At 72.1% G+C, this 56,402-nt stretch carries 49 protein-coding genes and 2 pseudogenes (2 of these 51 running past the window's edge); 25 read left to right on the top strand and 26 right to left on the bottom strand.

Annotation, left to right across the window (positions count from 1 at the left end):
• From R4Z63_RS10355 to R4Z63_RS10330, 6 genes are all read left to right on the top strand, one after another.
• On the top strand, positions 1 to 949 hold the 3' portion of the coding sequence (locus R4Z63_RS10355; RefSeq protein WP_384451066.1) for a PfkB family carbohydrate kinase. It extends 146 nt beyond the left edge of the window; 949 of the gene's 1,095 nt are visible here — the last part of the coding sequence; the start codon falls outside the window, past its left edge; it ends in the stop codon at positions 947 to 949.
• A 149-nt stretch (positions 950 to 1,098) separates the two neighbouring features.
• On the top strand, positions 1,099 to 2,139 hold the full coding sequence (locus R4Z63_RS10350) for a PhoH family protein (RefSeq protein WP_384451069.1): 1,041 nt from the start codon (positions 1,099 to 1,101) through the stop codon (positions 2,137 to 2,139).
• 13 nt (positions 2,140 to 2,152) lie between these two features.
• A complete protein-coding gene (gene ybeY / locus R4Z63_RS10345) occupies positions 2,153 to 2,650 on the top strand; it encodes an rRNA maturation RNase YbeY (RefSeq protein WP_037923832.1) in 498 nt (165 codons plus the stop codon).
• Entirely contained in the window at positions 2,647 to 3,951 is a 1,305-nt protein-coding gene (locus tag R4Z63_RS10340; protein ID WP_384451072.1) for a hemolysin family protein, read from the top strand. Before ybeY ends, R4Z63_RS10340 begins: the two co-directional genes overlap by 4 nt.
• The gene (locus R4Z63_RS10335; protein WP_384451075.1) at positions 3,948 to 4,301 is read left to right on the top strand and encodes an MmcQ/YjbR family DNA-binding protein; all 354 of its coding nucleotides are present in this window, start codon (positions 3,948 to 3,950) and stop codon (positions 4,299 to 4,301) included. The genes R4Z63_RS10340 and R4Z63_RS10335 overlap by 4 nt, the downstream gene beginning before the upstream one ends.
• Positions 4,302 to 4,358: 57 nt before the next feature.
• Positions 4,359 to 4,727: a cytidine deaminase gene (locus tag R4Z63_RS10330; protein WP_370466535.1), complete on the top strand. Its 369-nt coding sequence runs from the start codon at positions 4,359 to 4,361 to the stop codon at positions 4,725 to 4,727.
• Between the two features lie 139 nt (positions 4,728 to 4,866).
• On the opposite strand, the gene R4Z63_RS10325 is transcribed toward R4Z63_RS10330, so the two are convergent.
• Complete coding sequence (locus R4Z63_RS10325; RefSeq protein ID WP_384451078.1) at positions 4,867 to 6,168, bottom strand: MFS transporter; 1,302 nt, start codon at positions 6,166 to 6,168, stop codon at positions 4,867 to 4,869.
• 71 nt (positions 6,169 to 6,239) lie between these two features.
• Here R4Z63_RS10325 and R4Z63_RS10320 point away from each other — a divergent pair, with 71 nt between their 5' ends.
• Positions 6,240 to 7,241: a GlxA family transcriptional regulator gene (locus R4Z63_RS10320; RefSeq protein WP_384451081.1), complete on the top strand. Its 1,002-nt coding sequence runs from the start codon at positions 6,240 to 6,242 to the stop codon at positions 7,239 to 7,241.
• A 409-nt stretch (positions 7,242 to 7,650) separates the two neighbouring features.
• The gene (era, locus tag R4Z63_RS10315; protein WP_037924391.1) at positions 7,651 to 8,601 is read left to right on the top strand and encodes a GTPase Era; all 951 of its coding nucleotides are present in this window, start codon (positions 7,651 to 7,653) and stop codon (positions 8,599 to 8,601) included.
• Between the two features lie 34 nt (positions 8,602 to 8,635).
• Here the strand turns inward: era and R4Z63_RS10310 are convergent, their stop codons facing one another.
• The 5 genes from R4Z63_RS10310 to R4Z63_RS10290 form a co-directional block, all read right to left on the bottom strand.
• Positions 8,636 to 9,328 (bottom strand): class I SAM-dependent methyltransferase, encoded by a 693-nt coding sequence (locus tag R4Z63_RS10310; protein ID WP_384451084.1) that lies wholly within the window; start codon positions 9,326 to 9,328, stop codon positions 8,636 to 8,638.
• A 101-nt stretch (positions 9,329 to 9,429) separates the two neighbouring features.
• A complete protein-coding gene (locus tag R4Z63_RS10305; protein WP_384451087.1) occupies positions 9,430 to 10,107 on the bottom strand; it encodes an SMI1/KNR4 family protein in 678 nt (225 codons plus the stop codon).
• Positions 10,104 to 10,919 (bottom strand): GNAT family N-acetyltransferase, encoded by an 816-nt coding sequence (locus R4Z63_RS10300; protein WP_384451090.1) that lies wholly within the window; start codon positions 10,917 to 10,919, stop codon positions 10,104 to 10,106. The genes R4Z63_RS10305 and R4Z63_RS10300 overlap by 4 nt, the downstream gene beginning before the upstream one ends.
• A 28-nt stretch (positions 10,920 to 10,947) precedes the next feature.
• Positions 10,948 to 11,217 (bottom strand): protealysin inhibitor emfourin, encoded by a 270-nt coding sequence (locus R4Z63_RS10295; RefSeq protein WP_037923846.1) that lies wholly within the window; start codon positions 11,215 to 11,217, stop codon positions 10,948 to 10,950.
• A 15-nt stretch (positions 11,218 to 11,232) separates the two neighbouring features.
• A complete protein-coding gene (locus R4Z63_RS10290; protein WP_384451093.1) occupies positions 11,233 to 12,306 on the bottom strand; it encodes a M4 family metallopeptidase in 1,074 nt (357 codons plus the stop codon).
• 406 nt (positions 12,307 to 12,712) lie between these two features.
• Here R4Z63_RS10290 and leuA point away from each other — a divergent pair, with 406 nt between their 5' ends.
• The 5 genes from leuA to R4Z63_RS10265 all read left to right on the top strand — a co-directional run bounded on the left by leuA (position 12,713) and on the right by R4Z63_RS10265 (position 19,444).
• The gene (gene leuA / locus R4Z63_RS10285) at positions 12,713 to 14,482 is read left to right on the top strand and encodes a 2-isopropylmalate synthase (protein ID WP_037923850.1); all 1,770 of its coding nucleotides are present in this window, start codon (positions 12,713 to 12,715) and stop codon (positions 14,480 to 14,482) included.
• A 435-nt stretch (positions 14,483 to 14,917) separates the two neighbouring features.
• A complete protein-coding gene (locus R4Z63_RS10280; protein ID WP_037923852.1) occupies positions 14,918 to 15,613 on the top strand; it encodes a TerB family tellurite resistance protein in 696 nt (231 codons plus the stop codon).
• 537 nt (positions 15,614 to 16,150) lie between these two features.
• The gene (locus R4Z63_RS10275) at positions 16,151 to 17,755 is read left to right on the top strand and encodes a nucleobase:cation symporter-2 family protein (RefSeq protein ID WP_384451098.1); all 1,605 of its coding nucleotides are present in this window, start codon (positions 16,151 to 16,153) and stop codon (positions 17,753 to 17,755) included.
• A gap of 103 nt (positions 17,756 to 17,858) precedes the next feature.
• On the top strand, positions 17,859 to 18,605 hold the full coding sequence (recO, locus tag R4Z63_RS10270; protein WP_037923857.1) for a DNA repair protein RecO: 747 nt from the start codon (positions 17,859 to 17,861) through the stop codon (positions 18,603 to 18,605).
• Positions 18,606 to 18,616: 11 nt separating this feature from the next.
• Positions 18,617 to 19,444: an isoprenyl transferase gene (locus R4Z63_RS10265; RefSeq protein ID WP_037923860.1), complete on the top strand. Its 828-nt coding sequence runs from the start codon at positions 18,617 to 18,619 to the stop codon at positions 19,442 to 19,444.
• 163 nt (positions 19,445 to 19,607) lie between these two features.
• On the opposite strand, the gene R4Z63_RS10260 is transcribed toward R4Z63_RS10265, so the two are convergent.
• The 4 genes from R4Z63_RS10260 to R4Z63_RS10245 are packed head-to-tail and all read right to left on the bottom strand — an operon-like array spanning position 19,608 to position 22,758.
• Entirely contained in the window at positions 19,608 to 20,033 is a 426-nt protein-coding gene (locus R4Z63_RS10260) for a Fur family transcriptional regulator (protein ID WP_037923863.1), read from the bottom strand.
• Between the two features lie 42 nt (positions 20,034 to 20,075).
• Positions 20,076 to 20,939, bottom strand: a complete 864-nt coding sequence (locus tag R4Z63_RS10255) for a metal ABC transporter permease (protein WP_384451103.1) — start codon at positions 20,937 to 20,939, stop codon at positions 20,076 to 20,078.
• Positions 20,939 to 21,757: a metal ABC transporter ATP-binding protein gene (locus R4Z63_RS10250; protein ID WP_370466537.1), complete on the bottom strand. Its 819-nt coding sequence runs from the start codon at positions 21,755 to 21,757 to the stop codon at positions 20,939 to 20,941. Before R4Z63_RS10250 ends, R4Z63_RS10255 begins: the two co-directional genes overlap by 1 nt.
• A complete protein-coding gene (locus tag R4Z63_RS10245) occupies positions 21,757 to 22,758 on the bottom strand; it encodes a metal ABC transporter substrate-binding protein (RefSeq protein WP_037923871.1) in 1,002 nt (333 codons plus the stop codon). Before R4Z63_RS10245 ends, R4Z63_RS10250 begins: the two co-directional genes overlap by 1 nt.
• Positions 22,759 to 22,914: 156 nt before the next feature.
• On the opposite strand from R4Z63_RS10245, the gene R4Z63_RS10240 reads away from it, so the two are divergent.
• Positions 22,915 to 24,297: a glycine--tRNA ligase gene (locus tag R4Z63_RS10240; RefSeq protein ID WP_384451108.1), complete on the top strand. Its 1,383-nt coding sequence runs from the start codon at positions 22,915 to 22,917 to the stop codon at positions 24,295 to 24,297.
• Positions 24,298 to 24,374: 77 nt separating this feature from the next.
• Here the strand turns inward: R4Z63_RS10240 and R4Z63_RS10235 are convergent, their stop codons facing one another.
• The 4 genes from R4Z63_RS10235 to R4Z63_RS10220 form a co-directional block, all read right to left on the bottom strand.
• Positions 24,375 to 25,109: a VC0807 family protein gene (locus R4Z63_RS10235; protein WP_037923875.1), complete on the bottom strand. Its 735-nt coding sequence runs from the start codon at positions 25,107 to 25,109 to the stop codon at positions 24,375 to 24,377.
• Between the two features lie 134 nt (positions 25,110 to 25,243).
• Positions 25,244 to 25,837, bottom strand: coding sequence for a TetR/AcrR family transcriptional regulator (locus tag R4Z63_RS10230; protein ID WP_037923876.1), 594 nt, complete (start codon positions 25,835 to 25,837; stop codon positions 25,244 to 25,246).
• Between the two features lie 21 nt (positions 25,838 to 25,858).
• Positions 25,859 to 26,911 carry an aldo/keto reductase gene (locus R4Z63_RS10225; protein ID WP_052030877.1) on the bottom strand — a complete coding sequence of 351 codons (1,053 nt, stop codon included), beginning with the start codon at positions 26,909 to 26,911 and terminating at the stop codon, positions 25,859 to 25,861.
• 438 nt (positions 26,912 to 27,349) lie between these two features.
• Entirely contained in the window at positions 27,350 to 28,798 is a 1,449-nt protein-coding gene (locus tag R4Z63_RS10220) for an MFS transporter (protein ID WP_384456400.1), read from the bottom strand.
• 51 nt (positions 28,799 to 28,849) lie between these two features.
• On the opposite strand from R4Z63_RS10220, the gene dusB reads away from it, so the two are divergent.
• The 3 genes from dusB (at position 28,850) to R4Z63_RS10205 (ending at position 34,464) form a co-directional block, all read left to right on the top strand.
• On the top strand, positions 28,850 to 29,992 hold the full coding sequence (dusB, locus tag R4Z63_RS10215; RefSeq protein ID WP_037923881.1) for a tRNA dihydrouridine synthase DusB: 1,143 nt from the start codon (positions 28,850 to 28,852) through the stop codon (positions 29,990 to 29,992).
• A 364-nt stretch (positions 29,993 to 30,356) separates the two neighbouring features.
• Positions 30,357 to 33,077 carry a pyruvate, phosphate dikinase gene (ppdK, locus tag R4Z63_RS10210; protein WP_037923884.1) on the top strand — a complete coding sequence of 907 codons (2,721 nt, stop codon included), beginning with the start codon at positions 30,357 to 30,359 and terminating at the stop codon, positions 33,075 to 33,077.
• Between the two features lie 388 nt (positions 33,078 to 33,465).
• A complete protein-coding gene (locus R4Z63_RS10205) occupies positions 33,466 to 34,464 on the top strand; it encodes an ArsR/SmtB family transcription factor (RefSeq protein ID WP_384456404.1) in 999 nt (332 codons plus the stop codon).
• Between the two features lie 101 nt (positions 34,465 to 34,565).
• Here the strand turns inward: R4Z63_RS10205 and R4Z63_RS10200 are convergent, their stop codons facing one another.
• The gene (locus tag R4Z63_RS10200) at positions 34,566 to 35,726 is read right to left on the bottom strand and encodes an alkaline phosphatase PhoX (protein ID WP_384448801.1); all 1,161 of its coding nucleotides are present in this window, start codon (positions 35,724 to 35,726) and stop codon (positions 34,566 to 34,568) included.
• A gap of 568 nt (positions 35,727 to 36,294) precedes the next feature.
• On the opposite strand from R4Z63_RS10200, the pseudogene R4Z63_RS10195 reads away from it, so the two are divergent.
• A pseudogene (locus R4Z63_RS10195) lies at positions 36,295 to 36,709 on the top strand (VOC family protein).
• Positions 36,710 to 36,729: 20 nt separating this feature from the next.
• Here R4Z63_RS10195 and nirD read toward each other — a convergent pair.
• The 3 genes and pseudogenes from nirD to R4Z63_RS10180 all read right to left on the bottom strand — a co-directional run bounded on the left by nirD (position 36,730) and on the right by R4Z63_RS10180 (position 40,831).
• A pseudogene (nirD, locus tag R4Z63_RS10190) lies at positions 36,730 to 37,063 on the bottom strand (nitrite reductase small subunit NirD).
• Complete coding sequence (gene nirB / locus R4Z63_RS10185) at positions 37,060 to 39,585, bottom strand: nitrite reductase large subunit NirB (RefSeq protein WP_384448795.1); 2,526 nt, start codon at positions 39,583 to 39,585, stop codon at positions 37,060 to 37,062. The pseudogene nirD and the gene nirB overlap by 4 nt, the downstream one beginning before the upstream one ends.
• 1 nt (position 39,586) lies before the next feature.
• Positions 39,587 to 40,831 carry an NAD(P)/FAD-dependent oxidoreductase gene (locus tag R4Z63_RS10180; protein WP_384448792.1) on the bottom strand — a complete coding sequence of 415 codons (1,245 nt, stop codon included), beginning with the start codon at positions 40,829 to 40,831 and terminating at the stop codon, positions 39,587 to 39,589.
• Positions 40,832 to 40,988: 157 nt separating this feature from the next.
• Between R4Z63_RS10180 and R4Z63_RS10175 the strand changes: the two genes are divergently transcribed.
• Together R4Z63_RS10175 and R4Z63_RS10170 are read left to right on the top strand one after the other, a co-directional pair.
• A complete protein-coding gene (locus R4Z63_RS10175) occupies positions 40,989 to 42,284 on the top strand; it encodes a ferredoxin reductase family protein (RefSeq protein ID WP_384448789.1) in 1,296 nt (431 codons plus the stop codon).
• Positions 42,285 to 42,777: 493 nt separating this feature from the next.
• Positions 42,778 to 43,554 (top strand): sulfite exporter TauE/SafE family protein, encoded by a 777-nt coding sequence (locus tag R4Z63_RS10170; RefSeq protein ID WP_037923904.1) that lies wholly within the window; start codon positions 42,778 to 42,780, stop codon positions 43,552 to 43,554.
• Between the two features lie 14 nt (positions 43,555 to 43,568).
• Here R4Z63_RS10170 and R4Z63_RS10165 read toward each other — a convergent pair whose 3' ends face one another.
• Positions 43,569 to 44,198: a class F sortase gene (locus R4Z63_RS10165; protein WP_384448786.1), complete on the bottom strand. Its 630-nt coding sequence runs from the start codon at positions 44,196 to 44,198 to the stop codon at positions 43,569 to 43,571.
• A 129-nt stretch (positions 44,199 to 44,327) separates the two neighbouring features.
• On the bottom strand, positions 44,328 to 44,870 hold the full coding sequence (locus R4Z63_RS10160; RefSeq protein ID WP_384448784.1) for a GVDTG sorting domain-containing protein: 543 nt from the start codon (positions 44,868 to 44,870) through the stop codon (positions 44,328 to 44,330).
• A gap of 321 nt (positions 44,871 to 45,191) precedes the next feature.
• On the opposite strand from R4Z63_RS10160, the gene R4Z63_RS10155 reads away from it, so the two are divergent.
• Positions 45,192 to 45,686, top strand: coding sequence for a gamma-glutamylcyclotransferase family protein (locus R4Z63_RS10155; RefSeq protein WP_052030879.1), 495 nt, complete (start codon positions 45,192 to 45,194; stop codon positions 45,684 to 45,686).
• Between the two features lie 106 nt (positions 45,687 to 45,792).
• Here the strand turns inward: R4Z63_RS10155 and dnaG are convergent, their stop codons facing one another.
• From dnaG to R4Z63_RS10135, 4 genes are all read right to left on the bottom strand, one after another.
• A complete protein-coding gene (gene dnaG, locus R4Z63_RS10150; protein WP_384448781.1) occupies positions 45,793 to 47,718 on the bottom strand; it encodes a DNA primase in 1,926 nt (641 codons plus the stop codon).
• A 34-nt stretch (positions 47,719 to 47,752) separates the two neighbouring features.
• Positions 47,753 to 49,027, bottom strand: coding sequence for an NAD(P)/FAD-dependent oxidoreductase (locus tag R4Z63_RS10145; RefSeq protein ID WP_384448778.1), 1,275 nt, complete (start codon positions 49,025 to 49,027; stop codon positions 47,753 to 47,755).
• 93 nt (positions 49,028 to 49,120) lie between these two features.
• Positions 49,121 to 50,446, bottom strand: a complete 1,326-nt coding sequence (locus R4Z63_RS10140; RefSeq protein ID WP_384448775.1) for a deoxyguanosinetriphosphate triphosphohydrolase — start codon at positions 50,444 to 50,446, stop codon at positions 49,121 to 49,123.
• 37 nt (positions 50,447 to 50,483) lie between these two features.
• Positions 50,484 to 51,203: a sirohydrochlorin chelatase gene (locus tag R4Z63_RS10135; protein ID WP_384448772.1), complete on the bottom strand. Its 720-nt coding sequence runs from the start codon at positions 51,201 to 51,203 to the stop codon at positions 50,484 to 50,486.
• A gap of 472 nt (positions 51,204 to 51,675) precedes the next feature.
• On the opposite strand from R4Z63_RS10135, the gene R4Z63_RS10130 reads away from it, so the two are divergent.
• The 3 genes from R4Z63_RS10130 (at position 51,676) to R4Z63_RS10120 (ending at position 54,709) form a co-directional block, all read left to right on the top strand.
• Positions 51,676 to 52,290 (top strand): SanA/YdcF family protein, encoded by a 615-nt coding sequence (locus R4Z63_RS10130; RefSeq protein ID WP_236647722.1) that lies wholly within the window; start codon positions 51,676 to 51,678, stop codon positions 52,288 to 52,290.
• Positions 52,291 to 52,364: 74 nt separating this feature from the next.
• Positions 52,365 to 52,559 (top strand): hypothetical protein, encoded by a 195-nt coding sequence (locus R4Z63_RS10125; protein WP_384448769.1) that lies wholly within the window; start codon positions 52,365 to 52,367, stop codon positions 52,557 to 52,559.
• 68 nt (positions 52,560 to 52,627) lie between these two features.
• Positions 52,628 to 54,709 carry a molybdopterin oxidoreductase family protein gene (locus tag R4Z63_RS10120; RefSeq protein ID WP_384448766.1) on the top strand — a complete coding sequence of 694 codons (2,082 nt, stop codon included), beginning with the start codon at positions 52,628 to 52,630 and terminating at the stop codon, positions 54,707 to 54,709.
• A 129-nt stretch (positions 54,710 to 54,838) separates the two neighbouring features.
• Here the strand turns inward: R4Z63_RS10120 and R4Z63_RS10115 are convergent, their stop codons facing one another.
• Positions 54,839 to 55,063 carry a hypothetical protein gene (locus R4Z63_RS10115; RefSeq protein WP_384448763.1) on the bottom strand — a complete coding sequence of 75 codons (225 nt, stop codon included), beginning with the start codon at positions 55,061 to 55,063 and terminating at the stop codon, positions 54,839 to 54,841.
• Positions 55,064 to 55,214: 151 nt separating this feature from the next.
• On the opposite strand from R4Z63_RS10115, the gene R4Z63_RS10110 reads away from it, so the two are divergent.
• On the top strand, positions 55,215 to 56,273 hold the full coding sequence (locus R4Z63_RS10110) for an RNA polymerase sigma factor (RefSeq protein WP_037923922.1): 1,059 nt from the start codon (positions 55,215 to 55,217) through the stop codon (positions 56,271 to 56,273).
• Positions 56,274 to 56,362: 89 nt separating this feature from the next.
• Here R4Z63_RS10110 and R4Z63_RS10105 read toward each other — a convergent pair whose 3' ends face one another.
• Positions 56,363 to 56,402, bottom strand: the final stretch of a protein-coding gene (locus tag R4Z63_RS10105; RefSeq protein WP_384448760.1) for an ABC transporter ATP-binding protein. The gene runs 1,883 nt beyond the window's last position; only the last 40 of its 1,923 coding nucleotides appear in the window; its start codon lies beyond the right edge, outside the window — the gene reads right to left on this strand; its stop codon occupies positions 56,363 to 56,365.

Raw genomic sequence — 56,402 nt, 5'->3', positions numbered from 1 at the left:
CCGCGGTACGGAGTCCTGGGCGCGCGGCATGGGTTCGAGTCCCGGCGGCGTCGCCAACATGGCCACCGCCCTGGCCCGGCTGGGTCTGCGCACCTCGCTGGCCGCTGCCTTCGGCGACGACCACTACGGGGAGTACTGCTGGGACGCCCTGGAACAGGGCGAGGGCATCGACCTGTCCATGTCCCGGACCGTCCCCGGCTGGCACAGCCCCGTCACGGTCTCGATGGCCTACGAGGGCGAGCGCACGATGGTCTCGCACGGCCACGAGGCCCCGCCGCCGGCCGGCTCCGGGCCCTTCCCGCAGTGCCCGCCGAGAGCCCGCGCCGCCGTGGCATCCCTGGGGCCCGGCCGCGGCGAGGAGTGGATCGGCGAGGCGGCCCGGCGCGGTTCGCGCGTCTTCGCGGACGTGGGCTGGGACGAGAGCGGGCGGTGGGACCTGGGGGCCCTGGCCGACCTGGAGCACTGCGAGGCCTTCCTGCCGAACGCGGGCGAGGCGATGCGCTACACGCGCACCGACTGTCCGCGGGCGGCGGCCCGGGCACTCGCCCGGAAGGTGCCCATCGCGGTGGTGACCATGGGCGCGGAGGGCTCGTACGCGGTCGACGGACGTACCGGGGAGAGTGCGCACGTCCCCGGGATCGCCGTGGAGGCACTGGACCCGACGGGAGCGGGCGACGTCTACGTGGCGGGCTTCGTCACCGGCACCCTGGCGGGCTGGCCGCTGGCGGACCGGCTGGCCTTCGCCGGGCTGACCGCAGCCCTGTCGGTCCAGGAGTTCGGAGGGTCGCTCTCCGCCCCCGGCTGGCCCGAAGTGGCCCACTGGTGGCGGGCCGCCCCGCACGCGCTGCGCGGCCGCTACGGCTTCCTGGACGACCTGATCCCGCCGGCCGCGACCCCGGCCGCCCGGCGCCGGGCCGTGCCGACCATCGGTTTCCGGCACTCCGCGTAGCCGGCGGACCGCGGAGCCCGCCCGGCGGCAGGGGAGGGGCCGAAAACCTCTCGGGGACGGCGCGGCGGCGACGTACGCTTGGTACTCCGGAGGCCGCCGATCGGCGCGGCCCCTCAGCGGGAGGTGTGCGCAGGCCACAGTGCCGGCCCATGACTCAGACATCGACAGCCCACATCCCCGCGCCGGGGCAGGCGCGAGCGCACTTCACCGTACCGGCGACGCACCCGATGGTGACGGTGCTGGGCTCGGGCGACGTCCTGTTGCGCGTGATCGAGAAGGCCTTCCCGAAGGCCGACATCCATGTTCGGGGCAACCAGGTCAGCGCGATCGGGGAAGCGGCGGAAGTCGCTCTGATCCAGCGACTGTTCGACGAGATGATGCTGGTGCTCCGCACCGGGCAGCCGATGACGGAGGATGCAGTGGAACGCTCGATCGCCATGCTCAAGGCGAGCGCGAACGGCGACGGCGACGGGCCCGAGACGCCCGCCGAGGTGCTCACCCAGAACATCCTCTCCAACCGCGGCCGCACCATCCGCCCCAAGACCCTCAACCAGAAGCGGTACGTCGACGCGATCGACAAGAACACGATCGTCTTCGGCATCGGCCCCGCCGGTACCGGAAAGACCTACCTCGCCATGGCCAAGGCGGTCCAGGCCCTCCAGTCCAAGCAGGTCAGCCGGATCATCCTGACCCGGCCCGCCGTCGAGGCGGGGGAGCGGCTCGGCTTCCTGCCCGGCACCCTCTTCGACAAGATCGACCCGTATCTGCGCCCGCTCTACGACGCGCTGCACGACATGCTCGACCCCGACTCGATCCCGCGGCTGATGGCGGCGGGCACGATCGAGGTCGCGCCGCTCGCGTACATGCGCGGCCGCACGCTCAACGACGCGTTCGTGGTCCTCGACGAGGCCCAGAACACGACCACCGAGCAGATGAAGATGTTCCTGACCCGGCTCGGCTTCGACTCGAAGATCGTGATCACCGGTGACATCACCCAGATCGACCTCCCCGGCGGGGCCAGGAGCGGTCTGCGCCAGGTCCAGGAAATCCTCGACGGGGTACCGGACATCCACTTCTCGAGGCTCACGTCCGAGGATGTCGTCCGGCACAAGCTGGTCGGCCGTATCGTCGACGCGTACGAGAAGTACGACGACGGCCAACAGGCCGCCAACGGCTACCAGCGGAAGTAGAACCCAGCGCACCATGTCGATCGACGTCAACAACGAGTCCGGAACCGAGGTCGACGAGCACGCGATCCTCGACATCGCCCGTTACGCACTCACCCGGATGCGGATCCACCCGCTCTCGGAGCTCTCCGTCATCGTCGTCGACGAGGACGCCATGGAACAGCTCCACATCCAGTGGATGGACCTGCCGGGCCCGACCGACGTCATGTCCTTCCCGATGGACGAGCTCCGTCCGCCGTCGAAGGACGACGAGGAGCCCCCGCAGGGGCTCCTCGGCGACATCGTGCTCTGTCCCGAGGTCGCGAAGAAGCAGGGCGAGGAAGCCCCGACGCAGCACTCCATGGACGAGGAGCTCCAGCTCCTGACCGTCCACGGAGTGCTGCACCTGCTCGGCTACGACCACGAGGAGCCGGACGAGAAGGCCGAGATGTTCGGCCTCCAGGCGGCTATCGTGGACAGCTGGCGCGGTGAGCGCGGGCTGACCGGCCCGTCCCCGGCCCCCACCGTCTCGTGAGCGCCCCGCAACTGATCACCGGCGCGGTGCTGCTGGTGGTCGTGGCCTGGTTCGCGGCGTGCGCGGAGTCCGGCATCGCCCGCATCTCGATCTTCCGCGCCGAGCAGGCCGTACGGGAGGGCAGGCGCGGCAGCGAGAAGCTCGCCCAGGTCGCCGGCGACCCGACCCGCTATCTCAACGTGGCGCTGCTGGTCCGGGTCACCTGCGAGATGGCGGCCGGGGTCCTCGTCACCTACGTCTGCCTCGACGAGTTCGGCGAGAACTGGACCGCGCTGCTCGTGGCCATCGCCGTGATGGTGCTGGTCTCCTTCGTCGCCGTGGGCGTCTCCCCCCGCACGATCGGCCGCCAGCACCCGCTGAACACGGCGACCGCGGCGGCCTACGTCCTGGTACCGCTCGCCAGGATCATGGGGCCGATCCCGCAGCTGCTGATCCTCGTCGGCAACGCGCTCACCCCCGGCAAGGGCTTCCGCAAGGGCCCCTTCGCCTCCGAGGCCGAGCTGCGGGCGATGGTCGACCTCGCCGAGAAGGAGTCGCTCATCGAGGACGACGAGCGCCGCATGGTGCACCAGATCTTCGAGCTCGGTGACACCCTCGTGCGCGAGGTGATGGTGCCGCGCACCGACCTGGTCTGCATCGAGCGCTACAAGACGGTGCGTCAGGCGACCACCCTCGCCCTGCGGTCCGGCTTCTCGCGCATCCCGGTCACCGGGGAGAACGAGGACGACATCGTCGGGATCGTCTACCTGAAGGACCTGGTCCGCAAGACGCACATCAACCGGGAGTCCGAGGCCGACCTGGTGTCGACGGCGATGCGGCCGGCCGTCTTCGTTCCGGACACCAAGAACGCGGGCGATCTGCTGCGCGAGATGCAGCAGGTGCGCAACCATGTGGCCGTCGTGATCGACGAGTACGGCGGCACGGCCGGCATCGTCACCATCGAGGACATCCTCGAGGAGATCGTCGGTGAGATCACGGACGAGTACGACCGGGAGCTCCCGCCGGTCGAGGACCTGGGCGAGGACCGCTACCGGGTCACGGCGCGCCTGGACATCACCGACCTCGGTGAACTGTTCAAGGTCGAGGCCTTCGACGACGAGGACGTCGAGACGGTCGGCGGGCTGCTGGCGAAGGCGCTGGGCCGGGTGCCGATCGCGGGTGCCTCGGCCCTGGTCGAACTGCCCGACGGCCGTCCCCTGCGGCTGACGGCCGAGGCTCCGGCGGGCCGGCGGAACAGGATCGTGACGGTACTGGTGGAACCGGTCGCCGCGGCGGAGGCCGCGGGGGAGGAGGGGGAATGACCCCGGAGCAGCTGCGGGAGTTCTGTCTGGGCTTCAACGCGGCGGTGGAGGAGTTCCCCTTCACCCCGGAGACCTCGGTGTTCAAGGTGAGGGGCAAGATGTTCGCGCTCAGCCGGCTGGACGCCGAGCCGCTGACGGTCAACCTCAAGTGCGAGCCGGAGCTGGCGGTGCGGCTCCGCGAGGAGCACGAGGCGATCGCGCCGGGCTACCACATGAACAAGCGGCACTGGAACACGGTCACCGTGGGCGGGATTCCCGACGCGATGCTGCGCGAGCTCGTCGAGGACTCCTACGACCTGGTGGTGGCGGGGCTGCCGCGGGCGGAGCGGCTGAAGCTCGACCGGCCCTGATCCGGGCCCGGTCCCGGCCGCGGCGGGGGCGTTGCGCGCCCTGGGCGGGGGCTCCCTATGCTTTCGACCATGACGGAGAGCACCGGGATCGACCCCGAGGACAGCAAGATCATCACCCTGGCGCGCAGCGCCCGGGCCCGCAACGGGGTGCCCGAGGGGGCGGCGGTGCGGGACGAGACGGGACGGACGTACGTCGCGGGCACGGTGGAGCTCGACTCCCTGAAGCTGAGCGCGCTGCAGACCGCGGTCGCGATGGCCGTGGCGAGCGGGGCCCGGTCGCTGGAGGCCGCCGCCGTCGTGAGCGCCGCGGAGGCTCCGGCCGACGCGGACCGCGCCGCCGTCCGCGACCTCGGCGGCCCGGGCACCCCGGTGCTCCTGGCTGCCCCCGACGGCACCCTGAAGTCCACCACCCCGGCCGGGGCGTAGCCGCCGGTCCGGCCTCGCCGACGGGTGGGGCGCGGGTCCGATCCGGGCCCGCCCTGCCCGGCGGACGCCCGGTTCCCCAAGATCGCGCCCCGGGCCCCGCGCCGCCGACGGGGCCGGGCCCGGCCCGGCACCGCCGCCGTCACGTGTGGCGCGCCCCGCCGGGAGGCCGCCGGCGGATGACCATCGCCATCAGCGCCGCCACCGCGCACAGCGCGCCCGAGGCGTACCAGACCACGTCGTACGAGCCCGTGAGGTCGCGGACCAGGCCGCCCAGGAAGGCCACCACCGCCGCACCGATCTGGTGCGAGGCCAGTACCCAGCCGAACGCGATCGCGCCGTCGTCGCCGTAGTGCTCGCGGCACAGGGCGATCGTCGGGGGAACCGTCGCGACCCAGTCCAGACCGTAGAAGACGATGAAGAAGACCAGCGGCGGCCGCACCGACGGCGCCAGCAGGATCGGCAGGAACAGCAGCGACACCCCGCGCAGGGCGTAGTAGACGGCCAGCAGCCGCCGGGGCTCGAAGCGGTCGGTGAACCAGCCCGACGCGACCGTGCCGACCACGTCGAAGACGCCGATCACCGCCAGCAGCCCCGCGGCCGCCGTCACCGGCATGCCGTGGTCGTGCGCGGCCGGCACGAAGTGTGTCCGCACCAGTCCGTTGGTCGAGGCACCGCAGATCGCGAAGGTGCCCGCGAGCAGCCAGAAGGGGCCGCTCCGGGCCGCGTCGGCGAGGACCTTCAGCGCCCGCCGGGCCGCACCCGCGGCCGGGGCGGGCCGGGGCGCGTACGTGCCGCCGTACGGTGCGAGCCCGACGTCCGCGGGGTGGTCGCGCAGCAGCAGCCAGACGAAGGGGACGACGGCCAGCGCGGCCACGGCGACCGTCACCGTCGCCGGGCGCCAGCCGTGGCGGTCCACCAGCCAGGCCAGCAGCGGCAGGAAGACCAGCTGCCCCGAGGCCCCGGCGGCGGTCAGGATGCCGGTGACCAGGCCGCGCCGGGCGGTGAACCAGCGACCGGTCACCGTCGCGGCGAACGCCAGGGCCATCGAGCCGCTGCCCAGCCCCACCAGCACGCCCCAGCACAGCACCAGCTGCCAGGGCGCGGTCATCCACACCGTGGCCGCCGCACCGACCGCGATGACGGTCAGGGCCACCGCCACGACCCTGCGGATGCCGAAGCGGTCCATCAGCGCCGCAGCGAAGGGCGCGGTGATGCCGTAGAGGGCCAGGTTCACCGAGACGGCCGCGCCGATGGTGCCTCCCGACCAGTCGAACTCCTCATGCAGCGGCTCGATGAGCAGTCCGGGCAGGGAGGCGAATCCGGCGGCGCCGATGATCGTCACGAAGGTGACGGAGGCGACGTACCAGGCTCGGTGCACACGGCCGGTCCGCCGCGGGGCGGGGGCGGGGAGGGTGCCGGGGGTGGGGGCTGTCTGGGTCACGCCGACAGCCTCCGGCCGACGGGGCAGCCTACGACAGTGGCCCGACTGTCATACTTCGATACGATCGGGCCATGGAAGCTCCGCCGCACCGCGTGGTCGTCCTGGCCCTGCCGGGGCTGCTGCCCTTCGAGCTCGGCATCCCCCACCGCATCTTCGGCCGGGCCAGGGACAGGGCCGGACAGCCGCTCTATGAGATCCGCACCTGTGGGCTCGCTCCCGGCCCGGTGCCCACGGACGCCGACTTCGCCGTCCACGTCGCGCGAGGCCCCGAGCTGCTCGCCACCGCCGACACAGTGGTCGTGCCCGCCTCGTACGAGCTGGGCCCGGTCCACGAGGAGGGCAGACTGACCGGCGAGCTCGCCGCGGCCCTCGCGCACATCAGGCCCGGCACCCGGCTCGTCTCGATCTGCACGGGCGGCTACGTGCTGGCCGCCGCCGGCTTCCTCGACGGCCGGCGGGCCACCACCCACTGGGCCTCCGCCGAGCACTTCCAGCGGCTCTTCCCCGCCGTGAGGGTGGACCCCGACGTGCTCTACACCGACGACGGGGACGTGCTGACCTCGGCGGGCGTCGCCGCAGGCATCGACCTGTGCCTGCACATCGTGCGCCGTGACCACGGAGCGGCCGTCGCGAACGAGGCCGCCCGGCGGACCGTCGTACCGCCCCACCGTGAGGGCGGGCAGGCCCAGTTCGTCGACCGCCCGGTGCCGGAGCCGCAGCTCGCGACCACCTCGGCGGCCCGGGCCTGGGTGCTGGACCGGCTGCACGAGCCGCTCCGGCTCACCGACATGGCCCGGCAGGAGGCCATGTCGGTACGGACCTTCACGCGCCGCTTCCGCGAGGAGGCGGGCGTCAGCCCCGGCCAGTGGATCACCGGTCGGCGGGTGGAGCGGGCACGGCGGCTGCTGGAGCGGACGGAGCTGTCGATGGAGCAGGTCGCGCGGGAGAGCGGCTTCGGGACGGCGCAGTCCCTGCGCAAGCACGTGCAGGCGGCCTTGGGCGTGACCCCGACGGCCTACCGGCGCACCTTCCGAGCCACCGGAGAAGGCGGGGACGGGGGAGGAGGCGGGTGAAGGCTGGGGGCCCGGCGGCGCAACGCCTCGCGCCCCGGCCGGGGCGCCCCTGTCCGCCGTCCCCCGCCCGCCCCTCCCACGACCGGGACCCCCACCGTCAACGCCCCTGGCAGGATCGCCCCTGGCAGGATCGCCCCGGTCCCGGTCCCCTGCGCTCCCGCACCGGTCACCTGCGCGGCCCCGGAACCGCCCGCGTCGCCGAAGTCACCCCGCACGTGCCGGCGTACACCCCGCCCGACGGCCCGCCCGACGGCCCGCCCGTGGCGGAAGGGGCCCGGACGACCGTGCACGCGCGGTCCGCCGGGACCGCGGCGCAGGGCCTCCCGCCCGGGTCGCGCACCCGCGGCTCACGGCTGTGCTCGCCGTCACCGCCCCGGTCTGGTCGGCGCTGGGGGTCGCATCGGGGAGAATGGCCCGTATGAGCGATCGTTCCCCCGAGTCCACCGTCCCGCACCGTGCGGGTTTCGCCTGCTTCGTCGGCCGTCCCAACGCCGGGAAGTCGACCCTCACCAACGCACTCGTGGGCACGAAGGTCGCGATCACCTCCAACCGGCCGCAGACCACCCGGCACACCGTCCGCGGCATCGTGCACCGCCCCGACGCGCAGCTCGTCCTCGTCGACACGCCCGGTCTGCACAAGCCGCGCACCCTCCTCGGCGAGCGCCTCAACGACGTCGTACGCACCACCTGGGCCGAGGTCGATGTCATCGGCTTCTGCCTGCCGGCCGACCAGAAGCTCGGCCCCGGCGACAAGTTCATCGCCAAGGAGCTCGCGGGGATCAAGAAGACCCCCAAGATCGCCATCATCACCAAGACCGACCTCGTCGAGTCGAAGGTGGTGGGCGAGCAGCTCATCGCCGTCCACCGGCTCGCCGAGGAGCTGGGCTTCGAGTGGGCCGAGATCGTCCCCGTCTCGGCGGTCGGCGACAGCCAGGTGCAGCTGTTGGCGGACCTGATCGCGCCGCTGCTGCCGGAGTCCCCGCCGCTGTACCCGGAGGGCGACCTCACCGACGAACCCGAGATGGTCATGGTCGCGGAGCTGATCCGCGAGGCGGCGCTGGAGGGCGTGCGGGACGAGCTCCCGCACTCCATCGCCGTGGTCGTCGAGGAGATGATCCCGCGCGAGAACCGCCCGGCGGACCGCCCGCTCCTTGACATCCACGCCAACGTCTACATCGAGCGGCCGAGCCAGAAGGGCATCATCATCGGCCCGAAGGGCTCCCGCCTGAAGGAGGTCGGGATGAAGTCGCGCAAGCACATCGAGGCGCTGCTCGGGACTCCCGTCTTCCTCGACCTGCACGTGAAGGTCGCCAAGGACTGGCAGCGGGACCCCAAGCAGCTGCGCAAGCTCGGCTTCTGACCGGCGGCCCGCCCACGCCCCGGGCACCCTGCCTTCAGACGACGCGCCGGATTTTGAGGGCGTTGTCGGGGCGGGTCCCGGGACGACCCTCGGGGTCGGTCATGGGCTGGACGTGCTCCGCCGCGGTCAGGACCTCCCAGCCGCCCTCCGGCAGCTCCAGCTGTGCGAGGACTTCCTCCGGGGTGGGGAAGTGGATGTCCGCGAGGGCCTCCGGGTTCCACGACGGCCCTCCCGCGTGGCCCACCACGAGGAGGGTCCCGCCGGGGGCGACGGCGGCGGCGGCCCTGCGCAGGATCCGTTCACGCGGGAAGTCGCCGTGGCTGTGCAGGAAGCACGCCGAGACGAGGTCGAACTCCCCCTCGGGGAAGGACCGCGCGAAGTCGTGCTGCTGCCATTCGACGCGTTCGCCGACCCCGGCCTCGGCGGCGTGCTCCGCGGCCCGACCGAGGGCCACCGTCGAGATGTCGGTGGCGGTGACGCGCCACCCGCGGCGGGCCAGCCAGACCGTGTCGGCACCCTCTCCGCAGCCGAGGTCGAGCGCCCGGCCGGGAACGAGGTCCTCGGCCTCGCGGACCAGGAGGGCGTTCGGCTTGCCGCTCCAGATGCGCGTGCTCTCGCTGTAGCGCCCGTCCCAGAACTCCGCGCTGCCGGCGACGGGGGCGTTCTCGTGCGCGCTCTCGTGGTCGATTCCGTGGTCGTTCTCGTGCGTGTGGCCGTGCTGCGGCATGGGATCCTCTTCCGCTCGGGGTCCGGTACCCCGATGCTGCGCCCACCCCACCCCCTCCGGCAAACATTCTTGCCGAACCAGCAAACGGGTGCCGGGTGCGGTCAGAAGTCCGCCGGCGCGCCCCAGTCGGGTCCGAGCAGGCGCGAGGGGTCCGTCAGGCCCATCTCCCGCCACTCCCGGAAGGTCAGCGGGGGCGCGCCGCGGGGGTGGTCGAATGACAGCGGCACGATCAGGTCACAGGTGGCGCGGCCGTCCCACCACACCGTGTCGGCCAGCGGCCCCGTGAGCGCGAGCAGCGTGGAGAAGCCGCAGCCGTTCTCCTGGAGGACGACGGCGCCGGCCGTCTTGCGCTCCTCGAACTCGTAGTGGGCCTCGTCCTCGTCCCAGGCCCGCAGGGCGGCCTGGTGGGCCGCGTCGTCCGGGAAGTCCGCCCTCTGCGGCATCCGGGCCCACAGCTCGTCGTCCTCGGCCGCGTAGGAGTCGGGATGCGGGAAGGGCACGGGAAGCAGGTCCCGCCGCGTGTCGCCGTTCCCCTCCCACCACCACCCGGCGGGGCCCCGGGCCAGGCGGTGCACGCGGCCGCCCGAGCTCACCTCGGTCAGGTACGCGCGGTAGGCGGGCGGGAAGCGGATCCCCAGTTCGGCCTCCGCCTCGGCCACCTCGGCCTCGGTCAGCGGCGGGTGGTCCGGCGCGGGCCCCGGCGTGGGCCACCCTCCGGCCGTCGGGGCGGGCGCCGGTGCTCCGAGTGCCGCCCTCAGCCGGCCGAGCAGGCGCATCATGGCGACGGCTCCGCGATCAGGGCCGTGCCCACCCGCTGGAAGCCGACGCGGCGGTAGATCCGGGCCACGTCCTCGTCACCGGCCGAGAGGAAGACCGTACGGGCACCCCGCGCGCGGGCCTGTGCGACGAGCGCCGCCGTGACGCCGAGGGCCAGGCCCTGGCGGCGGGCGGACGGCAGGGTGCCGACGCCCACGACCTCGGCGACGTCCCCGACCGGGTTGAACATGCCCGAGCACAGCACCACGCCGTCGCGCACGGCCGCGGCCATCCCCGAGGTGCCCGCCGCGAGCCTCGCCGAGACGCTCGCCCGGCGGGTCTCCACCGACGGGTCCGCCAGCGCGGCCGCCAGTTCCGCCGGACCTGCCTCGCCCACCGCGGTCCCCGGGGCCGAGAAGGCCAGCGCCGGCACCATCAGCGCGGCCGCCAACAGCGGGTCCCCGGCGTCGAGCAGCCGCACCTCCGGGTGCGGGGGCGGCTCCTCGCCGGCCTCCAGCACCATCAGCGGGTGGGCGTGGACGCGGAGCCCCGCCTCCTCCGCAGCGGCGCGCAGTGCGGGGCTGGTCTCGGCGACCCACTCGAAGGCCTCGGGCACGCCGAGCTCACGCTGGCGATCGAGCACCCGCTCCACGTCCGCGGCGGTCGCTCCGTTGCTGCCGAGCGCGGGCCGCGCATAGTACGGCCAGCCCTCGCCCTCCTGGACGAACAGGGTCAGCGGCCCGAAGTCCTCGGCCCGGGCGCCACCCACCCGGGGTACGGCGTCGTAGTACCGTTCCAGCTCGGCCAGCGTGGAGTCGATCACGGGTTTGGTCATCCGGTCATCCAAGCAAAGAGGCCCGTCCTCAGGCACCTTCTTTCAGCACGCGGGAGATCAGTGCCCGCTGGGCCTCCGACAGGCGCGGCTCGGCGCAGGAGACCGTCCGCCCGTCCACCGTGATCCGGTACGAGAAGCCGTCCCGCACCCGCTCGGCGGGGTCGCCGGGCGGGCCGGGGTGCAGCGCGAGCTGGGCCAGGGCCTGCCACTCGGCCTCGTCCGGCATGCCGGTGGTGTCCACCTCGGCCCGTCGCTCGATGCCCGCGAAGCCGCCCGTCCGTACCACCAGAATCCGCATGGGAGTCGTCTACCCCTACCCCGCGAACGGGACGCCCACGAGCGACCACGCCTTCTGCAGCGCCTGGTGCTCGGCCCCTCCGTCTCCGTACCGAGTGGCGGCGGCCGCCGTCGAGAGGCGGGCGAAGTCCGCGAAGTCGGCCCTCGGGGTGAGGTCCCCGCCGGTCAGGGTGTCGTACCAGATCTGTCCCGCCCGCTCCCAGGCCTTGCCGCCGAGCTCGGTCGCCGCGATGTAGAAGGCGTGGTTGGGGATGCCGGAGTTGATGTGCACCCCGCCGTTGTCGCTGTGGGTGTTGACGTAGTCGTCCATGGTGGCCGGCTGGGGGTCCTTGCCGAGCTCGTCGTCGTCGTACGCGGTGCCGGGCGCCTTCATCGAGCGCAGCGCGACCCCCGTCACGCTGGGGCCGAGCAGTCCGGCTCCGATCAGCCAGTCGGCCTCGTCGGCCGCCTGCTCCAGCGAGTACTGCTTGATCAGGGAGCCGAAGACGTCCGACATGGACTCGTTCAGTGCGCCCGACTGGCCGCGGTAGCGCAGGTTCGCCGTGTACTGGGTGACGCCGTGGGTCAGCTCGTGCCCGATGACGTCCACCGACACGGTGAAGTCGAGGAAGAGGTCCCCGTCGCCGTCACCGAAGACCATCCGCTGCCCGTCCCAGAAGGCGTTGTTGTAGTCCTCGCCGTAGTGGACGGTGGCGTCCAGCGGGAGTCCGGAGTCGTCGATCGAGCGGCGCCCGAAGGCCTTCAGGAACAGTTCGTACGTCGCCCCGAGCCCCGCGTGGGCGCGGTTGACGGTGGCGTCCTTGCCCGGCGGGTCGCCCTCCTCGCGGACCTTCGTCCCGGGGAGCTGCGTACGGTGCCCGGCGTCGAAGATCGTCCGCTGCGGGCCGTCGCCCGCCGGCGCGGCGAGCGCGGCAGCGATCCCGCGCACGGCGGTGACCTGGCGCCGGGTGCGCAGCAGGGAGTCGCGTTCGAGGGTGCGCTGGGCCAGGTCGGCGCGCCGGGTGTCCCCGGACAGGGCGGCCCTGTCGAGGAGGTACGGCGGCACGACCGTGCAGAAGACGGGGTGGCGGTGAGCGTGGGAGGCGTCCATGCCCGGCAATGTGGCACCGAGTCACGTCGGTGTCACTAGCTGCAACCATGATTCATTCGGTTGTGTCACCCCGCCCCGCCGCAGAAACGTGCCTGGTGTCATCGCACGGCGGGGTCGGGGGGCTTTCGGGCGATCACCCCGACTCGGTCGGAGGGGAAGAGGCTTGGCTCACATTTGGTGCAAATCGGACGCGCGGGTCTTGCATACTGAAACAGGTCCTCGCGTCACGGCGCGGCTCGGCTAGGCTCGGCCCATCATGCGTTTCGGGCTGCTTCTCCTTAGCTGCCGCGGCGAGGGTCTGTAGTCGTAGGCCGGCCCCCTCCCCGCGGAGTTTGGTGTTGCGGTTTTCACTACCGCCGTCGGCCGTCCCAGCGAACTACCGCGGACACGCGAGGAGCCCCACACCATGAGCCAGCAGCCTTTTGTCGGTCGCCCCACGCCCATCACGAACGCGACCCACACCCAGAAGTCCTCCGGGATGCCGATCCACAAGTACGGCCGGTACGAACAGGTGGACATCCCGGACCGCACCTGGCCCGACGCCCGTGTCACCAAGGCCCCCCGCTGGCTGTCCACCGACCTGCGGGACGGCAACCAGTCGCTGATCGACCCCATGACCCCCGCCCGCAAGCGCGAGATGTTCGACCTGCTGGTGCGCATGGGCTACAAGGAGATCGAGGTCGGCTTCCCGTCCTCCGGCGAGACCGACTTCGCGTTCGTGCGCTCCATCATCGAAGAGGGTGCGATCCCGGACGACGTCACCATCTCCGTACTGACCCAGGCCCGTGAGGACCTGATCGAGCGGACCGTGGAGTCCCTGATCGGGGCCAGGCGCGCCACCGTGCACCTGTACAACGCGACCGCACCCACCTTCCGCCGGGTCGTCTTCCGCGGCTCCAAGGAGCAGATCAAGCAGATCGCGGTCGACGGCACCCGCCTGGTCATGGAGTACGCCGAGAAGCTGCTGGGCCCGGAGACCATCTTCGGCTACCAGTACAGCCCGGAGATCTTCACCGACACCGAGCTGGACTTCGCCCTGGAGGTCTGTGAGGCCGTCTGCGACGTCTGGCAGCCCTCCGAGGGCCGCGAGATCATCCTGAACCTGCCCGCCACCGTGGAGCGTTCGACGCCGTCCACCCACGCGGACCGCTTCGAGTGGATGGCCCGCCACCTCACCCGCCGCGAGCACATCTGCATCTCGGTGCACCCGCACAACGACCGCGGCACCGCCGTCGCGGCCGCCGAGCTGGCCCTGATGGCCGGCGCCGACCGCATCGAGGGCTGCCTGTTCGGGCAGGGCGAGCGCACCGGCAACGTCGACCTGATCACGCTGGGCATGAACCTGTTCTCCCAGGGCATCGACCCGCAGATCGACTTTTCGCAGATCGACGAGATCCGCCGCACCAGCGAGTACTGCAACCAGATGCCGGTCCACCCGCGCCACCCCTACGCGGGCGACCTGGTCTACACCGCCTTCTCCGGCTCCCACCAGGACGCCATCAAGAAGGGCTTCGACGCCATGGAGGCCGACGCGGCCGCCCAGGGCCCGGGCGTCACCGTCGACGATCTCGAGTGGGCGGTTCCGTACCTGCCCATCGACCCCAAGGACGTCGGCCGCTCCTACGAGGCGGTCATCCGGGTCAACTCGCAGTCCGGCAAGGGCGGCATCGCGTACGTCCTGAAGAACGACCACAAGCTGGACCTGCCGCGCCGCATGCAGATCGAGTTCTCGAAGATCATCCAGACCAAGACCGACGCCGAGGGCGGCGAGGTCACGCCGAAGGCGATCTGGGACGTGTTCTGCGACGAGTACCTGCCGAACTCCGAGAACCCGTGGGGCCGCATCCAGCTGCGCTCCGGCTCGACGGCCACCGACAAGGACGGCACGGACACGCTGACCGTCGAGGCGGTCGTGGACGGCGTCGAGACGGTCCTGAACGGCACGGGCAACGGCCCGATCTCGGCCTTCTTCGACGCGCTGGCCGGCATCGGGGTCGACGCCCGCCTGCTGGACTACACCGAGCACACCATGAGCGAGGGCGCGTCGGCCGTGGCCGCCTCCTACATCGAGTGCGCGATCGACGGCCGTGTCCTGTGGGGCATCGGCATCGACGCCAACACCACCCGCGCCTCCCTGAAGGCGGTCATCTCCGCCGTCAACCGCGCGGGCCGCTGACCACGCGCAGGTGAACCCCGCTCCGCCTTCCGGCGGGGCGGGGTTCCGCCGTTCCACGGCTCCGTTCCGCGGCCACCCGGGCGGGCGGCCGCCGTCCCGACCGCAGACGCCACCGCCCACCACGCCGACCCCGTCGCTCCCGGCGGCCGGATCCGTACGCCGTGCGGCCACCGCGGGGCCGTCGATACCGGCCGCCCCGCCGGGCTCCGCGGCGGGCGGGTGGGGCGGCGGTGCCCCGGCCGGTCCCGCTCGCCGGCCGGTCACCAGAGGCGACGCCCCGTCCACGCGGCAGACCCCGGGCGGAACCGGGGGCGCAGACCGGCCAAGTCCCGCGCGCGGCACATGTTGTCTTGTCGCACGACTGACGCATCCTCACCGATGTGGCTAACATCACGCCAACCCGGCGATGCTGCCGGACGACCACGGAGGTGCGACGTGCTGCCAGTTCGGGGTGGGGACGGCCGGAAGCTAACGGTCTGGGGCATCCGTACCACCTGGAGCACCGTGGGGGACGGGGAGTTCTTCTGCCCGGACTGCGGTGGGGACCGCAACTACCGCAAGCGCACCGGCCGCCGCCGGTTCACCGTCCTCGGGGTGCCACTGCTGCCGCGCGGGCAGGCGGGGCCCGTCGTCGAGTGCCACGGCTGCCGCGAGCGCTTCGGCACCGAGGTCCTCGACCACCTCACCACCACCCGGTTCACGGCCCTCCTGCGGGACGCCGTGCACACCGTGGCGCTGGCGGTGCTCACGGCGGGAGGGACGGCCTCGCGGAGCGCGCTGGAGGCCGCCGTGTGCGCCGTACGGGCCGCCGGCTTCCAGGACTGCACCGAGGAACAGCTGGAGTCCCTCGTGGAGGCGCTGTCCTCGGACGAGGGTCGACTCGGGCTGTACGACATCCCGGAGTGCTGCGGGGCCGCGCTGTCGATAGAGCTCCACGAGGCACTGGAGCCGCTCGCCCCGCACCTGGCCGGTCCGGGCCGCGAGTCGATCCTGCTCCAGGGCGCCCGGATCGCCCTCGCCGACGGCCCGTACATCCCGGCCGAGCGCGAGGTGCTTGCCACCGTCGGATCGGCACTGCGGATCGGCGCCGACGAGGTGGCGCGGCTGCTGTCGGCGGTGCGCGCGCCCTGAGCGGAGCCTCCACCGCCGCGGAGCCGTCCGGAACGCCCGGGGCCGACGTAACGATCCGGCCTCACGAGGGGCGAAATCTCGCCTGGTGAACACGTTGTGAACAGCGGAGCCAACAGCTCCGGGCCCGTTCGGGCCGCCCGTGAGGGTGGCGGGACGGGCCCTTCTTTTTTGCTTACGCGAAGACTTGTGAAGCGTGTTGTGGCAGCTCAATGCCGGTGGGCTTCGCGGTCGCGTAAGGGAGAAGGTGTCACCCGGGAGGCTTGGCTCATACCCCTGCGGTCACTCCTCCACCACTGGAGAAATCTACAGATCTGGAGGCGATGAGGGTCAACAGTTTGTAGAAGTCGACGATATCTGTGAGGCCACCCACAGGCGTTCAATTCCGGTCACACGCCGAGAAGCCGCCGCCCCGCACAGCGGGACTTCGACCCACGTGAACGTACTGAAAACCCTGGCGAACCAACGGGTTAACGACCCACTTCGCCCAGGGATAACCAGATCTCCTCTCACTTACCTACCTTGAAGGGCAAGGCTGAGATGGCACGTGTCGCCGCCCGGCTTTCCACCGAAGGAAAGCAGAGCACGCACCCGGTCGACGAGGTGCTCCCCGTCCCCAAGCTCGCGCTGTACGGCTTCCAGCATGTACTCGCCTTCTACGCCGGCGCGGTGATCGTCCCGATCATCGTGGGCAGCGCGCTCAAGCTGAGCCCTGAACAGCTGGTCTACCTGATCAACGCGGACCTCTTCACCTGTGGCATCGCGTCGATCATCCAGGCCTGGGGCATCGGCCGGATCGGCGCGCGGCTGCCGCTGATCCAGGGCGTTACCTTCACCGCCGTGTCCCCGATGATCGCCATCGGCCTCGGTGCGGGCGGTGGAACGGCCGCCCTGCTGGTCATCTACGGCGCGGTCATCACCGCCGGTATCGCGACCTTCGCCTTCGCCTGGCTGCCCGCCAAGGCGTTCCGCATGGTCATGCGGCTCTTCCCGCCCGTCGTCACCGGAACGGTGATCACCGTTCTGGGCATCGTCCTGATCCCGGTCGGCCTCAACGACGCGGCCGGCGGTCTCGGCAGCCCGGACTTCGGCGAGCCGAAGAACTTCGCCTACGCCGGCGGCACGATGCTCTTCATCCTGATCCTGATGAAGCTCGGCAGGCCGTTCCTCTCCAGCATCGCGATCCTGCTCGGCCTGGTGGCCGGCACCGGCGTCGCCTTCCTCCTGGGCGACGCGAAGTTCGGCGACGTGGGCACGTCCGACTGGATCGGTGTCACCACCCCCTTCCACTTCGGTGTCCCGAAGTTCGAGTGGTTCCCGATCGTCCTGATGCTCATCGTCATGCTGATCACCATGGTCGAGACGACCGGCGACACCTACGCCGTCGGCGACATCGTCGGCAAGGAGGTCGACAGCGAGACCGTGGCCCGCGCCCTGCGCGCCGACGGCGCCGCCACCGCCCTCGGTGGTGTCCTCAACTCCTTCCCGTACGTCGCCTTCGCCGAGAACGTCGGCCTGGTGCGGATGACCAAGGTGAAGAGTCGGTTCGTGGTCGTCGCCGCCGGTGTCTTCATGATCATCCTGGGTCTGCTGCCCAAGGCCGCCGCGATCGTGGCCTCCGTCCCGCACGGCGTCCTCGGCGGCGCCGCGACCGTCATGTTCGCCATGGTCGCCTTGGCCGGCATTCAGACGCTGGCCAAGGTGGACCTCAAGGAGGAGAAGAACGCGCTGATCGTGGGCGTCTCCCTCGCCTTCGCCCTGCTCCCCGCGACCGTGCCGGTCTTCTTCACCCAGCACATGGACGCGGACCTCTCCTCGCTGCTCAACAGCGGTGTCACGCTCGGCGCCACGGCCGCGATCGTGCTCAACCTCGTCTTCAACGGCCTGGCGAAGGACAACGCCCACGACGTCCCGGCCGCCGGGGCCGTGGCCCTCGCCGAGGCCGCGGCCGACACGGCGCCCGGCACCGGCGCCGCGGCCGACGAGGTTGCCGCCAAGGTCCCCGCCGATGTCCCCGCCGACGTTCCCGCGGCGGTGCCGGCCCAGGCCGCCGCCCCGGCAGCCCCGGCGGCCCCGGCAGCCGCAGCCGCCGCGGCCGAGAAGGCGGACGACGCCGACCCCTCGCCGTCCCCGTCCGCTCCCTGACCCTCCCAAGGGGTGCCGACCCCTCGCCCGGACCCCGGTCCGGGCGAGGGGTCGGCGCTGTGCCGGGCCCCGCCGCCCGGTCCCCGTACGGGACAATGGGCGCATGAGTCTGTTCCGCGACGACGGCATCGTGCTGCGCACCCAGAAGCTGGGTGAGGCGGACCGCATCATCACGCTGCTGACCCGGGGGCACGGAAGGGTGCGGGCCGTGGCCCGCGGGGTGCGCCGCACGAAGTCCAAGTTCGGCGCCCGGCTGGAACCTTTCTCCCATGCCGACGTGCAGTTCTTCGCCCGGGGCAGTGAACTGGTCGGCCGCAGCCTCCCGCTCTGCACCCAGACCGAGATCATCGCCCCGTACGGCAACGGCATCGTCACCGACTACGCCCGCTACACCGCCGGCACCGCCATGCTGGAGACCGCCGAGCGGTTCACCGAGAACGAGGGCGAGCCCTCGGTGCAGCAGTACCTGCTGCTGGTGGGGGCCCTGCGCACGCTCTCGCGCGGCGAACACGAACCGAACCTCGTCCTGGACGCCTTCCTGCTGCGCTCGCTCGCCGTCAACGGCTACGCGCCCAGTTTCGAGGACTGCGCGAAGTGCGGGATCCACGGCCCCAACCGGCACTTCTCCGTCGCGGCCGGCGGGGTCGTCTGTGGGGACTGCCGGGTGCCAGGAAGCGTCGTACCCTCGTCGGAGGCCATCGCCCTGCTCAGCGCCCTGCTGACGGGCGACTGGGGGCATGCCGACGCGTGTGAGGCGCGTCACGTGCGGGAGGGTAGTGGGCTGGTCTCCGCCTATTTGCACTGGCATCTGGAGCGCGGGCTACGCTCCCTGCGATACGTCGAGAAATAGGAGCTGGGCACATGGCACGACGCGGGATTCTGGGACGCTCTCGCCGGGAGTACAAGGTTCCCGAGCCGCACCCCTCCGGTGCGGTCCCGCCGAAGATCCCCGGCGAGCTGATCCCGAACCACGTCGCGGTCGTCATGGACGGCAATGGCCGCTGGGCCAAGGAGCGCGGCCTGCCCCGCACCGAGGGGCACAAGGTCGGTGAGGGCGTCGTGCTCGACGTGCTCAAGGGCTGCCTGGAGATGGGCGTCAAGAACCTCTCCCTGTACGCCTTCTCGACGGAGAACTGGAAGCGCTCGCCCGACGAGGTCCGCTTCCTGATGAACTTCAACCGCGACGTCATCCGCCGTCGCCGCGACGAGATGAACGAGCTGGGCATCCGCATCCGCTGGGTGGGCCGTATGCCGAAGATGTGGAAGTCGGTCGTCCAGGAGCTCCAGGTCGCGCAGGAGCAGACCGTCGACAACGACGCCATGACCCTGTACTTCTGCGTGAACTACGGCGGCCGCGCGGAGATCGCCGACGCCGCGCAGGCCATCGCGCGTGACGTGGCGGCCGGCAAGCTGGACCCGGCGAAGGTCAACGAGAAGACCTTCGCCAAGTACATCTACTACCCGGACATGCCGGACGTGGACCTGTTCCTGCGTCCGAGTGGCGAACAGCGCACCTCCAACTACCTGATCTGGCAGAGCGCTTACGCCGAGATGGTGTTCCAGGACGTGCTGTGGCCGGACTTCGACCGGCGCAACCTCTGGGCGGCGTGCCTGGAGTACGCCCAGCGCGACCGCCGCTTCGGCGGCGCCGTGCCCAACCAGCCCGACGGCCCGGGCACGGCCTCCTGACACCCTGCGCCCCGGATCCCCGCTCGCGGACACCACGGGCGGGGATCCGCCGTATCGGGATCGAGGAACGGCTTCGGCGTGGCGGCGGGGTCCGCCGGGTCGGCGGTACCGGCTGCCGGCCGCGGGTCCGGGCCGGCAGCGTCCTGGCCGCTGGCGCCGGAGCTCAGGCCTTGGCGCAGTCGGCGCAGGTGCCGAAGATCTCCACCGTGTGGGCGACGTTCACGTAGCCGTGTTCGGCGGCGATGGACTCCGCCCACTTCTCCACCGCCGGGCCCTCCACCTCGACGGCCTTGCCGCACTTGCGGCAGACGAGGTGGTGATGGTGATCACCGGTGGAGCAGCGGCGGTAGACGGACTCGCCGTCGCTGGTGCGCAGGACGTCGACCTCGCCTGCGTCCGCCAAGGACTGCAGAGTGCGGTAGACGGTGGTCAGGCCCACGGAGTCGCCACGGTGCTTGAGCATGTCGTGGAGTTCCTGGGCGCTGCGGAACTCGTCCACCTCGTCCAGCGCCGCCGCCACTGCGGCCCGCTGGCGGGTGGATCGTCCTCGTACTGGCGCGGTATTCGTCTCGCCAGGCGCAGTCGCCACCGGTTCCTCCTCGTGTAGGCCTGCGGCCATTGTGCCAGCCCGCTAGACCTTCACATCGTCGCGCGTGCAGACCTCTTCGGCCGCCAGTGCGGCTCTGGCCCGCCGGCGGGCGAGCGGAGCGGAGAGGGCGGTCAGCACCATGAAGACGCCGATCGCGAGCAGCACGATCGTCGCGCCCGAGGGCACGTTGATGTAGTAGGTGGCTGCGGTGCCGGTCAGGGAGACGGTCACGCTGATGGCCATGGCCAGTCCCAGCGTGGTGGCGAAGCTGCGCGTCAGCCGCTGGGCGGCGGCGACCGGGATCACGAGCATCGCGCTGACCAGCAGCAGGCCGACGATGCGCATGGCGACGGTGACGGTGACCGCGGCGGTGACCGCGATCAGCAGGTTCAGGGCGCGCACGGGCAGCCCGGTGACCCGGGCGAACTCCTCGTCCTGACAGACGGCGAAGAGTTGCCTGCGCAGGCCGATGGCGACGGCGAGGACGAAGGCGGCGAGGAGCGCCATCGCGGTCACGTCCTCGGCGGCGACCGTGGTGATCGAGCCGAACATGGAGCCCAGGAGGCTGGCCGTCTGGCCGCCGCCGAGATTGATGATCATGATGCCGCCGGCGAGGCCGCCGTAGAAGAGCATGGCGAGGGCGACGTCCCCGCTGGTCCTGCCGCGGGCGCGGATCAGCTCCATGCCGACGGCGCCGACGACGGCGACGAGGGTGGCCATCCAGACCGGGCTGGTCTGGAGCACGAAGCCGAGAGCGACACCGGTCATGGCGACGTGGCCGAGGCCGTCGCCCATGAGCGCCTGGCGGCGCTGGACGAGGTACGTGCCGATGGCGGGGGCCGTGATGCCGACCAGGGCGGCCGCGATCAGCGCTCGCTGCATGAAGGCGTAGTCGAGGATGTCCATCAGCTCAGCAGTCCCGTCCGCAGGGGCTCGGCGTCGTGCGCCGCGTGGGGGTGTACGTGGTCGTGGCCGGGCAGGGCGTGCTGGCCCACGGCCTCCGGCGGCGGGCCGTCGTGCACGACGCAGCCGTCGCGCAGGACGACGGCGCGGTCGATCAGGGGCTCCAGCGGGCCCAGCTCGTGCAGGACCAGCAGGACGGTGGACCCCGCCGCGACCTGGGCACGCAGCGCGTTCGCCAGGACCTCCTGGTTGGCGAGGTCCACGCCGGCCATCGGCTCGTCCATGATCAACAGTTCGGGTTCGACGGCGAGTGCCCGGGCTATGAGGACGCGCTGGTGCTGGCCGCCGGAGAGGGCGTCCACCGAGACGTCGGCGTGCGCGTCCATGCCGACCAGGGCCAGGGCGTGCTCGATGGCGGCCCGGTCGGCCTTGCGCAGGAGGCCGAAGCGGGTGCGGGCGAGCCGGCCGGAGGAGACGACCTCGCGCACGGTGGCCGGGACGCCGCCGGCGGCGGTGGTGCGCTGCGGGACGTACCCGATGCGCGACCAGTCGCGGAAGCGCTTGAAGTCCGTGCCGAAGAGGCTGAGGGAGCCGTCGGTGAGCGGGACCTGGCCGACCACGGCGCGGACCGCGGTGGACTTGCCGGAGCCGTTGGCGCCGAGCAGGGCGACGACCTCGCCGCGGTGGACGGCGAGGTCGATTCCGCGCAGCACGGGGCGCGAGCCGAGCGAGGCCTTGGCCCCGCGCAGGGATATGACGGGCCGATCGTCGGCCGGCCGGAGCGGGGACTGCATGGCTCGTGCCTCCGTTGCTGCTGTCATCACTTGGCTCCGAGTGCCTTCTGGAGGTTCTTCAGGTTGGACCGCATGACCTCGAAGTAGTCGGCGCCCTGGGACTTCTCGGTGATGCCCTCGATCGGGTCGAGGACGTCGGTCTTCAGGCCGGTGTCCGTCGCGAGCGTCTTCGCCGTCTTGTCGCTGGCCAGCGTCTCGAAGAACACGGTGGTGACATTGTCCTTCTTCGCGACGGCCTGAAGATCCTTCATCCGGGCCGGGCTGGGCTCGGACTCGGGGTCGACGCCGGCGATGCCCTCCTGGTCGAGGCCGTAGCGCTCGGCGAGGTAGCCGAAGGCGGAGTGGGTGGTGATGAAGGTGCGGGAGGCCGTGTTCTTCAGGCCGTCCCGGAACTCGGTGTCCAGCGCGCCGAGCTTGCCGACCAGTTCGTCGGTGTTCTTCCGGTAGTCCGCCGCGTGGCCGGGGTCGGCCTTCTCCAGGGCTGCGCCAACGCCCTTGGCGATCTCCGCGTACTTGACCGGGTCGAGCCAGACGTGCGGGTCGGTGCCGCTGCCGCCGTGGTCGTGGCCCTCGTGCTCGCCTGCGTGGTCCTCGGCGTGCTCGTCGCCCTCCTGGTGGGCGTGGCCCTCCTCGCCGTGGCCCGGCTCGGTGCCGTGGGTCTCCAGCGTGGTGAGGGTGGCGGCGTCGACGACGTTCTTCACGCCGGACTGGGCGACGGCCTTGTCGACGGCGGGCTGCAGGTTCTTGAGGTAGAGGACCACGTCGGCCTCGCCGAGCTGCGCGGTCTGCCGGGGGGTGATCTCCAGGTCGTGCGGCTCGACGCCGGGCTTGGTCAGGCCGTCGACCTTCACGTGGTCCTTGCCGATCTGCTCGGCGAGGAACTGGAGCGGGTAGAACGACGCCGTCACGCCGAGCCTGCCGTCCTCGCCGCCGGCGGCCCCCGCTCCGGAACAGGCGGTCAGGGCCGTGGCGCCGAGGGCGACGGCGCCGGCGAGGGCGGCGGTGGGTATGAGGCGTCGTACGTTCATGACATCCATTTTCATCAAAGATGGAAACGATTGTCAAAAACCCGGGTGGGATGGGGCGGGTGGCCAGGCAGGGAAGGGGAACCGATTTGAAAGGGGGGGTGCGGGCGCCGGTAACCTAAGGGCTTCGCCGTTCGTCCTCGTAATGAAGAGAGCACCGTGGCCGCCGACAAGATCGACACCATCGTCAGCCTGAGCAAGCGCCGTGGCTTCGTTTTCCCGTGCAGTGAGATCTACGGCGGCTCCAAGGCCGCCTGGGATTACGGTCCGCTGGGTGTCGAGCTCAAGGAGAACATCAAGCGCCAGTGGTGGAAGGCGATGGTCACCGGGCGTGAGGACGTCGTCGGTCTCGACTCGTCCGTGATCCTGGCCCCCGAGGTCTGGGTGGCCTCCGGCCACGTCGCGACCTTCTCGGACCCGCTGACCGAGTGCACCTCCTGCCACAAGCGCCACCGCGCCGACCACCTGGAAGAGGCGTACGAGGCCAAGCACGGCCGCCTCCCCGCCAACGGCCTGGCCGACGTCAACTGCCCCAACTGCGGTGTGAAGGGCCAGTTCACCGAGCCCAAGCAGTTCTCCGGCATGCTGGAGACCCACCTCGGCCCGACCCAGGACACCGGCTCCAAGGCGTACCTGCGCCCCGAGACCGCCCAGGGCATCTTCACGCAGTTCGCCCAGGTCCAGGTCACCTCGCGCAAGAAGCCGCCGTTCGGCATCGCGCAGATGGGCAAGTCCTTCCGCAACGAGATCACCCCGGGCAACTTCATCTTCCGCACCCGCGAGTTCGAGCAGATGGAGATGGAGTTCTTCGTCAAGCCCGGCGAGGACGAGCAGTGGCAGGAGTACTGGATGCAGGAGCGGTGGAACTGGTACCGCGACCTCGGCATCCGCGAGGAGAACATCCGCTGGTACGAGCACCCGAAGGAGAAGCTGTCCCACTACTCGAAGCGCACCGCCGACATCGAGTACCGCTTCAACTTCGGCGGCAGCGAGTTCTCCGAGCTGGAGGGCGTCGCCAACCGCACCGACTACGACCTCAAGGCGCACTCCGCGGCCTCCGGCCAGGACCTCCGCTTCTTCGACCAGGAGGCCGGTGAGCACTACACCCCGTACGTGATCGAGCCGGCGGCCGGTGTCAACCGCGCCATGCTCGCCTTCATGCTCGACGCCTACAACGAGGACGAGGCCCCCAACGCCAAGGGCGTCATGGAAAAGCGCACCGTGATGCGCCTCGACCCGCGCCTGGCCCCGATCAAGGTCGCCGTCCTGCCGCTGTCCCGCAACGCGCAGCTGTCGCCGAAGGCCAAGGGCCTCGCCGCCGACCTGCGCAAGTTCTGGAACATCGAGTTCGACGACGCGGGTGCCATCGGCCGCCGCTACCGCCGCCAGGACGAGATCGGCACGCCGTTCTGCGTCACCGTCGACTTCGACACCCTGGACGACAACGCGGTGACCGTGCGCGAGCGCGACACCATGAAGCAGGAGCGCGTCTCCCTGGACCAGATCCAGGCCTACCTGGGCAGCCGTCTGCTCGGCTGCTGACGAGCGCCGTACGACGACCGGTGGCCCGGTGCGCACAGCGCGCACCGGGCCACCGGTCGTTGTCGTGCCGGCCGCGGTCAGGCCGAGGCGGTCCCGGTGCCGGCCGACGCCCCGGCAGCGGCCTGGGCCGCGGCGGCGGCCCGCCTCTCGCCCTCGGCCCGTGAACGCTTGCCGTACAGCGCGGTCCACACGGCCAGACAGCCCAGAACCGTGTAGATCATGATCGGGCTGACCACGACCATCGTGTCGGTGTCCAGGAGATAGGCCAGGGCGATCCGCACCCCTGCCTCGAACAGGTAGGCCACGCCCCAGACGGTGGTCATCACGATCATCGTCCGACGGAAGCCCTCGTACTGCCACAGGCCATTCCACCAGGCCGTGCTCGCGGGAGTGCCGTCGGTGGCGAACGTGCGCCCGAAGTAGAACATCAGGGGCCGGGGCGCGAGCAGGGTGGCCAGGCAGAGCAGGCCGAACAGCCCGGTCACCCCGGAGTCCTTGATCAGCAGGGCGCGGGCCGAGTGCGCGCCGGTCAGCGAGACCACCGCCGTGATCACCAGGAAGACCAGGGTGACGACGGCGAACTCGTCGAGCTTGCGGCGCCAGGCCAGGCTGATCGCACTGTCGACCACGGGCCACGCGCCGCTGAGCAGGAGCGCTGCGAACTCGCTCCAGCCGTGGTCGCGCAGCTGGTTGTAGGTGATGATCGGCGCGACCACGTTGAGCCCAATGGTCAGGATCCAGCCAAGGGCGGCCGCGCCGCCCTTGCGTGCCGGAGGCTCGGGCCGCTCCGTTTGAACTTCTTGCGTGGACATGGTTCCCCCGGGAAGTGCCTGATGGGTCGGTAGGGGAACCGTATGAATCTTGACTGCACTCAAACAAGCGCGCCGTGTCCAAAATGATCACAAAGCCGAGCGAGGCGGCCTGATCGGGATGATCCCGGCCCGCCTCAGGCGCGCAGGCCCCGGATCACCAGCGCGGTGACCGCTTCGAACTCCGCGACGATGGTGGGGGAGAACCACTCGGCCGCGTACTGCGGGTCGTGGAAACGGCCGGTCGCGTCGAAGACCGCACGGGCCGCGGCCGGTACGTCGGGGGCCGCGAGCGAACCGTCGGCGACGCCCTGGGCGATGATCCGGGTCAACTGGCCGATCAGCTGGGTCAGATGGTCTTCCACCGTCCCGCTGTTCTCGGCGAGGAGGACCGTGTACGTGGCGAACAGCTCGGGATCGTCGCCCGCCTTGTGCCGCTTGGCCTCGAACAGTGCCTCCAGCCACGCCTCCAGCTTCGAGGGTGCGCTCCCGGCCGGAGCCGCGGTGATCTCCTCCAGCATGACGACACTCTTGGCGAGCCAGCGGTCGGTGACCGCCTCGCGCAGCGCGGCCTTCGAGGGGAAGTGCCGGTAGACGCTGCCGTGGCTGACGCCCAGGGCCCGCGCCACGTCCACCACGGTCGCCTTGGCCGGGCCGAAACGGCGCAGCACCTCCTCGGTGGTCTCGAGGATGCGCTCGGGGGTGAGGGGCTCGGCGGCAGCGGGTGGCATGGGTACGACCGTACCGCCAGCTCAGTGCTCGCTGTCGAGGTGGGCCATCTGCGCCGCCGGATACCTCTCGCCCGCCACCGCGCCCACCGGCACCGCCTCCTCGATGGCGGCCAGGTCGGCAGGGCTGAGGGTGACGTCCATGGCACCCAGTGCCTCGCCGAGGCGGTCCCGGCGCCGGGCCCCGACCAGCGGCACTATGTCCGCACCGCGCGAGAGCACCCAGGCGATGGCGGTCTGGGCGACGCTCACGCCCTTGTCCTCGGCGACCTTGCGCAAGGCGTCGACAAGGTCCAGGTTTCGGTGGAGGTTCTCGCCCTGGAAGCGGGGACTCATCCCGCGGAAGTCGCCGGGGGCCAGGGCGCGGTCGCGGGTGAAGTGGCCGCTGATCAGGCCGCGCGACAGCACGCCGTATGCCGTGATGCCGATGCCGAGCTCGCGCGCGGCCGGGAGGATCTCCGCCTCGATCCCGCGGGAGACCAGGGAGTACTCGATCTGGAGGTCGGAGATCGGGGCCACGGCCGCGGCTCGCCGCAGGGTGTCGGCGCCGACCTCCGAGAGACCGATGTGGCGCACGTGCCCGGCCTGGACGGCTTCGGCGATGGCTCCGACGGTCTCCTCGATGGGGACGTCCGGGTCCACGCGGGCGATCCGGTAGACGTCGATGTGGTCCCGGCCGAGCCGCTGGAGCGAGTAGGCGAGGAAGTTCCTGACGGCCTCGGGGCGGCCGTCGTAACCGGTGAAGCCGCCTTCGACCGTGCGCAGCGCGCCGAACTTGACGCTGGTGAGCGCCCGGTCGCGGGCCGCGGTCGGAGCTGTCCGCAGGGCTTCGTGGATCAGCAGTTCATTGTGGCCCATGCCGTAGAAGTCGCCGGTGTCGAGCAGCGTGTCGGTGCCTTCGGGGGCGGCTTCCAGGTACGCGTGGATGGTCGCGATGGACTCGGCGCGGTCGGCCTCTCCGTAGAGGGCGGACATCCCCATGCAGCCCAGCCCGAGGGGGAAGACGGACGGGCCGGTGGTGCCCAGGCGCCGGGAAGCGGGGGCGGTGGTCGTGTCGGTGCTCTCGTTCTTCGTCATGGAACGAGAATGGCATGACGGATGACAGATTTCAATATCTGTCACCCGTTGGGGTCGGGTGGGCGTGAGGACCGCCGGTGATCGCCCGCTGACCGGGGCGGCCCGAGCGTGCTCGCCCCGGTCGCGGACGACCTGGCGGGCGAAGGCCCCGCCGAACGGACGCCGACCCTTGCCCCTCAGAGGCCGTCGCCGCGAGGCGGGCCCGAGGTGGGTGGAACGGGGGCGTCACTCCGACCGGAGCGGCGTCCCGGGCGTGACACCGCCTCCGCCCTCGACGAGGCCCGGACGGCGTGTCGGCGAGCCCGCAGGCTCAGGGGACGCGCCCCCCGAGCCCCCTCGGGACCGGGCGGTGCCTCGAACGAGGACTTCGACCGCGGCGCGCGTCCGCCCGGGGCGGCCGCCTCCCCGCGTCGCCCGTGCCGGGGCAGCCCTCGGGCCTCAGCCGCGCGGAGACCCCACGGCCGCTGCGGGCTCGGCGGAGCCCTCCAGGGTGCGGGCCGTGCGTTCCGCCGTCGCCCGTGCCCAGCTCCCGCTGGTCGCCGCGCCCACGACGAGGACGAGCAGCCCGCACAGCGTGATGATCCACCAGGCCGGCTGGGCCGCCCCGGAGAAGTCGGCGCCGCCCGCGAGTCCGGCCGCCAGGACCGAGCCGATGATCGCGACCCCCAGCGTGCCGCCCGTCTGCCGACTGGTGGAGGCGATGGCGGCCGCGACACCCGCCTGGGACCGCGGCATCCCGGACACCGCGGTATTGGTGATCGGCGCGTTCACCATGCCGAAGCCGAGTCCGAACAGCACGTATCCGGTGAACAGGAGCGGGTTGGACGTCTCGGCCTCGAACAGGGCGAACAGCAGGCCGCTCGACGCCATCGCCACTCCGGCGATCAGCAGGCAGATCCGCGGCCCCCGGCTGCCCACCAGCCGTCCGGCCAGGGGAGCGAACAGCACGGTCAGCCCGGCCATCGGCAGCATGTACAGCCCGGCGTGCAGGGCGCTGAGCCCCCGTACGTCCTGCAGGTAGAGGGTGTTGAGGAAGAGGAAGCCGGCCAGCCCCGCGAAGGCACTGATCGCGATGATCGTCGAGCCGCTGAACGGAGCGCTCCGGAAGAACCGGAGGTCGATCAACGGCTCCGTGCGCCTGGGCTCGTGCACCAGCAGCCCGACGAAGGACGCGGCGGCCACCACCGCGCAGCCCATGATCAGCGGCGAGCGCCAGCCGGCGGCGGGCGCCTCGATGATTCCGTACGTCAGACTGCCGAGCAGCGCGATCACCAGCACCTGGCCCAGCGGGTCGGGACGGCGCGGCCGGGCCGCCCGCGACTCGGGGATGTGGCGCAGGGTCAGTACGAGCGCCGCCAGGCCGATCGGCAGGTTGATCAGGAAGATCGAGCGCCAGCCCACGGAGTCCACCAGCACTCCGCCGATCAGGGGGCCGGCCGCCATGGAGACGCCACCGACCGCGCCCCACACCCCGATGGCCCGGGCTCGCTCGGCCGGATCCGTGAAGGTGTTGGTGATGATCGACATCGCGACCGGGTTGAGCATCGCACCGCCGATCGCCTGCACCATCCGGAAGACGATCAGCCAGTCGAGGCTCGGGGCGAGGGAGCACAGCAGCGAGCCGAGACCGAAGGCGAGCAGACCGGCGACGAACACCTTGCGGCGGCCGATCCGGTCGGCCGTGGAGCCCGCGAGCATCAGCAGCGAGGCCAGGACGAGCGTGTACGCGTCGATGGTCCACTGCAGTCCCGCGACCGAGGCGTCGAGCTCGCGGCGCATCGACGGGAGGGCGACGTTGAGCACGGTGTTGTCGAGGCTGACGATGAGCAGGCTCATGCAGCAGATCGCCAGGACGATCCTGCGCTGCCGGTGACTCGGCTCGATCATGCGCCGATGCTACGTCCGCACGACCCCCTCGGCATGCGGGACAATGGGCGGATGACCACGCTCCCCCCGCCCCTCGCGATCGGCCCGCACACCGTGCAGCCCCCCGTGGTGCTCGCACCCATGGCCGGCATCACCAACGCCCCGTTCCGCACCCTCTGCCGGGAGTTCTCGGGCGGCAAGGGCCTGTTCGTGAGCGAGATGATCACCACCCGCGCCCTGGTCGAGCGCAACGAGAAGACCATGCAGCTGATCCACTTCGACGAGACCGAGAAGCCCCGGTCGATTCAGCTGTACGGGGTCGACCCGGTGACGGTCGGCAAAGCCGTCCGCATGATCGTCGAAGAGGACCGCGCCGACCACATCGACCTCAACTTCGGCTGCCCGGTCCCCAAGGTCACCCGGAAGGGTGGCGGCTCGGCGCTGCCGTACAAGCGCCACCTGCTGCGCGCGATCCTGCGCGAGGCCGTCGCCGGGGCCGGCGACCTGCCGGTGACCATGAAGATGCGCAAGGGCATCGACGACGACCACCTCACCTACCTCGACGCCGGCCGCATCGCCGTCGAGGAGGGGGTCACGGCCATCGCCCTGCACGGGCGGACCACCGCGCAGCACTACGGCGGCACCGCCGACTGGGACGCCATCGCGCGGCTCAAGGAGCACGTCCCGGAGATACCGGTCCTCGGCAACGGCGACATCTGGTGCGCCGAGGACGCGCTGCGCATGGTCCGCGAGACCGGTTGCGACGGCGTGGTCGTGGGCCGCGGCTGCCTGGGGCGGCCGTGGCTGTTCAACGACCTGGTGGCGGCCTTCGAGGGGCGACCCGAGGACTTCCATCGGCCGGCGCTGCGCGAGGTCGCGCAGACCATGCACCGGCACGCCCAGCTGCTGGGGGAGTGGATCGGGGACGAGACGCGCGGCGTGATCGACTTCCGTAAGCACGTCGCCTGGTACCTGAAGGGCTTCTCGGTCGGGTCCGAGATGCGCAAGAAGCTCGCGGTGACCTCGTCGCTGGCCGAGCTGAACGCTCATCTGAGCGAGCTCGATCTGGATCAGGCGTGGCCGGAGAGTGCCGACGGCCCGCGCGGCCGGACGTCCGGAAACAACCGAGTTGTCCTGCCGGACGGCTGGCTGAAGGACCCGTACGACTGCGCGGGCGTGAGTGAGGACGCCGAACTGGACACCTCCGGAGGCTGACAAATCGCCCTCCGTGGTGCGTGATATACGCCACGCATGGGAGGGATTTCGCTCAGATGAGCACGTAAGTCACGGGTAAGACTTTCAAAGGGTGGCACTGGGTGCCACCCTTTGTGTGTTCAAGAGTTGAACGCAAATGTATCGATGATCGCTCATCCGAGCGTGAACAGGCCTCAGGGGCCCCTTTATTCTTCGGGATCTGAACGCTCTTCGTACTTTCTGGTTACCCTTGAGTTACTTTCGATCTGCTGGCGCACGGGTGGTTACAGCCGTATGACGGCCAAGTGGACGTACCCAGAAGCCTTCGATCTGGGTATGTTCCTGGCCGTCAGGGCAGCCACCGAGCCTCGAGGAGTCGAGACCCGTGTCGGAAAACAAAGATCAGAAGTTCGTCTACGACTTCACCGAGGGCAACCGGGACCTCAAGGACCTTCTCGGCGGCAAGGGAGCCAACCTCGCCGAGATGACCAACCTGGGGCTGCCGGTCCCTCCCGGCTTCACCATCACCACCGAGGCCTGCAAGGTCTACCTCGAGAGCGGCTCGGCCCCGGCCGCGCTGCGCGACGAGGTCAGCGCCCACCTTGCCGCCCTCGAGTCGAAGATGGGCAAGAAGCTCGGGCAGTCGGACGACCCGCTGCTGGTCTCGGTACGCTCCGGCGCCAAGTTCTCCATGCCCGGCATGATGGACACCGTCCTGAACATCGGCCTCTCCGACGAGTCGGTCGCCGGCCTCGCCGCCCAGGCCGGTGACGAGCGCTTCGCGTGGGACTCCTACCGCCGCCTGATCCAGATGTTCGGCAAGACCGTCCTCGGCGTCGAGGGCGAGCTCTTCGAGGACGCCCTCGACGAGGCCAAGGCCGCCAAGAAGGTCACCGTCGACACCGACCTCGACGCCGCCGACCTCAAGAAGCTCGTCAAGGCCTTCAAGAAGATCGTGGCGAAGGAGGCCGGCCGCGAGTTCCCGCAGGACGCCCGCGAGCAGATGGACCTCGCCGTCGAGGCCGTCTTCAATTCGTGGAACACCGACCGCGCCAAGCTCTACCGTCGCCAGGAGCGCATCCCGAGCGACCTGGGCACCGCGGTCAACGTCTGCTCCATGGTCTTCGGCAACCTGGGCCCGGACTCCGGCACCGGCGTCGCCTTCACCCGCGACCCCGCCAGCGGCCACGCGGGCGTCTACGGCGACTACCTGCAGAACGCCCAGGGCGAGGACGTCGTCGCGGGCATCCGCAACACCGTGCCGCTCGCGGACCTGGAGGCCATCGACAAGGCCTCGTACGACCAGCTCATGACGATCATGACGACGCTGGAGACGCACTACAAGGACCTCTGCGACATCGAGTTCACCATCGAGCGCGGCCAGCTGTGGATGCTCCAGACCCGTGTCGGCAAGCGCACCGCCGGGGCCGCCTTCCGCATCGCCACCCAGCTCGTGGACCAGGGCCTGATCGACGAGGCCGAGGCCCTCCAGCGCGTCAGCGGACACCAGCTGGCCCAGCTGATGTTCCCGCGCTTCGACGAGGGGGCCGGCGGCAAGAAGGGGACCACCCTGCTCGGCCGCGGCATCGCCGCCTCCCCGGGCGCGGCGGTCGGCAAGGCCGTCTTCGACTCCTACACGGCCGTCAAGTGGTCCCGCTCCGGCGAGAAGGTCATCCTGATCCGCCGCGAGACCAACCCCGACGACCTCGACGGCATGATCGCCTCCGAGGGCATCCTCACCTCGCGCGGTGGCAAGACCTCCCACGCGGCCGTCGTCGCCCGCGGCATGGGCAAGACGTGCGTCTGCGGCGCCGAGGAGCTCGACGTCGACACCAAGCGCCGCCGCATGACGGTCGGCGAGACGGTCATCGAAGAGGGCGACGTCGTCTCCATCGACGGCTCCACCGGCAAGGTCTACCTCGGTGAGGTACCCGTCGTGCCGTCCCCGGTCGTCGAGTACTTCGAGGGCCGCATGCACGCCGGCGCCGACGACGCCGACGAGCTCGTCGCCGCCGTGCACCGGATCATGGCGTACGCGGACCGAGTCCGCCGCCTGCGGGTCCGCGCCAACGCCGACAACGCCGAGGACGCGCTGCGCGCCCGCCGCTTCGGTGCCCAGGGCATCGGCCTGTGCCGCACCGAGCACATGTTCCTCGGTGAACGCCGCGAGATGGTCGAGCGCCTGATCCTCGCCGACACCGACGGCGAGCGCGACGAGGCACTCAGTGCCCTCCTGCCGCTCCAGAAGAAGGACTTCATCGAGCTCTTCGAGGCGATGGACGGCCTGCCCGTCACCGTCCGCCTGCTCGACCCGCCGCTGCACGAGTTCCTGCCCGACATCACCGAGCTGTCGGTGCGCGTCGCCCTCGCCGAGTCCCGCAAGGACGCCAACGAGAACGACCTGCGCCTGCTCCAGGCCGTCCACAAGCTGCACGAGCAGAACCCGATGCTGGGCCTGCGCGGCGTCCGCCTGGGCCTGGTCATCCCCGGCCTGTTCGCCATGCAGGTCCGGGCCATCGCCGAGGCCGCGGCCGAGCGCAAGAACGCCAAGGGCGACCCCCGCGTCGAGATCATGATCCCGCTCGTGGGCACCGTCCAGGAGCTGGAGATCGTCCGCGAGGAGGCCGACGCGGTCATCGCCGAGGTCGAGGCCGCCACCGGCACCACCCTCAAGCTCTCCATCGGCACCATGATCGAGCTGCCCCGCGCCGCCCTGACGGCTGCCCAGATCGCCGAGGCGGCGCAGTTCTTCTCCTTCGGCACGAACGACCTGACCCAGACGGTGTGGGGCTTCTCCCGCGACGACGTCGAGGCCAGCTTCTTCACCGCGTACCTGGAGAAGGGCATCTTCGGGGTCTCGCCCTTCGAGACCATCGACAAGGACGGCGTCGGCTCCCTCGTGCGTCACGCGGTCAAGCAGGGCCGGGCCACCCGCCCCGACCTCAAGCTCGGCGTCTGCGGCGAGCACGGCGGTGACCCCGAGTCCGTCCACTTCTTCCACGAGGTCGGCCTCGACTACGTCTCCTGCTCGCCCTTCCGGATTCCGGTGGCGCGCCTGGAGGCCGGCCGTGCCGCCGCCGAGGCGAAGGGCAGCGACAGCCGCTGACCCTCCGGCCCCGCGCCGGGGCCCCATGAACCGCGCCTGTCCCCGGGTTCCCTGACTGCCCGGGGGCGGGCGCGCCTCAGTTTTGTTGTTCAACAAACCTTTACGCCAGCAGGCGGTGGACGGATCCCCACCCGTCCACCGCCGCTGTCATTCTGCCGGGCACGTCGGCGCTTCCCGGTGCGACCGACCGCCAGGCCCCGCAAAGCCCCCCACGGCCTTCGCGGAGCGTTTCGGTCGCACCGGAGTGTGCCCGGCGGAGTACAGCATTTCGGTTGTCACGCCCCTGCCGAAAGGGGTTTCAACTGTGGCCGAAAGGGCGTGGTGACCACGTGTGACTGCGTGCATACTCATGGGGCGGGGGGATTGCGGTTGCACAGGTGGGGGTTCGGTGCTGCGTATCCATTTCACTGGAGTGGACCTGGCACGCGTACGGATGGCAGGGCGTCCCGATGCGTTGTGGGAAACGATTCTCAGCTTTCACCGCTTAAGAGACCGGCGCGATGCCCGGTTGTTCGGTGAATGGCGTACGGAAACCCGGAGCAGGTTGAATAGTGAAACACGCACGCTCGGTATGCTCATACCGAGTCGCGGTTATTTCCCCGATTTCCTGACCCCTGTGGAGGGGCAGTACGGGTGGGACGTGGGCCTCGACGCGTTGCGCGGGATCCGCCCCGAGCGGATGCGCCGCGAGCTCCAGCTGCTGGGAGCCGGAGCGCCCGTGACACCACGGCTGCGGGACTTCATGGAGGGCGGCACCCAGCAGCTCCCGAGGCTGATGGGCGAGCTGCGCGCCTACCATCGGGCGGCCGTGGAGCCGTACTGGACCCACATACAGGCCCAGATAGAAGCCGAACGGGCGGCACGCGGCCGCGCGTTGCTCGACGGCGGCGCCGACGAGCTGCTGGCCTCGCTGCCGCCCATGCTGCGCTGGCAGGCCCCGGTGCTGGAGTGCGACTACCCGGTGGACCGCGACGTACGGCTGCGCGGGCGCGGGCTGCTCCTCCAGCCCTCCTTCTTCTGCCGGCGCACCGCGGTCACCCTGCACGACCCCGAACTGCCGCCGGTGCTCGTCTACCCGGCGGCCGCGCAGCTGGCCTCCGCGCCGGGCAGCGGCGAGGTGGCACGCCCCGTGGAGGAGCAGCGCCAGCGCACCCTGGGCAAGCTGGTCGGGCACACCCGCTCGGTCGTGCTGAGGGCCATAGGGGACGGTGCGACCACCAGCGAGCTGGCCCGCCGGGCAGGGGTCTCACTGGCCTCCGCGAGCCAGCACGCCTGCGTGATGCGCGAGGCGGGCCTGGTGACCACCCTGCGTCGCGGCAATGCGGTCCTGCACACCGTGACCCCGCTGGGAGCCGCACTCCTCAAGGGCGGCGCCGTGGCGTCGTGAACGCGGCCGCACCCCGGCGGGTCGAACCCGCCGGGGTGCGGCCGGTGGTGCGGGCGCGGCACCGGTTCCCGGGGTTCCGCCCCGGTACCCCGCAACGCGCCCTACACCCGGAACGGCCCCGTCACCTCGTAGGTGATGCCGCCGGAGGAGCTGCCGCTCGTACCGCGCTGGCTGGAGAAGTAGAGCCGGTTCCCGGCGGGGGAGAAGGCCGGGCCGGTGATCTCCGAGGAGGACTGCCCGGTGACCCGCAGGAAGGGCGCCACCACGTCGTCCGGGGTGATCACGCAGATCTCCATGTTGCCGCCGTCCTCCGCGACGTAGAGGTCGCCGTACGAGGAGCCGGTGACGTTGTCCACGCCGGTCAGCGGGGCCGCGCCGCCGGGCACGAGCGAGTCGTCGTAGGCGAGCTCGTAGGTGTTGTTCGTGAGGTTGATCTGCCAGACCCTGTTGTCGCCCTTGGTGGTGAACCAGACCGTGTCGTTGGCGTAGTGGCAGCCCTCGCCGCCGTTGAACTTCTTGGAGCCGGAGACCTGGCTGCGGGTCGCCTTCGGGGAGCCGTCCGGGTCGGGGACGTTCTGCCAGGTGAAGGAGCCGGAGGTGGCCGTTCCGGCCTTGAGGACCTGGAGGGTGCCGGAGGAGAGGTTGCCCCAGGTGGTGGGGATGAAGCGGTAGAAGCAGCCGCTCGTCTCGTCCTCCGTCAGGTAGATCACCTGCCGGACCGGGTCCGCGGCGGCTGCCTCGTGCCTGAAGCGGCCCATCGCCGGCCGCTGGACGGCGGCGTTCACGCCGTACGGGTCGGTCTCGTAGACGAAGCCGCGGTCGACCTCCTCGCAGGACAGCCAGGTGTTCCACGGGGTCTTGCCGCCCGCGCAGTTCTGCCGGGTGTTCGACAGGATCCGGTAGGCGCCGGTGATGGTGCCGGAGGAGTTGAACCTCACCGCGCTCGCGCCGCCGGAAGGGTTGATCTCCGAGTTCGACACGTAGATCCAGCCCGCGCCGTCGGCGTAGCAGGCACCGCCGTCGGGGGCGCTGTGCCAGGTGTACGAGGTACCGGCGACGGTCTGGCTGGAGCGGGCGATCACCCGGCTGGTGAAACCGCTCGGGAGCATGATGCCGTTGGCGTCGGCGGCGCCCAGCGCCCCGTAGGGGCCGGCACCGGGCTGCGCGGGCGCCGCGTAGGCCGCTCCCCGCATCAACGTGCCGCCGAAGGCGGCGGCCGACGAACCGATCACTGCGCCGCGCAGGAAGGTACGACGTTCCACGGTCACTCCTGTGGGAGGAAGGCCCCGCGGCCGGTCGGACGCGGGTCGCACGCGTCGAGGAACCTAGGAGACGCCAGTTGACGTGGCGCCAAATCCTCATTACGCCCGGGCGACCGCTCGGCGTTCAATCCTTCCGCGAGGATTTCCCGGGCGCCCGGGGCTTCCTTTCCCGAAGGCCTTCCGGACCTCCGCGGGGTCCGCGCGGCCGGAATGCCGTGCCCCGGATCCGGGCGACGGACGGTGTTCGCACTGCGCCGCGTCCGCGAAGCCCGCCGCGCCCCGTGCCCCGGGCTGCGGTCCGACCGGTGCTCCTCACCGACCAGTTCCGGCCTGTTCGGCGCGCCGGGGTTTAGGAGGTGCCCGCGCGCGGTGGCGCGAAATGATCCACGGCGGGACCGTGTGCCCCGCCCGCTACGGATCGCCGGACCCGGGGAGCGGGCCCCGTCCACATCGCTCCGTGCACCGGGAAAAAAGATCCCGCGCGCCGATGAGTTTCCCGCGGCCCCGCGGTCCACCTCTCGAAAGCATCGACCGAGCAGCACGCGAGCAGCACGAGAGAGGGACCCCGATGTCCGCGACCATGATCTTCGTCAACCTGCCCGTCAAGGACCTGGACGCCAGCAAGGCCTTCTGGGGCACGCTGGGCTACTCCTTCAACGCCCAGTTCACCGACGAGAACTGCGCCTCGATGGTCATCAGCGACACCATCGTCGCGATGCTCCTCACCGAGGCCCGCTACAAGGACTTCACCCACAAGGAGATCGCGGACGCCGCGAAGACCTCCGAGGTCCTGCTCTGCCTGAGCGCCGCGAGCCGCACCGCCGTCGACGAGCTGGTGGACGGGGCCCTGGCGGCCGGCGCCATCGAACCCCGTCCGGCCGAGGACCACGGCGTCATGTACGGGCCGCACCTTCGACGACCTCGACGGCCACACCTGGCAGATCATGTGGATGGACCCGGCCGTGGTCCGGAAGCAGGACTGACCGGCCGAACGCTCCCACCCTCAGGAGGTCGCCGCGGTCCGCACCGGGTAGGTGCGGACCGCCACCTCCCCGTCGTCCAGGCAGCGCCCCGTCTCCAGGTCGAAGCGCTGCTTGAGCAGCGGGGAGGCCACGAAGGGTCGGCCCGCCGCCGCCCCCACCAGGCCGCGGGAGAGCACCTGCGCGCCGGTGAAGGGGTCCTGGTTGCCGATGGCGTACGCACGCCCCGCGCGGTCGACGAACACCGCGGCCTGGCTTCCGTCGGGCAGCAGCGCGGCCACCCCGCGCCCCGGGGATGAGCGCCGACAGCTCGCACACCGTCAGCCAGCCCTGCGCCACTTGCAGTTCCACGGTCATCGGACGGCACCTCCTATGGTCAGGACAGCCAGGTCGGGCTTGACCTGGCCGCGCTCGGGGACGAACTTCACGGTCGGGTCGGGGGCGCCGGGCGCGTTCACGAAGGAGACGAACCTGCGCAGCCGCTCCGGGTCCTGGAGCGTCTCGGCCCATTCGTCCCGGTAGTGCGCCACGTGGTCGGCCATCAGCGACTCCAGCTCCGCGCACAGCCCCAGCGAGTCGTGCACGACCACATCCCGCAGGTGGTCGAGGCCGCCCTCCAGCCGCTCCAGCCAGGTCGAGGTGCGCTCCAGCCGGTCGGCGGTACGGATGTAGAACATCAGGAACCGGTCGATCAGCCGGATCAGTTCCGCGTCCGACAGGTCCTGGGCGAGGAGGTCGGCGTGGCGCGGGGTGGCGCCGCCGTTGCCGCCCACATAGAGGTTCCAGCCGCTCGCCGTCGCGATCACCCCGAAGTCCTTGCTCTGCGCCTCCGCGCACTCGCGGGCGCAGCCGGACACCGCCGACTTGAGCTTGTGCGGGGCGCGCAGTCCCCGGTAGCGCAGCTCCAGGTCGATGGCCATCCGGACGCTGTCCTGGACGCCGTAACGGCACCAGGTCCGCCCCACGCAGGACTTCACCGTCCGCAGGGCCTTCCCGTAGGCGTGCCCGGACTCGAAACCGGCGTCGACGAGCCGCGCCCAGATCCGCGGGAGCTGGTCCACGCGCGCACCGAACAGGTCGATCCGCTGCCCACCGGTGATCTTCGTGTAGAGGCCGAAGTCGCGAGCCACCTCGCCGATCACGATCAGCTTGTCGGGGGTGATCTCACCGCCGGGGATCCGCGGCACGACCGAGTACGAGCCGTTGCGCTGCATGTTCGCCAGGAAGTGGTCGTTGGTGTCCTGGAGGGCGGCCTGCTCCCGGTCCAGGACGTAGCCGCTGGCGCCGAGCGTGGGCGCGAGCGAGGCGATGATCGAGCCGACCGCCGGCTTGCAGACCTCGCAGCCGTCGCCGCCCCGGGCCCCGGGGCGCCCGTGGCCGTCGAGGATCTGTTCGTAGGAGGTGAGCCTGCGGGTGCGGACGATCTCGTAGAGCTCGGCCCGGGTGTACGGGAAGCAGCCGCACAGTCCCGGGTCGGCAGCGGCCGGGAGCAGCTGCCCGATCACCTTGACGCAGGAACCGCAGCCGGTGCCCGCCCTGGTGCACTTCTTGACCTCGGACAGGGTGGAGCAGGCGGTGACGGCCTTCTTCGTGACGTTGTGGCAGGAGCAGATCACTGCGTGGTCGGGCAGGGCCGACGGGCCGAGTGCGGCGGGCGCGCCGACGCCCGCCGGCAGGACCAGCTGCTCGGGGGCGACGGGCGGGACGCTGCCGGTGAGCGGGCGCAGCAGGCCGTACGCGTCGGCGTCGCCGACCAGGACACCGCCGAGGAGGACCCCGTCGGGGGAGACCACCAGCTTCTTGTAGACGCCGGAGCGGGAGTCGGACCAGACGACGTCCAGGCTGCCGGGGGCGCTGCCGTGGGCGTCCCCGAAGGAGGCGACGTCCACGCCGAGCAGCTTCAGCTTGGTGGAGAGGTCGGCCCCGGTGAACTCCTTCCCCCGGCCCAGCAGGTCGTCGGCGGCGGTCTCGGCCATCTCGTAGCCGGGGGCGACCAGGCCGTAGACGCGGCCGTCGACGGCGAGGGCGCACTCGCCGATGGCGTAGACGCGAGGGTCGGAGGTCAGGCAGCGGGCGTCGACCGCGATACCGCCGCGTTCGCCGACGTCCAGCCCGGCCTCGCGGGCGAGCTGGTCGCGGGGGCGGACGCCGGCGGAGAAGACGACGAGGTCGGTGTCGACGGTGGAGCCGTCGGAGAGCCGCATTCCGCTGACGCGGCCGTCCTCGCCGGTCACCACTTCCTGGGTGCCGACACCGGTGTGGACGGTGAGGCCCATGGACTCGATGGTGCGCAGCAGGGCGGCGCCCCCACCCTCGTCGACCTGGACGGGCATCAGGCGCGGGGCGAACTCGACGATGCGGGTGGCCAGGCCGAGTCCCTGGAGGGCGCCGGCGGCCTCCAGCCCGAGGAGGCCGCCGCCCACGACCGCACCGCTGGCCCTGCCCTTCGCGTACTCCTCGATGGCCAGGAGGTCCTCGATCGTGCGGTAGACGAAGCAGCCGGGGGCGTCCTTCCCCGGCACGGGCGGCACGAAGGGGTAGCTGCCGGTCGCGAGGACCAGCACGTCGTACGGGAAGACGCGCCCCGAGCGGGAGGTGACGGTGCGCGCGGCACGGTCGATGCACTCGGCCGGGTCGTCGAGGTGGAGGGCGATGCCGTGCTGCTCCATGAACCCGGCAGGCGTCATGGACAGGTCCTCGGGGGCGCTGCCGGAGAAGTACGAGGTCAGGTGCACGCGGTCGTAGGCGGGCCGCGGCTCCTCGCAGAGCACGGTGATCCGGTGCGTGGCGGTGACCCCGCGCTCGGCGAGCGCTTCGAGGTAGCGCTGGCCGACCATGCCGTGCCCGATGAGCACGATCGTGGGCGAGGGCTCGGTCATGTCAGTGGCCTCCGTCGTCGGTGAGCAGGTGGAACAGGTCGTGCGGTGGTTCCCCGCCCTCCCAGGTGCGGGCGAGGGCGCCCACGGTCGAGAGCTCGCCGAGCAGTACCCCGCCGACGAGGCGGTCGCCGCGCAGGACGACCTTGCGGTAGGTCCGCCGGGTGCCGTCGGCGAGATGGACCACGTCGTCGCCGGGGCGGGGAGTGGTCTCGCCGAAGGCGGCGAGGTCCAGGGCGCGGTCGTCGGCTCCGCCGAGGGTGAGGCGGGTCAGGGCGCGGGTGCCGGTGTACGGCGCGGGGGCCCCGGTGAGGACGGAGGCGAGCGCGTCGGCCTGCTCCAGGGCGGCGCCGGCCAGGCCGTACACCTGTCCGGCGTGCTCGGCGCAGTCGCCGACGGCGTGGATGCGGGGGTCGCTGGTGCGCAGGTGGTCGTCGACCACGATGCCGGTCCGCACGTCCAGGCCGGCGGCCTCGGCGAGGCCGGTGCGGGGGCGTACGCCGCAGGCGAGCACGACGACGTCGGCCTCCAGCCGGTAGCCGTCGGCGAGTTCGACGCCGGTGGCCCGGCGCGGGGTGTCCGCGCCGCGCCGTGTTGCGGCAGGCCCGGTCGTCGTCAGGCCGCGGACCCGGCATTCGGTGTGGATCTCCACGCCGAGCTCGGTCAGATGCGTGGCCAGCAGGGCGGAGGCTTCGACATCGAGGTGGCGTTCCATCAGGCGCTCGCCCTGCTGGGCGAGGACCACCACCGCCCCGCGTGCGGCGAGCGCCCGGGCGGCCGAGACGCCCAGCAGGCCCCCGCCGATCACCACCGCCCGCACCCCGGGGCGCACGGCCGCCGAGAGGGCCAGGCAGTCGTCCATGGTGCGGAAGGCGTGCACCCCGTCCGGGAGCTCCCGTCCCCCCGGCTCGAACAGCCCGCGCAGCGGGGGGAGCACCGCGTTCGAACCGGTGGCCAGCACCAGCGTGTCGTACGCGGCCACCGTGCCGTCGTCGCAGTGCACGGCCCGCTCCGCCCGGTCGATCCGCACCGCGCGGACTCCACGCCGCAGTGCTGGGCCGGGGGCCGGGAGGGCGGTCACCTCCGGGGCGTACCGGCCCGCCAGTACCTCGGCGAGCAGGACCCTGTTGTACGGGACGCGGGACTCCTCGCCGAGGACGGTCACCGTCGCGGCCGGGCCCAGCCGGTCCGCGAGACGCAGGCCCGCGAGGCCGCCGCCGATCACCACCACACGTTTTTCCGGGGTCATGCCATGAGGGTGCGCGGCCGCTGTTTCCCCGCCGCATCGCTGCTGTTACCCGGACGGAACGCCGACCTCAGCGCCCGGTTTAAGGGTCGGTGAGGGCTGCCTCAAGGCCGTCTTAAAGGCCCTCGCGGCCGCTCCCGGCGCCCTTAGCGTGACCTGCATGCGAGATGCTGCGGTGCTGGTCAGGGGCGGAATCCTGAGTGGGGCGGGGGTGGTGTTCCTGCTCTGGGCGGTGCAGGTCCGGCCTTCGGCGCGGCCCGACGCGCTCTTCGCCACCGCTGCGCACCTCACCGGTCTGCTCGCCGGATACGGGGTGCTGGTGCTGCTGTTCCTGATGGCCCGGGTGCCCGCGGTCGAACACGGGGTCGGTGCCGACCTGCTCGCTCGCTGGCACGCCCTGGGGGGCCGTCACGTCCTGCTCCTCTGCTTCGGACACGGACTCTTCGCCCTGCTCGGGTACGCCGTGCACACGGGCGCGGACTTGGTCCGTGCCGTCCGGGAACTGCTCGGCTACCCCGCCATAGCCGCCGCGGCGGCCGGGAGCGTCCTGCTGGCCGCGGTCGGCGCGACCTCCGCCCGGGCCGTACGCCGCCGGATGCCGTACGAAACCTGGCGTGGGGTGCACCTGCTCGTATACCTCGCCGCCGCCCTCGGCTTCGGGCACCAGCTCGCCGGGCCGGATCTCGTGGCCGCGGCCTGGTTCTGGGCGCTCGCCCACAGCCTCGTCGCCGTGCTGCTGATCTGGTATCGCGCCGTGGTCCCCGTGCGGCAGGCCCTGCGGCACGCGCTGCGGGTCGCGGAGGTCCGCTCCGAGGGGCCGGGGGTCGTCTCGGTCGTCGTCCGGGGCGAGCGCCTGGCGGAACTGCGTGCGGAGCCGGGCCAGTTCCTGCGCTGGCGGTTCCTGCAGCGGGGGCTGTGGCCGACCGCGCTGCCGTTCTCCCTGTCCGCGCCGGTGCGCGGGGACACGCTGAGGATCACCGTCAAGGGCCTCGGCGGCCACTCCCGCCGGATCCGACGGCTGCGCCCCGGTACGCGGGTCCTCGCCACCGGGCCGTTCGGCGCGCTGACCGCGGCCCGGCGGACCCGGCCCCAGGTGGTGCTGATCGCGGGCGGGGTCGGGATCACCCCGATGCGGGCGCTGTTCGAGACGCTGCCGGGCGGTCCCGGGGACATCACCCTGCTCTACCGGGCCGGCGCCGAGGAGCACCTGGTGCTGCGCGCGGAGCTGGAGGCCATCGCGGCCGAGCGGCAGGCCGGGCTGCACTACCTGCTCGGGCCGTCGGGCGGGGCCTACGACCCGCTGGCCCCGCAGGCACTGGCCGCACTGGTGCCCGACCTGGCCGAGCACGACGTCTACCTGTGCGGGCCGCCGGGGATGACGGAGGCGACCCGGGCCGCACTGCTGCGGGCCGGAGTGCCGCTCGGGCGGATCCATTCGGAGTGCTTCAGCTTGTGAGCCGGGCGGGTGCGTTCCGCCCGCTCCGCCCCGACCTGCGCCGGTGTCGTTCCCCGCCGCCCTGCGCGTCCTGCCGTTCCCGCTGCCCTGCGCGTCCTGACGTTCCCGCTGCCCGCCGCGTCCCGCCGTTCCCCATGTCCTGCCGTTCCCCGCGTCCCCGAGGAGTTGCCGCCCCATGCGCCACCCGCTGCACATCGCCTTGCCTGTGCCCGTCGGAGGTACGGCTCCCGCGCCCGCCGCGCGGCACCGCAAACCACGCAGACCCTCACCGGTGGGGACCGCGCTGGCCGCCCTGGCCCGGGTACCCCCGGCGGGGCGGCTCGCGGCCGGGCTGGGGGTGGCCGGTGTGCTGGCCGCCAGCGTGCTCACGGCGGTCGTGGACCCGGCCGCTCCGGTGGCCCCGGACCGGGTCCCGACCGGGCGAAGCTCAACCTTTGCGCAAGTTTCGGGGAATTGAATGGTCGTTGCACTGACAGCTCCATAGAGTCGGTTCGTGCCTGACATATCAACAACCATGATCATCGTGCTGTGCGTGGCCGCCGCGGCGGCCGGCTGGATCGACGCAGTGGTGGGCGGCGGTGGCCTGCTGCTTCTGCCCGCGCTCCTGCTGGGCCTGCCCAACGCTCACCCCGCCACCGTCCTCGGCACCAACAAAGCCGTGGCCATCGTCGGTACCGCCGGCGCGGCCGTGACGTACGTCCGCAAGGCCCCGGTGGACGTGAAGCTCGCCGTCCGCATCGGCCTGGCGGCGCTCGCCGGATCGATGGGCGGCGCCGCACTCGCCGGCGGCATCAGCAAGGACGCGCTACGCCCGATGATCATGGCGGTGCTGGTGATCGTCGCCGGGTTCGTGCTCTTCCGGCCCGGTTTCGGCACCGCCCCCTCCACCGCGCCCGTCAGCCGTGCCCGGGTGCTGCTCGCCATCGCGCTCGCCGGCCTCGGCATCGGCTTCTACGACGGCCTCATCGGCCCGGGCACCGGCACCTTCCTGGTGCTCGCGCTCACGGCCCTGCTCCACCTCGACCTGGTCGCCGCCTCCGCCACCGCGAAGATCGTCAACTGCTGCACCAACGCGGGCGCGCTCGCGATGTTCGCCTACCAGGGCATGGTGCTGTGGCAGCTCGCCGCACTGATGGCGGTGTTCAACTTGGCCGGCGGCATGATCGGGGCGCGCATGGCGCTCAAGAAGGGCAGCGGCTTCGTCCGCGGGGTGCTGCTGACCGTGGTCGGCGCGCTGGTGGTCAAGCTCGGCCTGGAGCAGTGGGGCTGACCGGCCCGAGCCGGTCAGTACGTCCCGGTGAGATGGGCGAAGACGACCACGTTGCCGCGGTAGCCCGTTCGCGGTGAGAAGCCGCCGCCGCAGGTGATCACCCGCAGCTCGGCGCGGGACGAAGGACCGTACACGCGGGTGTCCGGAAAGGCCTTGGCGTCGTGGACCTCGACCGCGTGCACCGTGAACACCGCCGTCCGTCCGTCCGCCCGCGGAATCTCGATCACCGCGCCGCGGCGCAGCGCTCCCAGGTGGTAGAAGACCCCCGGCCCGGCGTCGTCGTCCACGTGCCCGGCGATCACCGCGGTGCCGGTGGCGCCCGGGGTGGTGCCCTCGCGGTACCAGCCGGCGAGGTCCCGCCGGTCGGGCGGGGGTACTTCGAGGTGGCCGGCCCGGTCCAGCCCGAGCCCGACCAGCGGGGCGTCCACCCGGATGGAGGGGATCCTGATCCGCCCGGGCGGCGAGCCGGGCAGCGGAGCGATGCCGGGGCCGATGGTCCCGGCGGCGGTCAGGGCCTCGGCGGGGGAGGGCAGCGGTGGCCCCACCGGTTCCCGGGAGCCGCTGGTCACGAGCCAGATGCCGATGAAGGCGGCGAGTGCGACGAGTCCCCCGTGGCGGGCGGTCGGGCGGAAGTCGCCGGCCATGCGCACCCCCTCCGCCTTCCGTCCGAGGTGACTGGCCGTCGCCCGGCCCCGCGAACGGGGGGACCTCGCGGGGCGGGCGACGGGGGGCGGTACCGGTCGGACCGCGGCCGCAGCCGCGGTGGGCGTCCGTCAGCTCCGCGTGCCGCTCGCCCGGCGACGCAGAAGCCAGGTACCGCCGACGGCGGTCGCGGCCAGTACGGCCGCTCCCGCCGCGATCTTGGCGGGGTCGGTGGTGGTGGTCGTGCCACCGCCCACCCCGGAGTTGACGTGCCCCTGCGGGCCGCGCTCGGTGACCACCAGGGCGCCGTTCGCGAACTTGCCGTTCGCGCAGGTCGCGCCGATGTCGTAGGTGCCGGGCCGGGTGCCGCGGGCCACCTGGAACTGCCCCACGACCACCTCCTTGTGGGTGCCCGGGACCAGCTTGAACCGTCCGCCGCCGACCGTGGTGGCATCGCCGTCGGCGTGGCTGCCCGGACCGCAGGCGGTGGTGTTCACGGTGACGGTGGCACCGGGGGCGGCGGTCTTCGGCCAGACCTCCAGCACCGCGAAGTCCCCGGGCGCGAAGCCCACCATGCCCAGGTCCGCGGCGGCGACCGCGCCGGCGACCGGGCAGCTGAACGCGGCGGCGGTCAGCGCGGTCGCGGTCAGCACGTGTGCGGTACGTCGGCGCATGGGACTCTCCCTGGAGACACGGGGTCGTGCATCAGAGGAAACCCGCCTCGCGCGCCACGCGCCTGCTGATGTCCCGTCAGGTACGGGCCGCCGTGCCCTGCCGTCGCTCGTCCTCGCAGGTCACGGCGAGCGTGCGGCCATCCGGGCCACCCGCTCCGTCCGGGTGACCGGATGCCCCGGACGGCCGTCGGGCGCACGGCCCGTCCACGGGCACCGGGCGGTGGCCTTCCGGGGATCCGCACGTACGGTGGTGGGGCGCAGCGTGGCCCGGACCTCCGGACCGGACACGCAGCGGTGCGCCGGATCCGAGGGAGGGGCTCCATGACATCGGTCGAGCGGTCACGGGAGGCGGCCACCGGGGCGCTCCCGTTCTTCGTGTACGGGACCCTGCGCCCCGGCGAGGTCAACCACGGCCTGTTCCTGCGCGGCCGCACGGCCTCCGAGGAGTCGGCCGTCCTGCCGGACGCGGCCCTCTACGACGGCCCGGGCTATCCGTACGCGGTCCACCGGCCGGGCACCGCCGTGGTCGGGGAGCTGATCACGGCAGAGCCCGGCAGGTACCGGGAAGTGCTGGCCGAACTGGACCGGCTGGAGGAGTACGAGGGCCCCGGGCGGCCGGGGAACGTCTACGACCGGTTCGCCCGCCGGGCCCTGCTCTCCGACGGCACCGCGGTGCGCGCCTGGGTCTACCTGGCGTCCCCGCTGATCGCCCGCGAGCTGCTGGCCCGGGGGACGGAGATACCCGGGGGAGACTGGTTCGACCGTTCCGCCACGCGGTCCGGACACGGCCCGGACACCGGCCGGGACAGGCCCTGATGCGGTGGCCCTTCACCGCCCTGCCACCGGCCGGGACGCCGTCCACCGGCCTCCGCCACCCGGTGAGCGGCGTGGGCCGAAACCGCGCCGGGGCCTCCTCAGCGCACTAGAGTCCCTCGGCGCCGCGGTTGCGCAGGCGCTGCCCGTACTGCTGGAGCACCCACAGCTCCTCCTGGACCGCCGCCAGCTGTTCCGGCGGCGCCTGCGCGCCGAGCCGTGACAGCGTGCCCTGGACCTCGTGGACCCGCCGGTCGACCGCGCGCAGCCGGACCTGGACCAGCTGGACCCCCGCGTAGACCTCGTCGACCGTCTTCGCGTGGATCGCCTCCACCGCCAGCTCGGTCACGAGGGCACGCACCGTGTCGTTCGGGGCGGCCTCGCGCACCCGGGCCACGTAGCCGTCGTCGGCGTCGGCGGCACCTCCCGCTTCCTGGATGGCCTGGCGTACGGCGGCGTAGGGCGGGGCGGTGAACTCGTCGATCCCGTAGGCGTCGAAGGCCGGGGACACCAGGGCAGGCCGCTGGAGGGCCAGCTTCAGCAGCTCGCGCTCGGTGCGGTGGGCGGGGCTGCGCAGGTTCAGCGCGGGCCCGGCGGCCGGCGGTGCGGCGGGCGCGGGAACGTCCTCGCGGGCCGGGCGGCCCCGCTGCTGGCTTCCGCCCGGCCGGCCTCCCTGAGGTCCGCCGCCCTGGCCGCGCTCACGTGCCCACCGGGCGAGCTGCGCGACCCGCTTGACCACGAACTGTTCGTCGCGGATGCCCAGCATGCCGGCCAGCTGGACCGCCGACTCGTGCTGGATGGCGATGTTCTTGATGTTGGCGACGACGGGGGCCGCCTCGTCCAGCGCGGCCGCCCGTCCCGCCGGGTTCTCCAGGTTGTGCCGGGAGACGATGTGCCGCAGCGCGAACTCGAACAGCGGGGTGCGTGCCTCCACCAGGCCGACGACGGCCGCGTCACCCTGCGCGAGGCGCAGGTCGCAGGGGTCCATGCCGCCGGGGGCGATGGTGATCGAGGTCTCGGCCGCGAACTTCTGGTCGTCCTCGAAGGCCCGCAGGGCCGCCTTCTGCCCGGCCGCGTCACCGTCGAACGTGAAGATCACCTCGGCTGTGGCGTTGTCCATCAGCAGACGGCGGAGGATCTTGATGTGGTCCCCGCCGAAGGCGGTGCCACAGGTCGCGATGGCGGTGGTGACGCCGGCCAGGTGGCAGGCCATCACGTCCGTGTAGCCCTCGACCACCACGGCCCGGGAGGTCTTGGCGATCTCCTTCTTGGCCAGGTCGACGCCGTACAGCACCTGGGACTTGCGGTAGATCGCGGTCTCGGGGGTGTTCAGGTACTTCGGCCCGTTGTCATCGTCGCGCAGCTTGCGCGCGCCGAAGCCGACCACCTCGCCGCTGGTGTCGCGGATCGGCCACATCAGCCGGCCGCGGAAGCGGTCGATCGGCTTGCCGCTGCGGCTGTCCTGGGCGAGTCCGGAGGTGATCAGCTCCTTGTCGGTGAAGCCCTTGCCGCGCAGGAAGCGGGTCAGGTGGTCCCATCCGGCCGGGCTGTAGCCGACGCCGAAGTGAGCGGCGGCGGCCTGGTCGAAGCCGCGCTCGGCCAGGAACGTGCGGCCGATCGCGGCCTCGGGGCCGTCCAGCTGGTCGACGTAGAACCGGGCGGCTTCCCGGTGCGCCTCGACCAGCCGGATGCGCTCGCCGCGGCCGCTGGTGCCGGCGGTGTAGCCGCCCTCCTCGTAGCGCAGGGTGATTCCGGCCAGGCCGGCCAGGCGCTCGACCGCCTCGGAGAAGGAGAGATGGTCGATCTTCATGACGAAGTCGAGGGTGTCCCCGCCCGCCTGGCAGCCGAAGCAGTGGTAGAGGCCCTTGCTGGGGCTGACCTGGAAGGAGGGGGACTTCTCGTCGTGGAAGGGGCACAGGCCCTTGAGGTTGCCCCCGCCCGCGTTGCGCAGCTGGAGGTAGTCCGAGACCACGGCGTCGATCGGGACCGCGTCCCGTACCGCCTTCACGTCGTCGTCATTGATCCGTCCTGCCACCCGTGAAGTCTACGGCCGGGCGCGGGCAAACCCGTCAGGCCCCCGCGGTCGGGACCAGCGACTCAAGCGGAACCGACGGATCCGACAAAGCTTCGCGGTCAACGGGCACCTTTGCCCTGATCAGGGCCTGGATGTGCTCGGTGACGTCCCACACGTTCACGTTCATCCCGGCGAGGACCCGGCCCTCTGACAGCCAGAAGGCGATGAACTCCCGCTTGCCGACGTCGCCGCGGATCAGCACCTGGTCGTAGCCGCCGGGCGGGGCGTAGCCCGAGTACTCCAGGCCCACGTCGTACTGGTCCGAGAAGAAGTACGGCACCCGGTCGTAGGCGACGTCGTGCCCCAGCATCGCCCGGGCCGCGGCCGGGCCGCCGTTCAGCGCGTTCGCCCAGTGCTCGACCCGCAGCCGGGTCCCGAGCACCGGGTGGTGGGCGGCCGCGACGTCACCGACCGCGTGGATGTCCGGGTCGGAGGTGCGCAGGGCGGCGTCCACGGCGATCCCGCCGCCGTGCTCCCGGTCGACCAGGGCCAGCCCCGAGGTCTCGGCGAGGGCCGTCCGCGGCGCCGCCCCGATCGCGGCGAGCACGGCGTGCGCGGGATGTTCCTCGCCGTCGTCGGTCCGGGCGGCCAGCACCATGCCGTCCTGCCCGATGATCTCGGTCAGCCGGGCACCGAAGTGGAAGCGCACGCCGTGCTCGGCGTGCAGGTCGCCGAAGAGCCGGCCGACCTCGGGGCCGAGTACGGCGTGCAGCGCGGTGGCCTCCGGTTCGACGACGGTCACCTCGGCGCCGTATCCGCGGGCCGCGGCGGCGACCTCCAGGCCGATCCACCCGGCGCCCGCGATCAGCAGGTGTCCGTTGTCCCGGCCGAGGCCCGCCAGGACGTGGCGCAGCCGCTCGGCGTGCGCGAGCCGACGCAGGTGGTGCACGCCGGCCAGCCCGGTTCCCGGGATCTCCAGCCGGCGCGGCTCGGCGCCGGTGGCCAGCAGTAGCTTGTCGTAGTGCACGACCGTGCCGTCCCCGAGGACCACCTTCTTGGCCTCCCGGTCGAGGTGCACAGCGGGCTGGCCGAGGTGCAGCTCGATGTCGGAGGCCGCGTACCAGGACGGCTCGTGGACGAAGACGCTCTCCCGCTCCTCCTTGCCCGTCAGGTAGCCCTTGGACAGCGGGGGGCGCTCGTACGGGTGGTCGCGCTCGTCGCCGATCAGGATCACCCGCCCCGTGAACCCCTCGGACCTCAGCGTCTCGGCCGCCTTGGCCCCGGCCAGCCCCGCGCCGACGATGACGAACGTCCTGTGTGCGTCGACCACCTGATGCCTCCTCATAACCTCTGCGCCACATGCGGCCACATGCGAGCGTCCCGCACCGAGCCTGCCTCGTGAAGGGGGAATGGCTCGATCGGCTCACCCTTCGGCGCGTCGGGCCCGCCGGGTGAGACGTGCGTGCAGGGAACGCGCGGAAGCGTCGGTGAGGCACGCGATCTGATCGATGACCGCCCGCTTCCTGGCCTTGTCGTCCGCGGCGCCGTCGAAGATGGCCCGGAACTGCGGGTCCAGGCCCTCGGGCGCGCGGACGCTGAGCGCCTCGGCCAGTTCGGCCAGGACGATGCGCTGGTCGGCGCGGATCCGCTCCTGCTCGTCACGCTGCATGACGTACAGGTCGGCGACCGCTTTGAGGACCGCGCACTCGTGGCGCGCCTCGCGCGGGACCACCAGCTCGGCGCCGTACCGGGTGAGGCGGCCCGAGCCGTACGCCTCCCGGGTGGCCCCTTCGGCAGCCAGGCAGAAACGGCCGATCAGCTGGCTCGTGGCGTCCTTCAGGCGGGCCTGGGCGACGGCGGACCCGTCGTACCCGTGCGGCCACCACTCCTGCTCCATCAGCCGGTCGAGGGCGGACCGCAACTCGTCGGGGGAGGTGTCGGCGGGCACATACCGGCCGATGGCGACCTGCCAGATGGCTGCCCGCTCGGGCTCGGCGAAGAGGAGGTTCGGATCGAGGTGTCCGGCGTGCAGGCCGTCCTCGAAGTCGTGGACGGAGTAGGCGACGTCGTCCGCCCAGTCCATCACCTGGGCCTCGAAGCACTTGCGGTCGGCCGGTGCGCCGCGGCGCAGCCACTCGAAGACCGGCAGGTCGTCCTCGTACGCCCCGAACTTGACTGAGCCGGGGTCCGTCGGATGCCCGCCCCGGGCCCACGGGTACTTGGTGGCGGCGTCCAGACAGGCCCGGGTGAGGTTGAGGCCCACGCTGACCGGCCGCCCGGTCGCCGGGTCGGGCACGAACCGCTTGGGTTCCAGCCGTGTCAGCAGACGAAGCGACTGGGCGTTGCCCTCGAAGCCGCCGCAGTCCTTGGCGAACTCGTTGAGCGCCTCCTCGCCGTTGTGGCCGAAGGGCGGGTGCCCCATGTCGTGCGAGAGGCAGGCGGCCTCGACGAGGTCGGGGTCGCAGCCGAGCGCGGCGCCGAGCTCCCGTCCGACCTGGGCGCACTCCAGGGAGTGCGTGAGCCGGGTCCGCGGGCTGGCGTCCCAGTCGTAGGAGCGGCTGCCGGGCGTGACCACCTGGGTCTTCCCGGCGAGGCGGCGCAGCGCGGCGGAGTGCAGCACGCGCGCGCGGTCGCGCTGGAAGGCGGTGCGGCCGGGGCGTTTGTCGGGCTCGGCGGCCCAGCGCTCGGTGTCGGCCGGGTCGTAGGGGGAGTAGAGGTCGTCTGCGGGGGCGTGCGCGGTGCCTTCCATGACAAGACGGTAACCGCAACGACTGACGAACCGCCGATCACGCGGAGACGAGATCCGGCCGGGGGAGCGCGGCGGGACGGGCCAGGGCCTCGTCGTAGCGGCGCAGCAACAGCCGGGCCAGGGCCGGATGGTCGCCCAGCGGGGCCGCTGCGGGACCGGGCGAGGCCGCGGCGGTCTGGGCGGCGAACCGGCCGGGAGCGGCGAAGTACGAGGCCACGGCCGTGCGGTGGTGGCCGCGGGCGGCGAGTGCCCGCACGGCCTCGGAGGTGGTGGGCGCGGCGGCCGAGGCGTAGGCGGGCACCACCGGGACGCCGAGGCGGCCGGCGAGCAGGGTGGCGGTGCGGCGGGTGTCGGCCGCCGAGTCGGGATCGCGGGAACCGGCGGCGGCGAGCACCACGGCGGTGCCGGGGGTCCAGCCGGCCTCCACGAGCCGTTCGTACAGGGCCTCGACGAGCAGCGGGTGCGGGCCCAGCGGGGCGGCGACGCGGATGTGCAGGTGGGTGGCCCGGGCGGCGGCCGCGGGGAGGTCGTGCTTGACGTGGTGCCCCCGGCCGAGCAGCAGCGGGACGAGCACGGCAGCGCCGGACGTCCCGCGCAGGGTGTCGTCGAGCAGCGGGGCGTTCAGCTCGATGTGGCCGAGCCTGACGTCGAGCCGCGGGCGGAGCTCGCGGACCCGGTCGAGGAGGGCGAGGGCGGTGTGCAGGGCGCGTGGGTCGCGGCTGCCGTGGGCCACGGCGACGAGGGAGGGCTGCTGCATGGGCGGTCTCCGAGGGGGCGGGTGCGGGGCGGTCGCAGTCCGCTGAGCTGCGTGCCGAGCTGGGTGGTGATCCGGGTCAGCAGCTCGGCCGCGCTGCCGAACGGGAGGGAGGGGAGGAAGGGGCTGTCGGAAGGGTGCACCGGCTCCGTCATGAACCGATCCTGCGGGCTGCACGTTGCCGGTGCGTTGCGCCGGGGTGACGGGTCTTTGCAGGGTGCTCACTTCGGTCGTTCGTACGGGTGAAACGGGGCGGTCGCGGAACTCCGGGCCGGGCGACGATCGTCAGTGTGTGCGAACGGTGCGTGCGAACGGTGCGTGCGTGCGGTGTGCGGGAGGGACGGTCATGGACATCAGGAGCCGGGCGAGGGCGAGGGCGGGCGCCGTGGTGCGCGCGGTGGCGGACGGGCGGCCGGGACGGCGGCCGCGGTGGCTGCGCGGACTCCCGGGCCGGCGGCTGGCGGTGCAGGCCGTCATGGCGGGCTGCGTGCTGGCGCTGCTCCCGTCGGCATGGACGCACGCATCGGCGGCCGACCGGCTGCGGACGACGGCCGACGCGCCCGCCGCCGACGTGGCGGTGGTGTTCGGAGCCGGCCTGTGGCGGGGGCGGCCCACCCCCTATCTCGCCGACCGGCTCGACGCGGCCGCCGAGCTGTACCGCACGGGCAAGGCCAGGGTGGTGCTGGTCACCGGGGACAACAGCCGCGAGGAGTACGACGAGCCCGACGCCATGCGCAGGTACCTGACCGAGCACGGGGTCCCGGACACCCGGATCGTCAGCGACTACGCCGGCTTCGACACCTGGGACTCCTGCGTGCGGGCCAAGGAGATCTTCGGGGTCGAGCGGGCCGTGCTGGTCACCCAGGGCTTCCACATACGCCGGGCCGTCGCGCTGTGCCAGGCGGCGGGTCTGGATGCGTACGGCGTCGGGGTGGCCGACGTGCACGACGCCACCTGGTACTACGGTCAGACGCGGGAGCTCTTCGCGTCGGGCAAGGCGGCGCTCGACGCGGTCCTCAAGCCCTCCCCGCGCTTCCTGGGCCCGAAGGAGGAGGGGGTGTCGCGCGCTCTGGCGGCTCCGGCGGACTGACGCGCCGCCGGACATGCCGAACGGCCATATGCCGGATCGGCCGATGCTGCGTCAGGGGGCGGGATGCGGCGTCAGTGGATCTGAGCGGCAAGGCGGTCGTCATCACCGGCGGAGCGCGCGGGCCGGGCGCCGCGGCGGCGCGGTCCGTCGTGGACGGCGGCGGCCGGGTGCTGATCACCGACGTGCTGGAGGCGGAGGGAGCCGAGGCCGCCGGCCCGCGGTTCGTCCGGGGCGGGCGGTTCCTCACCGGGGCGGGCGGGCGGCGCTGAGCCACCCGTACGGGAGGTGTAACCGGAGGCGGCTGCCCGTGTAACACCGCTGACGCACGCTGGACCGTATGCACACCCCGGGAACCGCCGCCGCCACCGCCACGCACTGCCCCTACTGCGCCCTGCAGTGCGGGATGAACCTGCGCCCCGAGCCGGGCGGCGGGGGCGTGGCAGTGGAGGAGCGGGCCGACTTCCCGGTGAACCGGGGCGCGCTGTGCGGCAAGGGCCGCACCGCCCCCGCCGTGCTCTCCTCCCGGGTGCGCCTGACCGAGCCGCTCGTCCGCACCCACGCAGGGCGGCTCGAACCCGCTACCTGGGAGGAGGCCCTCGACGTCGTCGCCGCGGGCCTCACCCGCACGGCCCGCACGCACGGCCCGGACGCCGTCGGTGTCTTCGGCGGCGGCGGGCTCACCAACGAGAAGGCGTACGCGCTCGGCAAGTTCGCCCGCGTCGCCCTGCGCACCTCGCAGATCGACTACAACGGCCGCTTCTGCATGTCCTCGGCCGCCGCCGCGCACCAGAAGGCCTTCGGGCTCGACCGGGGCCTGCCCTTCCCGCTGGAGGACGTGCCCCGCACCGGCTGCGTGATCCTCGTCGGCTCGAACCTGGCCGAGACCATGCCGCCCGCCCTGCGCTACCTCACCGAGCTCAAGGCCAACGGCGGCACCCTCGTCGTCATCGACCCCCGCCGCACCCGCACCGCCGCGCAAGCCGACCTGCACCTGGCCCCCCGCCCCGGAACCGACCTCGCCCTCGCCCTCGGCCTCCTGCACCTCGTCGTCGCCGACGGCCGCACCGACGAGGAGTTCATCGCCGCCCGCACCACCGGCTGGGAGGAGGCCCGGGCCGCCGCCATGGCCCACTGGCCCGAGCTGGTGGAACGCATCACCGGCGTCCCGGTCCCGGCGCTGCGCGAGGCGGTCGCCCTCTTCTGCGCCCCGGAGTCCGCGATGGTGCTGACCGCCCGCGGCCCCGAGCAGCAGTCCAAGGGCACCGACACCGTCGGCGCCTGGATCAACCTGTGTCTGGCCACCGGCCGCGCCGGACGTCCCCTCTCCGGCTACGGCTGCCTCACCGGCCAGGGCAACGGCCAGGGCGGCCGCGAGCACGGCCAGAAGGCCGACCAGCTCCCCGGCTACCGCAAACTCACCGACCCGGCCGCACGGGCCCACGTCGCCGGGGTCTGGGGCGTCGACCCCGACAGCCTCCCCGGACCCGGCCGCAGCGCCTACGAACTCCTCGACGCCCTCGGCTCCGAGGTGAAGTCCCTCCTGCTGATGGGCTCCAACCCGGTGGTCTCGGCTCCGCGCGCCGCCCACGTGGAGGACCGGATCCGCTCGCTGGACTTCCTCGCCGTGGCCGACGTCGTCCTCTCCGAGACCGCCGCCCTCGCGGACGTCGTCCTCCCCGTCACCCAGTGGGCGGAGGAGACCGGCACCACCACCAACCTGGAAGGCCGCGTCCTGCTGCGCCGCCGCGCCCTCACCCCGCCGCCGGGCGTCCGCAGCGACCTGGAGGTCCTGCACGGGCTCGCCGCCCGCCTCGGCATCGAGAAGGGCTTCCCCACCGCCCCCGAGGAAGTCTTCGACGAACTGCGCCGCGCCTCGGCCGGCGGCCCGGCGGACTACTCGGGCATCACCTACGACCGCATCCAGGCCGAGCAGGGCGTCTTCTGGCCCTGCCCCGACGGCTCGACCGGTACCGAGCGCCTCTTCCTGGACGGCTTCGCCACCGAGGACGGCCGGGCCCGGTTCGTCCCGGTCGCCCACCGCGCCGCCGCCGAGGTTCCCGACGCGGACTACCCGCTGCTGCTCACGACCGGCCGCGTGGTCGCCCAGTACCAGTCCGGCGCCCAGACCCGCCGGGTGGACGAGCTCAACGAGGCCGCCCCCGGCCCCTTCGTGGAGCTCCACCCCCGCCTCGCGGCCCGGCTCGGCGCGGTCGACGGCAGCCTCCTCGCCGTCACCTCCCGCCGCGGCCGCGCGGTGGCCCCGGCCCGCATCACGGACGCCATCCGCGCGGACACGGTCTTCATGCCCTTCCACTGGCCGGGCGAGGGCCGCGCCAACACCCTGACCAACCCGGCCCTCGACCCCACTTCCCGCATGCCCGAGTTCAAGGTCTGCGCGGTCCGCGTCGAACCGGCCTAGCGCTGTGACCGGAAGGGTCCACCGCCTCACGGCCCGAGCCGGGCTTCGTCCACCGACGGTCGCTGTCGCACAGCACGAACTTCCGCTGCCCCGTTGACACTTCGTACCCGGCCGAGTCGAGCTCCCGGATCAGCGCGTCGACGTCCGCACCCGCACCGGCCGTTCGTGGCCCGTGCGGTCCGGCAGGGTCGGCACCGGCCGCGACACCGCCCGCCCCCGGGCCGGCTGGACGTGCGTCACCTCCCACTTCCGCGCGGCGGCCCAGGTGTCGAGCCGCGCCAGCTCCGCCGCGTCCGCGCAGCGCACCGTCACGTGGGTTTCGTACGCGCGCATGGAGCCGATCGTCTCGGACATGTGTCCGATCCGCATCGGGGTTCCCGGCCGGGGGTAACCATCGGTCACGCACCGGACTCAGAAAGTGCTCGCACGCCCCTCGTGGCAGCCATGTGTCTTACCCCACACTGAATGCGGTGCCCCCGTCCTCGGAGCCCTGGAGGTCGCCCCCGTGCAGACCCGGACCCTGACCGTGAACGCGAGCGAGTCCTCGGAGGCCGAAGCCGTGGACGAAGAGCCCGAGGTACTGGAGCTGATCGAGCCGGCGCCGGTGCCGGTACAGCGCAGCCGGGACGGCGACGGGGGCGGGGGTGGGGCGGGACCTTCCGCAGACCTCTTCCGGCAGTACCTGCGCGAGATAGGCAGGATCCCGCTGCTCACCGCCGCCGAGGAGGTGGACCTGGCGCGGCGCGTCGAAGCCGGACTGTTCGCCGAGGAGAAACTCGGCAGCACCCCCGACCTCGACTCCCAACTCGCCGTCGACCTCGACCGGCTCGTCGTCATGGGGCGCATGGCCAAACGCCGCCTCATCGAGTCGAACCTGAGGCTGGTCGTCTCCGTAGCCAAACGGTACGTGGGCCGCGGGCTCACCATGCTCGACCTGGTCCAGGAGGGGAACCTCGGGCTGATCCGGGCCGTCGAGAAGTTCGACTACGCCCGCGGGTACAAGTTCTCGACCTATGCGACCTGGTGGATCCGGCAGGCGATGTCCCGGGCCCTCGCCGACCAGGCCCGGACCATCCGGGTCCCCGTCCACGTCGTCGAGCTGATCAACCGCGTCGTCCGCGTCCAGCGCCGCATGCTCCAGGAACGCGGCTACGAGCCCACCGCCGAAGAGGTCGCCGTCCACCTGGAACTGACCCCGGAGCGGGTCCTGGAAGTACTGCGCCTCGCCCAGGAGCCCGTCTCCCTGCACGCACCCGTCGGCGAGGAGGAGGACGTCGCGCTCGGCGATCTCATCGAGGACGGGGACGCCGCCTCCCCCGTGGAGTCGGCCGCCTTCTTCCTGCTGCGCGAACACCTGGAGGCGGTCCTGTCGACCCTCGGCGAACGCGAGCGCAAGGTCGTGCAGTTGCGGTACGGGCTTGCCGACGGACGGCCGCGCACCCTGGAGGAGATCGGCCGGATCTTCGGCGTGACGCGCGAGCGGATCCGCCAGATCGAGTCCAAGACCCTCAACAAGCTGCGCGACCACGCCTTCGCCGACCAGCTGCGCGGCTACCTCGACTGAGCGGCCCCCGACCGGAGCGGACGCGCACGGCGCCCGCGGCCACGGCGGGGGGCGCCCCGGAGGACGCCCCCGGCCCGTCCGCGCCGCGGTCAGTCGACCTCGGCGACCGCCTGGGCGAACTGCGCCGCG

This window comes from Streptomyces sp. PL-29, from assembly GCF_058344425.1.
The sequence above is the reverse complement of the archived record's forward strand: the minus strand, read 5'-3'. Positions and strand labels throughout refer to the sequence as shown.

Excerpts from the sequence above, each read along its gene's own strand:
- R4Z63_RS10295 (WP_037923846.1), bottom strand. The coding sequence starts at position 11,217 with ATGCGGATTCTGGTGGTACGGACGGGCGGCTTCGCGGGCATCGAGCGA.
- R4Z63_RS10305 (WP_384451087.1), bottom strand. The coding sequence starts at position 10,107 with ATGATGCGCCTGCTCGGCCGGCTGAGGGCGGCACTCGGAGCACCGGCG.
- R4Z63_RS10245 (WP_037923871.1), bottom strand. The coding sequence starts at position 22,758 with ATGAACGTACGACGCCTCATACCCACCGCCGCCCTCGCCGGCGCCGTC.
- recO (WP_037923857.1), top strand. The coding sequence starts at position 17,859 with ATGAGTCTGTTCCGCGACGACGGCATCGTGCTGCGCACCCAGAAGCTG.
- R4Z63_RS10350 (WP_384451069.1), top strand. The coding sequence starts at position 1,099 with ATGACTCAGACATCGACAGCCCACATCCCCGCGCCGGGGCAGGCGCGA.
- R4Z63_RS10120 (WP_384448766.1), top strand. The coding sequence starts at position 52,628 with ATGCACACCCCGGGAACCGCCGCCGCCACCGCCACGCACTGCCCCTAC.
- nirB (WP_384448795.1), bottom strand. The coding sequence starts at position 39,585 with ATGACCGAGCCCTCGCCCACGATCGTGCTCATCGGGCACGGCATGGTC.
- R4Z63_RS10180 (WP_384448792.1), bottom strand. The coding sequence starts at position 40,831 with ATGACCCCGGAAAAACGTGTGGTGGTGATCGGCGGCGGCCTCGCGGGC.
- R4Z63_RS10275 (WP_384451098.1), top strand. The coding sequence starts at position 16,151 with ATGGCACGTGTCGCCGCCCGGCTTTCCACCGAAGGAAAGCAGAGCACG.
- leuA (WP_037923850.1), top strand. The coding sequence starts at position 12,713 with ATGAGCCAGCAGCCTTTTGTCGGTCGCCCCACGCCCATCACGAACGCG.
- R4Z63_RS10265 (WP_037923860.1), top strand. The coding sequence starts at position 18,617 with ATGGCACGACGCGGGATTCTGGGACGCTCTCGCCGGGAGTACAAGGTT.
- ybeY (WP_037923832.1), top strand. The coding sequence starts at position 2,153 with ATGTCGATCGACGTCAACAACGAGTCCGGAACCGAGGTCGACGAGCAC.
- R4Z63_RS10175 (WP_384448789.1), top strand. The coding sequence starts at position 40,989 with ATGCGAGATGCTGCGGTGCTGGTCAGGGGCGGAATCCTGAGTGGGGCG.
- R4Z63_RS10250 (WP_370466537.1), bottom strand. The coding sequence starts at position 21,757 with ATGACAGCAGCAACGGAGGCACGAGCCATGCAGTCCCCGCTCCGGCCG.
- R4Z63_RS10140 (WP_384448775.1), bottom strand. The coding sequence starts at position 50,446 with ATGGAAGGCACCGCGCACGCCCCCGCAGACGACCTCTACTCCCCCTAC.
- R4Z63_RS10220 (WP_384456400.1), bottom strand. The coding sequence starts at position 28,798 with ATGATCGAGCCGAGTCACCGGCAGCGCAGGATCGTCCTGGCGATCTGC.
- era (WP_037924391.1), top strand. The coding sequence starts at position 7,651 with ATGGCCCGTATGAGCGATCGTTCCCCCGAGTCCACCGTCCCGCACCGT.
- R4Z63_RS10300 (WP_384451090.1), bottom strand. The coding sequence starts at position 10,919 with ATGACCAAACCCGTGATCGACTCCACGCTGGCCGAGCTGGAACGGTAC.
- R4Z63_RS10255 (WP_384451103.1), bottom strand. The coding sequence starts at position 20,939 with ATGGACATCCTCGACTACGCCTTCATGCAGCGAGCGCTGATCGCGGCC.
- R4Z63_RS10230 (WP_037923876.1), bottom strand. The coding sequence starts at position 25,837 with ATGCCACCCGCTGCCGCCGAGCCCCTCACCCCCGAGCGCATCCTCGAG.
- R4Z63_RS10155 (WP_052030879.1), top strand. The coding sequence starts at position 45,192 with ATGACATCGGTCGAGCGGTCACGGGAGGCGGCCACCGGGGCGCTCCCG.
- R4Z63_RS10225 (WP_052030877.1), bottom strand. The coding sequence starts at position 26,911 with ATGACGAAGAACGAGAGCACCGACACGACCACCGCCCCCGCTTCCCGG.
- R4Z63_RS10135 (WP_384448772.1), bottom strand. The coding sequence starts at position 51,203 with ATGCAGCAGCCCTCCCTCGTCGCCGTGGCCCACGGCAGCCGCGACCCA.
- R4Z63_RS10235 (WP_037923875.1), bottom strand. The coding sequence starts at position 25,109 with ATGTCCACGCAAGAAGTTCAAACGGAGCGGCCCGAGCCTCCGGCACGC.
- R4Z63_RS10330 (WP_370466535.1), top strand. The coding sequence starts at position 4,359 with ATGCTTTCGACCATGACGGAGAGCACCGGGATCGACCCCGAGGACAGC.
- R4Z63_RS10310 (WP_384451084.1), bottom strand. The coding sequence starts at position 9,328 with ATGCCGCAGCACGGCCACACGCACGAGAACGACCACGGAATCGACCAC.
- R4Z63_RS10320 (WP_384451081.1), top strand. The coding sequence starts at position 6,240 with ATGGAAGCTCCGCCGCACCGCGTGGTCGTCCTGGCCCTGCCGGGGCTG.
- R4Z63_RS10130 (WP_236647722.1), top strand. The coding sequence starts at position 51,676 with ATGGCGGGCTGCGTGCTGGCGCTGCTCCCGTCGGCATGGACGCACGCA.
- dusB (WP_037923881.1), top strand. The coding sequence starts at position 28,850 with ATGACCACGCTCCCCCCGCCCCTCGCGATCGGCCCGCACACCGTGCAG.
- R4Z63_RS10160 (WP_384448784.1), bottom strand. The coding sequence starts at position 44,870 with ATGCGCCGACGTACCGCACACGTGCTGACCGCGACCGCGCTGACCGCC.
- R4Z63_RS10115 (WP_384448763.1), bottom strand. The coding sequence starts at position 55,063 with ATGTCCGAGACGATCGGCTCCATGCGCGCGTACGAAACCCACGTGACG.
- R4Z63_RS10290 (WP_384451093.1), bottom strand. The coding sequence starts at position 12,306 with ATGGACGCCTCCCACGCTCACCGCCACCCCGTCTTCTGCACGGTCGTG.
- R4Z63_RS10335 (WP_384451075.1), top strand. The coding sequence starts at position 3,948 with ATGACCCCGGAGCAGCTGCGGGAGTTCTGTCTGGGCTTCAACGCGGCG.
- R4Z63_RS10165 (WP_384448786.1), bottom strand. The coding sequence starts at position 44,198 with ATGGCCGGCGACTTCCGCCCGACCGCCCGCCACGGGGGACTCGTCGCA.